This window comes from Flavobacterium sp. J372, from assembly GCF_024699965.1.
Classification (GTDB): Bacteria; Bacteroidota; Bacteroidia; order Flavobacteriales; family Flavobacteriaceae; genus Flavobacterium.
Map to the genome: position 1 here is coordinate 2705001 of NZ_JAJOMZ010000004.1, position 50000 is coordinate 2755000.

Annotated in this window: 50 protein-coding genes, 2 tRNA genes and 1 rRNA gene (1 of these 53 only partly in view); 31 read left to right on the plus strand and 22 right to left on the minus strand. The window is 42.6% G+C overall.

Annotation, left to right across the window (positions count from 1 at the left end; all coding sequences use genetic code 11):
• Positions 1-21: 21 nt before the first annotated feature.
• The 5 genes from LRS05_RS13445 to LRS05_RS13465 all read right to left on the minus strand — a co-directional run bounded on the left by LRS05_RS13445 (position 22) and on the right by LRS05_RS13465 (position 3822).
• A tRNA-Ala gene (locus LRS05_RS13445) sits at positions 22-95 on the minus strand.
• A 202-nt stretch (positions 96-297) separates the two neighbouring features.
• Positions 298-371: transfer RNA gene (locus LRS05_RS13450), tRNA-Ile, on the minus strand.
• A gap of 183 nt (positions 372-554) precedes the next feature.
• Positions 555-2070: ribosomal RNA gene (locus LRS05_RS13455) — 16S ribosomal RNA — on the minus strand.
• A 611-nt stretch (positions 2071-2681) separates the two neighbouring features.
• A complete protein-coding gene (locus tag LRS05_RS13460; RefSeq protein WP_257868788.1) occupies positions 2682-2981 on the minus strand; it encodes a hypothetical protein in 300 nt (99 codons plus the stop codon).
• Between the two features lie 106 nt (positions 2982-3087).
• Positions 3088-3822, minus strand: a complete 735-nt coding sequence (locus LRS05_RS13465) for a helix-turn-helix transcriptional regulator (RefSeq protein WP_257868789.1) — start codon at positions 3820-3822, stop codon at positions 3088-3090.
• Positions 3823-3946: 124 nt separating this feature from the next.
• Here LRS05_RS13465 and LRS05_RS13470 point away from each other — a divergent pair, with 124 nt between their 5' ends.
• The 15 genes from LRS05_RS13470 (at position 3947) to LRS05_RS13540 (ending at position 16265) form a co-directional block, all read left to right on the plus strand.
• The gene (locus LRS05_RS13470) at positions 3947-4228 is read left to right on the plus strand and encodes a hypothetical protein (protein WP_257868790.1); all 282 of its coding nucleotides are present in this window, start codon (positions 3947-3949) and stop codon (positions 4226-4228) included.
• Positions 4229-4230: 2 nt separating this feature from the next.
• The gene (locus tag LRS05_RS13475; RefSeq protein ID WP_257868791.1) at positions 4231-4449 is read left to right on the plus strand and encodes a hypothetical protein; all 219 of its coding nucleotides are present in this window, start codon (positions 4231-4233) and stop codon (positions 4447-4449) included.
• Between the two features lie 41 nt (positions 4450-4490).
• Positions 4491-4754, plus strand: a complete 264-nt coding sequence (locus LRS05_RS13480) for a hypothetical protein (RefSeq protein WP_257868792.1) — start codon at positions 4491-4493, stop codon at positions 4752-4754.
• 399 nt (positions 4755-5153) lie between these two features.
• Positions 5154-5405, plus strand: a complete 252-nt coding sequence (locus LRS05_RS13485; protein WP_257868793.1) for a hypothetical protein — start codon at positions 5154-5156, stop codon at positions 5403-5405.
• A 504-nt stretch (positions 5406-5909) separates the two neighbouring features.
• On the plus strand, positions 5910-6464 hold the full coding sequence (locus LRS05_RS13490) for a hypothetical protein (protein ID WP_257868794.1): 555 nt from the start codon (positions 5910-5912) through the stop codon (positions 6462-6464).
• Entirely contained in the window at positions 6448-7779 is a 1332-nt protein-coding gene (locus LRS05_RS13495) for a phage terminase large subunit (protein ID WP_257868795.1), read from the plus strand. The genes LRS05_RS13490 and LRS05_RS13495 overlap by 17 nt, the downstream gene beginning before the upstream one ends.
• A 79-nt stretch (positions 7780-7858) precedes the next feature.
• A complete protein-coding gene (locus LRS05_RS13500) occupies positions 7859-8395 on the plus strand; it encodes a hypothetical protein (protein WP_257868796.1) in 537 nt (178 codons plus the stop codon).
• Positions 8396-8496: 101 nt separating this feature from the next.
• Positions 8497-8937: a hypothetical protein gene (locus tag LRS05_RS13505; RefSeq protein WP_257868797.1), complete on the plus strand. Its 441-nt coding sequence runs from the start codon at positions 8497-8499 to the stop codon at positions 8935-8937.
• Positions 8930-9130, plus strand: coding sequence for a hypothetical protein (locus LRS05_RS13510; protein WP_257868798.1), 201 nt, complete (start codon positions 8930-8932; stop codon positions 9128-9130). The genes LRS05_RS13505 and LRS05_RS13510 overlap by 8 nt, the downstream gene beginning before the upstream one ends.
• A 43-nt stretch (positions 9131-9173) precedes the next feature.
• Positions 9174-9386 (plus strand): hypothetical protein, encoded by a 213-nt coding sequence (locus LRS05_RS13515; RefSeq protein ID WP_257868799.1) that lies wholly within the window; start codon positions 9174-9176, stop codon positions 9384-9386.
• Positions 9383-10870 carry a hypothetical protein gene (locus LRS05_RS13520; protein ID WP_257868800.1) on the plus strand — a complete coding sequence of 496 codons (1488 nt, stop codon included), beginning with the start codon at positions 9383-9385 and terminating at the stop codon, positions 10868-10870. The genes LRS05_RS13515 and LRS05_RS13520 overlap by 4 nt, the downstream gene beginning before the upstream one ends.
• A 24-nt stretch (positions 10871-10894) precedes the next feature.
• Positions 10895-13093: a hypothetical protein gene (locus LRS05_RS13525; protein WP_257868801.1), complete on the plus strand. Its 2199-nt coding sequence runs from the start codon at positions 10895-10897 to the stop codon at positions 13091-13093.
• A 1-nt stretch (position 13094) separates the two neighbouring features.
• Positions 13095-13385: a hypothetical protein gene (locus LRS05_RS13530; RefSeq protein ID WP_257868802.1), complete on the plus strand. Its 291-nt coding sequence runs from the start codon at positions 13095-13097 to the stop codon at positions 13383-13385.
• A gap of 1 nt (position 13386) precedes the next feature.
• Complete coding sequence (locus LRS05_RS13535; RefSeq protein WP_257868803.1) at positions 13387-14496, plus strand: hypothetical protein; 1110 nt, start codon at positions 13387-13389, stop codon at positions 14494-14496.
• 83 nt (positions 14497-14579) lie between these two features.
• On the plus strand, positions 14580-16265 hold the full coding sequence (locus LRS05_RS13540; protein WP_257868804.1) for a hypothetical protein: 1686 nt from the start codon (positions 14580-14582) through the stop codon (positions 16263-16265).
• 36 nt (positions 16266-16301) lie between these two features.
• On the opposite strand, the gene LRS05_RS13545 is transcribed toward LRS05_RS13540, so the two are convergent.
• On the minus strand, positions 16302-17108 hold the full coding sequence (locus LRS05_RS13545) for a hypothetical protein (RefSeq protein ID WP_257868805.1): 807 nt from the start codon (positions 17106-17108) through the stop codon (positions 16302-16304).
• Between the two features lie 81 nt (positions 17109-17189).
• On the opposite strand from LRS05_RS13545, the gene LRS05_RS13550 reads away from it, so the two are divergent.
• Together LRS05_RS13550 and LRS05_RS13555 are read left to right on the plus strand one after the other, a co-directional pair.
• Positions 17190-17429, plus strand: a complete 240-nt coding sequence (locus tag LRS05_RS13550) for a hypothetical protein (RefSeq protein WP_257868806.1) — start codon at positions 17190-17192, stop codon at positions 17427-17429.
• Positions 17423-17656, plus strand: a complete 234-nt coding sequence (locus LRS05_RS13555; RefSeq protein ID WP_257868807.1) for a hypothetical protein — start codon at positions 17423-17425, stop codon at positions 17654-17656. The genes LRS05_RS13550 and LRS05_RS13555 overlap by 7 nt, the downstream gene beginning before the upstream one ends.
• Here the strand turns inward: LRS05_RS13555 and LRS05_RS13560 are convergent, their stop codons facing one another.
• Positions 17657-18226, minus strand: coding sequence for a hypothetical protein (locus tag LRS05_RS13560; protein ID WP_257868808.1), 570 nt, complete (start codon positions 18224-18226; stop codon positions 17657-17659). It abuts the gene before it with no gap.
• Positions 18220-18468 carry a hypothetical protein gene (locus tag LRS05_RS13565; protein ID WP_257868809.1) on the minus strand — a complete coding sequence of 83 codons (249 nt, stop codon included), beginning with the start codon at positions 18466-18468 and terminating at the stop codon, positions 18220-18222. The genes LRS05_RS13560 and LRS05_RS13565 overlap by 7 nt, the downstream gene beginning before the upstream one ends.
• A gap of 361 nt (positions 18469-18829) precedes the next feature.
• Here LRS05_RS13565 and LRS05_RS13570 point away from each other — a divergent pair, with 361 nt between their 5' ends.
• The 10 genes from LRS05_RS13570 (at position 18830) to LRS05_RS17695 (ending at position 25894) form a co-directional block, all read left to right on the plus strand.
• Positions 18830-19852, plus strand: a complete 1023-nt coding sequence (locus LRS05_RS13570) for a head maturation protease, ClpP-related (RefSeq protein WP_257868810.1) — start codon at positions 18830-18832, stop codon at positions 19850-19852.
• Entirely contained in the window at positions 19853-20938 is a 1086-nt protein-coding gene (locus tag LRS05_RS13575) for a hypothetical protein (RefSeq protein WP_257868811.1), read from the plus strand.
• 114 nt (positions 20939-21052) lie between these two features.
• The gene (locus LRS05_RS13580) at positions 21053-21334 is read left to right on the plus strand and encodes a hypothetical protein (protein WP_257868812.1); all 282 of its coding nucleotides are present in this window, start codon (positions 21053-21055) and stop codon (positions 21332-21334) included.
• Entirely contained in the window at positions 21331-21642 is a 312-nt protein-coding gene (locus tag LRS05_RS13585) for a hypothetical protein (protein ID WP_257868813.1), read from the plus strand. Before LRS05_RS13580 ends, LRS05_RS13585 begins: the two co-directional genes overlap by 4 nt.
• A gap of 3 nt (positions 21643-21645) precedes the next feature.
• Positions 21646-22092 carry a hypothetical protein gene (locus tag LRS05_RS13590; protein ID WP_257868814.1) on the plus strand — a complete coding sequence of 149 codons (447 nt, stop codon included), beginning with the start codon at positions 21646-21648 and terminating at the stop codon, positions 22090-22092.
• Positions 22092-23210, plus strand: a complete 1119-nt coding sequence (locus LRS05_RS13595) for a hypothetical protein (protein WP_257868815.1) — start codon at positions 22092-22094, stop codon at positions 23208-23210. Before LRS05_RS13590 ends, LRS05_RS13595 begins: the two co-directional genes overlap by 1 nt.
• Positions 23188-23679, plus strand: a complete 492-nt coding sequence (locus LRS05_RS13600; protein WP_257868816.1) for a hypothetical protein — start codon at positions 23188-23190, stop codon at positions 23677-23679. The genes LRS05_RS13595 and LRS05_RS13600 overlap by 23 nt, the downstream gene beginning before the upstream one ends.
• A 1-nt stretch (position 23680) precedes the next feature.
• On the plus strand, positions 23681-24274 hold the full coding sequence (locus tag LRS05_RS13605; RefSeq protein ID WP_257868817.1) for a hypothetical protein: 594 nt from the start codon (positions 23681-23683) through the stop codon (positions 24272-24274).
• Positions 24274-25389: a hypothetical protein gene (locus LRS05_RS13610; RefSeq protein ID WP_257868818.1), complete on the plus strand. Its 1116-nt coding sequence runs from the start codon at positions 24274-24276 to the stop codon at positions 25387-25389. Before LRS05_RS13605 ends, LRS05_RS13610 begins: the two co-directional genes overlap by 1 nt.
• A 22-nt stretch (positions 25390-25411) precedes the next feature.
• Complete coding sequence (locus LRS05_RS17695; protein ID WP_374707776.1) at positions 25412-25894, plus strand: phage holin family protein; 483 nt, start codon at positions 25412-25414, stop codon at positions 25892-25894.
• Positions 25895-26171: 277 nt separating this feature from the next.
• Here the strand turns inward: LRS05_RS17695 and LRS05_RS13615 are convergent, their stop codons facing one another.
• Both LRS05_RS13615 and LRS05_RS13620 read right to left on the minus strand, forming a co-directional pair.
• The gene (locus tag LRS05_RS13615) at positions 26172-26804 is read right to left on the minus strand and encodes a hypothetical protein (protein WP_257868819.1); all 633 of its coding nucleotides are present in this window, start codon (positions 26802-26804) and stop codon (positions 26172-26174) included.
• Positions 26805-28247 carry an MBOAT family protein gene (locus LRS05_RS13620; RefSeq protein ID WP_257868820.1) on the minus strand — a complete coding sequence of 481 codons (1443 nt, stop codon included), beginning with the start codon at positions 28245-28247 and terminating at the stop codon, positions 26805-26807.
• A 111-nt stretch (positions 28248-28358) separates the two neighbouring features.
• Here LRS05_RS13620 and LRS05_RS13625 point away from each other — a divergent pair, with 111 nt between their 5' ends.
• Entirely contained in the window at positions 28359-28733 is a 375-nt protein-coding gene (locus LRS05_RS13625; protein WP_257868821.1) for a D-Ala-D-Ala carboxypeptidase family metallohydrolase, read from the plus strand.
• Positions 28734-28777: 44 nt separating this feature from the next.
• Positions 28778-29368 (plus strand): DUF6549 family protein, encoded by a 591-nt coding sequence (locus LRS05_RS13630; RefSeq protein WP_257868822.1) that lies wholly within the window; start codon positions 28778-28780, stop codon positions 29366-29368.
• Between the two features lie 52 nt (positions 29369-29420).
• On the opposite strand, the gene rpsA is transcribed toward LRS05_RS13630, so the two are convergent.
• The 4 genes from rpsA to porQ all read right to left on the minus strand — a co-directional run bounded on the left by rpsA (position 29421) and on the right by porQ (position 34615).
• Complete coding sequence (gene rpsA, locus LRS05_RS13635; RefSeq protein ID WP_257868823.1) at positions 29421-31196, minus strand: 30S ribosomal protein S1; 1776 nt, start codon at positions 31194-31196, stop codon at positions 29421-29423.
• A 245-nt stretch (positions 31197-31441) separates the two neighbouring features.
• Entirely contained in the window at positions 31442-32818 is a 1377-nt protein-coding gene (locus LRS05_RS13640) for a nucleoside permease (RefSeq protein WP_257868824.1), read from the minus strand.
• Positions 32819-32901: 83 nt separating this feature from the next.
• On the minus strand, positions 32902-33594 hold the full coding sequence (gene cmk / locus LRS05_RS13645) for a (d)CMP kinase (RefSeq protein ID WP_257868825.1): 693 nt from the start codon (positions 33592-33594) through the stop codon (positions 32902-32904).
• A 1-nt stretch (position 33595) separates the two neighbouring features.
• Positions 33596-34615: a type IX secretion system protein PorQ gene (porQ, locus tag LRS05_RS13650; protein ID WP_257868826.1), complete on the minus strand. Its 1020-nt coding sequence runs from the start codon at positions 34613-34615 to the stop codon at positions 33596-33598.
• 275 nt (positions 34616-34890) lie between these two features.
• Here porQ and LRS05_RS13655 point away from each other — a divergent pair, with 275 nt between their 5' ends.
• Positions 34891-35328 (plus strand): response regulator, encoded by a 438-nt coding sequence (locus LRS05_RS13655; RefSeq protein ID WP_257868827.1) that lies wholly within the window; start codon positions 34891-34893, stop codon positions 35326-35328.
• 33 nt (positions 35329-35361) lie between these two features.
• Here LRS05_RS13655 and lon read toward each other — a convergent pair whose 3' ends face one another.
• The 8 genes from lon to LRS05_RS13695 all read right to left on the minus strand — a co-directional run bounded on the left by lon (position 35362) and on the right by LRS05_RS13695 (position 49327).
• Positions 35362-37812, minus strand: a complete 2451-nt coding sequence (gene lon, locus LRS05_RS13660; protein ID WP_257868828.1) for an endopeptidase La — start codon at positions 37810-37812, stop codon at positions 35362-35364.
• 190 nt (positions 37813-38002) lie between these two features.
• Positions 38003-38920 (minus strand): DUF6252 family protein, encoded by a 918-nt coding sequence (locus tag LRS05_RS13665; RefSeq protein ID WP_257868829.1) that lies wholly within the window; start codon positions 38918-38920, stop codon positions 38003-38005.
• A gap of 52 nt (positions 38921-38972) precedes the next feature.
• Positions 38973-40286, minus strand: coding sequence for an MFS transporter (locus LRS05_RS13670; protein WP_257868830.1), 1314 nt, complete (start codon positions 40284-40286; stop codon positions 38973-38975).
• Positions 40287-40395: 109 nt separating this feature from the next.
• Positions 40396-41211 carry a M48 family metallopeptidase gene (locus LRS05_RS13675; protein WP_257868831.1) on the minus strand — a complete coding sequence of 272 codons (816 nt, stop codon included), beginning with the start codon at positions 41209-41211 and terminating at the stop codon, positions 40396-40398.
• 34 nt (positions 41212-41245) lie between these two features.
• Positions 41246-43645: a glycoside hydrolase family 31 protein gene (locus tag LRS05_RS13680; RefSeq protein WP_257868832.1), complete on the minus strand. Its 2400-nt coding sequence runs from the start codon at positions 43643-43645 to the stop codon at positions 41246-41248.
• A 165-nt stretch (positions 43646-43810) separates the two neighbouring features.
• Positions 43811-45709, minus strand: a complete 1899-nt coding sequence (glgB, locus tag LRS05_RS13685; RefSeq protein ID WP_257868833.1) for a 1,4-alpha-glucan branching protein GlgB — start codon at positions 45707-45709, stop codon at positions 43811-43813.
• Between the two features lie 52 nt (positions 45710-45761).
• Positions 45762-47384 carry a trehalose synthase gene (locus LRS05_RS13690; RefSeq protein ID WP_257868834.1) on the minus strand — a complete coding sequence of 541 codons (1623 nt, stop codon included), beginning with the start codon at positions 47382-47384 and terminating at the stop codon, positions 45762-45764.
• 2 nt (positions 47385-47386) lie between these two features.
• Positions 47387-49327: an alpha-1,4-glucan--maltose-1-phosphate maltosyltransferase gene (locus LRS05_RS13695; RefSeq protein WP_257868835.1), complete on the minus strand. Its 1941-nt coding sequence runs from the start codon at positions 49325-49327 to the stop codon at positions 47387-47389.
• Positions 49328-49434: 107 nt separating this feature from the next.
• Between LRS05_RS13695 and LRS05_RS13700 the strand changes: the two genes are divergently transcribed.
• On the plus strand, positions 49435-50000 hold the 5' portion of the coding sequence (locus tag LRS05_RS13700) for an alpha/beta hydrolase (protein ID WP_308224935.1). The gene runs 265 nt beyond the window's last position; only the first 566 of its 831 coding nucleotides appear in the window; it begins with the start codon at positions 49435-49437; the stop codon falls past the right edge of the window.

The window sequence follows — 50000 nt, forward strand, 5'->3', positions numbered from 1 at the left end:
TAAACGAATCAACCAGATTCGTGGAGAATATCGGAGTCGAACCGATGACCTCCTGCGTGCAAGGCAGGCGCTCTAGCCAGCTGAGCTAATCCCCCGTTTTTATAAGTCGCAGCTACCAGTCCCAGTTTGCAGTACGGTAACGTGCTCACTTTAACGTGTAATCACTCAACTTCTAAAATTTCCTTTAAGAATCAGAAAAACTTTTATTTTGTTATAATGTTGAATGTTGTAATGTTTGAATGTTCCGCTCGGAAACTTTAAAACTTTCTAACTTTCAACTTTCTAACTCAAAAGTTGTAGTCCCGGGCAGACTCGAACTGCCGACCCCTACATTATCAGTGTAGTACTCTAACCAGCTGAGCTACGAGACTATTTTTATTCTATTTTGAATTTTAAATTATGAATGTTGAATGTCGGTTGCCCTTCATTTAAAATTCATAATTCAAAATTTAAAATAATTCCTGCTCTCTTTTTCTTTAATATTTTTGAACTAACAGCGAGAGTAAACCCATCTTTCAATCTGAAGAACCTATATAAGGGCGTCATTTCTCTAGAAAGGAGGTGTTCCAGCCGCACCTTCCGGTACGGCTACCTTGTTACGACTTAGCCCCAGTTACCAGTTTTACCCTAGGCAGCTCCTTGCGGTCACCGACTTCAGGTACCCCCAGCTTCCATGGCTTGACGGGCGGTGTGTACAAGGCCCGGGAACGTATTCACCGGATCATGGCTGATATCCGATTACTAGCGATTCCAGCTTCACGGAGTCGAGTTGCAGACTCCGATCCGAACTGTGACCGGCTTTATAGATTCGCTCCTGCTCGCGCAGTGGCTGCTCTCTGTACCGGCCATTGTAGCACGTGTGTAGCCCAGGACGTAAGGGCCGTGATGATTTGACGTCATCCCCACCTTCCTCACGGTTTGCACCGGCAGTCTTGTTAGAGTTCCCGACTTGACTCGCTGGCAACTAACAACAGGGGTTGCGCTCGTTATAGGACTTAACCTGACACCTCACGGCACGAGCTGACGACAACCATGCAGCACCTTGTAAAGTGTCCGAAGAAAAAACTGTTTCCAGTCCTGTCACTCTACATTTAAGCCCTGGTAAGGTTCCTCGCGTATCATCGAATTAAACCACATGCTCCACCGCTTGTGCGGGCCCCCGTCAATTCCTTTGAGTTTCAAACTTGCGTTCGTACTCCCCAGGTGGGATACTTATCACTTTCGCTTAGCCACTCAGTCTTACGACCAAACAGCTAGTATCCATCGTTTACGGCGTGGACTACCAGGGTATCTAATCCTGTTCGCTCCCCACGCTTTCGTCCATCAGCGTCAATCAATTGTTAGTAACCTGCCTTCGCAATTGGTATTCCATGTAATATCTAAGCATTTCACCGCTACACTACATATTCTAGTTACTTCACAATAATTCAAGCCCTACAGTATCAATGGCAGTTCGACAGTTGAGCTGCCGGATTTCACCACTGACTTATAAAGCCGCCTACGGACCCTTTAAACCCAATGATTCCGGATAACGCTTGGATCCTCCGTATTACCGCGGCTGCTGGCACGGAGTTAGCCGATCCTTATTCTTACGGTACCGTCAAGCCTCTTCACGAAGAGGTGTTTCTTCCCGTACAAAAGCAGTTTACACACCATAGATGCTTCATCCTGCACGCGGCATGGCTGGATCAGGCTTGCGCCCATTGTCCAATATTCCTCACTGCTGCCTCCCGTAGGAGTCTGGTCCGTGTCTCAGTACCAGTGTGGGGGATCTCCCTCTCAGGACCCCTACCCATCATTGCCTTGGTATGCCGTTACCATACCAACTAGCTAATGGGACGCATGCTCATCTTACACCGATAAATCTTTAATAATCTTGTGATGCCACAAAAATATACTATAAGGTATTAATCCAAATTTCTCTGGGCTATCCCTTAGTGTAAGGCAGATTGCATACGCGTTACGCACCCGTGCGCCGGTCTCAAAGCCCGAAAGCTTCTACCCCTCGACTTGCATGTGTTAGGCCTGCCGCTAGCGTTCATCCTGAGCCAGGATCAAACTCTTCATCGTATATTTTAAATATTTTACGACGCTTGTCCTTCTACAGGTTGTTTAATTTCTTCAAACCTACCCGATTTGCTTACTCTCTCTTTAATGCTGTCAATCCAATATGTCTATGAACGTGTCTTTCTTTTTTTTTTCGCCTCAACGTTGCCGTTGTAAGCGGGTGCAAAAGTACAACTTATTTTTTACCAGGCAAGAATTTTGAAAACTTTTTTTGATTTATTTTCTCATTCCTAATTTCTCAGTAAATAGCTTTGATTTTGCGCTGGCTTCTTTCGAAACCGGACGGCAAAGATAATATCTCTTTCCCTTTCAATCCAAATCTTTTTCTTAAAAATTTTAAGGTTTTTCCTCTCGCTTGTGGCTCGTGGCTTTTACCTTAATCCTGTCTTTTCAATGAGCGCTGCACTTGTTCAATGCGGGTGCAAAAGTACACCTCTTTCTCAGTTTTCCAAACTTTGGAACGCCTTTTTTAGAGGTTTTTTAACGCTAATTTGTAACTGGTTGAATATCGGTAATTTGCAAGGGAAACTTTTTATAGATTTTTGCACACGTAAAATTGCCGCAATAAAAAACCCGCTCAAAATAGCGGGTCTTTATTACTTTTCAGTTAAGTATTACTTTGTATCAAGTTTATGGTCAATCCGACTAAAATCTTCTATACATTTTTTTGCGTAGAGTTTTGTGATTGAAAGCGCACGCTTTTTTGCATGGCTGTCATTTTCATGACCTGATTTCTTCAAAAAATCAATTGCAATTTCTTCAAACTCTTTTTTTAGCTCATTCATGAATGCTTCAAGTTTGGAACCTCCCGCAGAAATATAAACCGAATCTTTAAACTTCAATAAAAAATCTTTATGAACCGCATCACATGCAATCGCTAAATCCTTTTCAAGTTGTTCATAATTAAATGTCATCTAACCTTATATTTTAGTTTTAAAATAATGTCGGCAAATAAACAAAAACTACATACATGTATTCTTACAAAATTAAACTTAAAAATAATAAAATTTGTCATTAAAATTAATAAATCATCTTTCGGCTCACAGTCTTGCTCACATCAATAACGTAAAAAAGTGCCTGTATATCATTCATGTGAAGCCTGAAGTCTGAAAACTCGGGGCTGTCATTCAACGAATGGCAAACTATATAACCTTCCTCAACATTGTGTTCAGTAATTTCTTTCAAAAGCGGCATTTTTGACTGTGTGGTGTAAATAACCCAATACGGAAAATCTTTAAAACGAAGTTTACCCTCCCATAAATGCCGTTGCAACTCACGCGTTGAAACAATACTGTTGCGCGTGATGGCATTACTGCTGCCGTCATCCATGCTGTCACCGTTTACCCGGAAGGCCACATACCTGCCCTGCACCGGTTTATCCACTAAAATGCCATGCTGACTCAGGTCCATCAAAAAGTCAACGTCTTGATAATTTGACAGGAAACCTGCCTGTATCTTGAATTCTGCCAACGGCATGAGCATGTAAAACTGTCCATTCGGCAATTCAATGAACTGGTTGCCGTTCTTGTTCTCAAAGTTATCACCAATCTTTACAACCTCCTGGCCTTTAATAGGTTTCGCATACTCGCTGTCCTCGGCAAGTACCCTTTTGAGTATATCCAGTTTCGATTTTGGTATCGGCCGGCCCTTTTCGTAATTAATAACTGTCTCCCGGCTTGACCCAATCATATCAGCCAGTTCTTTCTGCGTAAGCCCTAGCTTTTCGCGCCTTTCCCGTATTTCTGTCCCCTCCATAACAAACCTTTTAAAAGTTAAAATTACAGAAAAGTGAAATTTTACACTTCAAATATTTGTTGATGTGAAATATTACACTTAACTTTGCAAAAGAATTACACAAAGATAGAAATTATACGGAACTATGCAAGCAATATTACACAATATTAAACATTTAAGTGAAATACGGTCGGCATATCTCCACTACCTGGCGTCATACCATGCCCAATGTAATGTTGAAAATGCCAACTATATAAAGTGTAACCTCAAAATCATTAGTGAGTCCATCTCGCAATTAAAACAGCTGCTGCCCTCACCTATATATAAGGTATCAATTGCAGCAACACATATATATAAGTATTCGGCGCTTGAGGAACAGGCCATCGTGAGCTTTAATACCGACAAACGTTTCACCATAACCGAGTAGCCATGCTTAAACAGATTGACGACATACGCAAATTACAGAAGGAAATAAAATCCTGCCGGGCCGAGATTACAACCGCCCTCACCCTGCCCTACTACACTGTATTCAATAAGAAGACTGAGCAGGAAGCCGACCTTGAGGTTCTCCGAACGCGTTTAGGAATGCTCCTGCAAACCGAAAAACAACTGCTGCAGACCCTGTGGCCGGCACATACCATACAATAGCGCTATAAGTTTTGACATATAAATCTTAAAAATTTTTTACCATGATGACAATCAAAGGAACAATCGAAAGCATTGAGTACCGCAACACAGCCGGACACGAGAAAAAAGTAGTAACCCTGGTGCCCGACCACAGGCAGCGCGCCTTTGTGGAATTCCGCGGACGAAAGATGGACGACCTTACCTATTTTAAAGAGAACGACGAAATAGCTGTGGAAGTAACCCTTGAAGGAAAGATCTCAAAGAACAGCGGCATACAGTACAACAACCTGGTAGCACAGTCGGTTGAGATGGTTAGCTACAATTAGAATTTTAGAATTTTCGATTATTAGAATTTTCGACTGTAGAACGAAAAGGACACAGATTTAAGAGGATTTAGCAGATAACAGCAGATTTTTTCAAGTCTGCATGACATAAAAAGAGTGAAGCTGTCGCCATATCTATTTTTCACGTGGAAATCAAGGAAAGGCTTCAGCATCGGCAGAAGGAAAGCGATCCGCGAGAGAGCGGCGAAAGCAAGCGAACGGCTCGGGTCGCGTCGGCCGAAGCCTGACGTAGATTTCAAGTGAAAGATAGTACAGGCTTGAATTTTTGCTTCTTTTGTTTCAAGACAAAAGAAGAATCACGCCATCCCCGCCCATACCATTCGGGCAGGCGCGTTCCAAAATCAAATCAACGAATTAACAAATCCACAAATAAACAATAACATGAATTACAAAATAAAAGGCATAATCACTGCCATAGGCGAAATAAAAACAACAAAGCTCGGCACCGCCGTACAACAACTCCACTTTGAACAGGAAGGCAGCGGCCGCATCTTCTACCCCTCAGCGCTCGGCACCAAGATAGAACTGCTGCAGGACATACTGCCCGGCGATGTAGCCGAACTTGGATTCCACATCTCCGGCTCAAAAGGCACATATAATAATGTGATTATTGATGAGCTAGTGAGGTGTTGATGGACGTTTGTGAGTTACGAGTTGCGGGTTCCGAATGAAGCAATCACGTTGTCCCGATACCTATCGGGAGTCGAAGCTCCGACACGAGTGAAGCTCCTGCCGCCCTACAGGGTTTCGCGTAGAAATCAAGGAGTGGCTTCAGCACGGGGAGAAGGAAAGCGACCCTGAAGTGAGCGGCGAAGCAAGCGAACGGCTTGGGTCGCGTCGGCCGGAAGCCTGACGTAGATTTCAAGTGGAACCCTGTCAGGCTTGAATTTTTGTTTCTTTTGTTTCAAGACAAAAGAAAATGAAGACAAAGATTTGCTTAGAGTTTTCTGGAAGACACACCCCTGCCCATCTCAAGAGGGGAACAGCTTCACTCAAGCGTAAAACTCTGTGGTTATCTGGTAATTGCACTTCGACAAGCTCAGTGTGACAGCTTCACTCATAAACAGAAAAAATCTGTGATCATCTGCTAAATCCTGTTCAATCCGCGTTCCATAATATTTCTCACAACCAAAAAAAATGAAAAGCGCAACAACCAAAAGCGCTGCCCTGCAAACCTTTCAGCAAACCGTAAACCTCACCTCAGCCTACGGCAAAAGCCTTTATAATGATGATTATCCTGTGCAGGCCTATAAGCTATGCCTGCTGGGTGCAACCAATGCCGAGCTGGCGGGTTTCTTCAATGTCACAAAAAGAACGATAACCACCTGGAAGAAATTCCACTCTGCGTTTAATGATGCCATCACGCGCGGCAAAAAGGTGGCCGACATGGAGGTGGCGCATTCGCTGTACCAGGCTACAATTGACCGTATCATCACCACACGCCAAGCCATAAAGTGCAAGGAAATCTATTATGATGAAAACGGAAAGCGCGTTGAAAAAGAGCGCATTGAGATCATCAATGTAGAGAAGCACGTGCCGGCGTGTTTTCGCAGCCAGCAGTTCTGGCTCCGCAACCGTAACCCTAAACTGTGGGGTGGCAAGTTTGATGATGGTGACGATGTGGCGCCGGAAAGCGTACAGCTGAATTTGGGCTCAGGCCACAATCCGCTGAGCGATGAAGTTACTGAATAAGCAGGAACATGCCATCTGGTTTTTAAAAGACAATGTAACGGAAGAAGTACTGTATGGAGGGGCGGCAGGTGGCGGAAAGACAGCCCTGGGTTGCCTCTGGCTTATGGAAATGTGCCAGAAACACCCCGGAACGCGCTGGCTTATGGGCCGCAGTAAGCTGAAGAACCTGAAGGAAACCACGCTCAACACCTTTTTTGAGCTGGCGGCAACGCTGAACCTCGGCAGGCAGTTTACCTATCGTGCGGCCGACAACCTCATTGTGTGGAAGAACGGCAGCGAGATACTGCTGAAAGACCTGTTCCATTATCCTAGTGACCCGAATTTCGACAGCCTTGGCTCGCTGGAAATTACCGGTGCGTTTATAGATGAGTGTACCCAGGTGGCCTACCATGCGTGGCAAATTGTGAAGAGCCGTATTCGCTATAAGTTAACTGAGAACAAGCTTATCCCGAAGATGCTGGGCAGCTGCAACCCCGCCAAAAACTGGGCGTATAAAGAATTCTACAAGCCATCACGGGAGGGTTCGCTGCCCAAATGGAGACAGTTTGTACAGAGCCTGCCGACCGACAATCCGCACCTGCATCCGGGCTATTTGCAATCGTTGCTGCGCCTTGATAAAAACAGCCGTGAGCGTTTGTATTACGGAAATTGGGAGTATGATGATGACCCGGCAACACTGATAAGCCATGACGCGATTATGGACTACTTCAACGCTGTTCACCTGCAGCCGGAGGGCCAAAAGTACCTGACGATTGACGTGGCGCGCAAGGGAAAGGACAAAACGGTATTCCGCGTGTGGCATGGCTGGCTGTGCATAAAGCGTGAGAGCATTGCCAAAAGCGGGATTGACACGGTTGTAGCGCAGGCGAAAGCTTTGCAAAAGAAGTACGGCATCTCCCCTGCTAACACTATCGCCGATGAAGACGGTGTGGGCGGCGGCGTGGTTGACTTCCTGAAGTGTAAGGGGTTTGTGAACAACTCCAGTCCGCTGGAAATGAAACAGGGCAACGCCTACATAAAGCCAAACTTCGAGAACCTGAAAAGCCAGTGCTCGATAAAGATGGCTGAGATGATAGAGATGCGTAAGGCCGGAGAACAATGTGACGACGACATAGTGATGCAGACAACCATTGAAGAAATGGAACAGGTAAAGCTGCGCGACATAGACAAAGACGGCAAGCAGGGCATTATCGCCAAAGACCGGATAAAAGAACACCTGGGCCGCAGCCCCGACGAGTGGGACAGCATCATGATGCGCTATTGGTTTGCCCTAAAGAAAGATTACTTGATAAGGGTAAAGTATTGGCAGCTCTAGGTTAATTTGTGGATGCGTTAATTCGTTTATTCGAAGCTCCACAAATCAACAAATTAACAAATAACGAATTAACAACTCAATGAAGAACATCACACTCAAACAATACGCCGCCCTTACCGACACATCACAATATGATGCCGTCCTCCCCTACCTCAACCCCAGGAACAATTTCGCAGGAAAAAGCATTAACCTGAACACAATGCCATACGCGAATGTAAAATACTGCATCCGCCTTCTACAGAAAATAAACAGCTGGAAAGGCGTGGCAGAACTCTTTGCCATTTGCTTTGAAGTAGATGAACCTTCCTTTTGGGATGCATCAGTAACAGAGTATTTCGCGGCACGTAACTATGTAGTCTCAGCTTTTGAAAAGCTGATAGCGAATGAAAATAAACTGCTTTCAGGCATCAGCACCAACAGCCACTTATGGGAAATGGCCGGCGCCGATAAACTGAAAGCTTACAGCGATACACTCCCCCTGCTGCAGCTTGGTAAACTCCTGGGGCAGTATCCTTATGATCTAGGCAGGAAACCGTATGGAGAGATCTTCAGCCTGCTGGCCCAGACCAAAGCACAGAATGAGGTGGAGCAGGAATACCGGAAGTTAGCCCCCTAGCCCCCCAAGGGGAACTCCACTCAAACCTAATTAAGATAGTATTTCCAGCCTGCTTAGCAATTCCCCCTTCGGGGCTTAGGGGGCTGATTAACCCAAATAAAATGAAAGACATCGTACGAATACTGCAACAAATAGCCGAAGATAAAAACCTTAGCTACCACTACGGCAAAAAAGCTGCCCTCAACCTGCTGGAAGGTTCGCTTGAGGCAGATACCACCTACCTGCTGCACGAATTCACTAACCGCAAAAGCGAGTATAACCGCAGCGGCACAAAAATAATCGGTGCAAATTACGAGGGGAAGTTCTTCCTGGTGAAGCAAAGTGACCTTACGCAAGGCTACTTTGACCCGGCTGAAGATTCTGCATCAAAATACTCCGATAACATTGAACCGCTGCTGTCTATTTTCAACAGCATAGGCAATGCCTTATCCTGCCTAGACTTCACAGTTGAACAGTGGGACAATATAGATATTACCGATGCCCTTGATGCCAATATGGACGGACTGTTGTGCTCCTATAAAATACGTGTGCCGAATGAGTAATATTACAATCATCCTCAAACAGGAATTTGAAGCTCTTAAAACCGATATTATAGCACTCTATGACGCTTCCGGAATGAAGGCATCAGGCAGTTGGGCGGCAACAGTGGCTGTCGAAACATCCGGTTTGAGCGCCTCAATAACTGCGGCAGAATATATACAAGGCCGCCCGCCCGGCAAGCAGCCCCCCAAGTGAAGCCATACTAAAATGGCTTGAAGAGAAAGGCCTTGCCTCAAAAGTGCAGAAAGACACCAGCCTTAGCAGCCTGGCCTATCTTATCGCACGCAAAATTGCCCGAAAAGGATGGAAGCCAAAAGCCGGCTATGAAGACGTTATAAATGCTGTTGCAACGCCTGAGAGGATACAATCCATCATAGATAAAGTTGGCGATAACGAATTGGCGGGATTTACACAAAACCTGTTAGAATATTTGAAAAATGCCACTGCATGACCCGCACAATCGAAATAAAATTCCTGGCACAGCCACAGCTCAATGATACATTCAGCTACAAATTATCGCTTAATGGTGCTCCGTTTACTTATGTTACAACACCGTTTGTAAATAAACAGTATCTTACTGTAAATTCGGCGCCATCAGGCATAAAGCTCGGTGCAGACCTTACCCAAACTATATCAAACACATTTAATGATCTTAATGATCACAACTACCACCCTGCAGTTAGTTATTCGCTGTCAGGAAATTCAATACTTGCCACCATAACATACACAGGTACGCTTACCCTTTATGATGTTGTAGTACCTTCAGGAATCATGGCTATTGGCGATCTGAACAGCGACATCTTTTTTGATGGTGGCATCAATACGCAAACTTTGCGCAAAGCCTATAATAATGATATAATAGTTTTTGGCGCAGGGCCGGGAACAGAGCCGCTTCACGCCACGGTTGAAGCTGCCGGTATGAACATACGCCTTTTCCCTGACCCGGCAGAAAAATTTACCATCAACATGAAGCCTTATATTTCGACGCTTATAAACACACGATATTTTGAAGACCGCCTGCTGCCATGGCTTGATGCTGTAAGCCCATCAACGTATGTTTACCGCAGCAACAATGGCTGTTACCTAGAACTCGAAGTTAAGTTTACCATAGCGCTGCCCAATAACCAGTTGGCACAGGCCATACATAACCTCGCCTGGTTTGCCGGTGTAGAGCAGCCCGGTTACAGTAACAGCTTCAGCCGGAATGAACTTTACGTATTAACACCGTTCTCCGCTGAAACAGCTAACAGGTATTACATAAAGTACTGGCAGGGTTACCCGTTTGATTTTACGCTTTATAGCACTTCATTATCTGTAATGTTTAAAAACACCGCTAACCTGCTTTCGCAGAGCTTTGATACTGAAGAACAAGTCAGCCGCATCGTACTAAGTGACGGCCGTACCGATGAAACCATAGAAAACCTGCTGCCGCTCGCTACAGGCTACAACATAATACGCCTTATGCGGAGTTCCGCAGAAACTGAAGCAGACAAATTTCTGGTGCTTGACAAAGTGCCCTTCAATAAAGGCGTTTACCTTAAATGGCTTAACAAATACGGCGGCTACAGCTACTGGCTGTTTGAAAACACCTATACAATAGACCGCAGCACAAAACAGTTGGGCGAACTTGACCGCGACAATGCAAATGTAGAAACCATGAAGACACGTACAATCGGCATGGGGAAAACATCGCAGGACAGTATAAAAATTATAACCGAACTACTTGAGCCACACGAGCGGGATATTGTAGAAGGCCTGCTTGACAGCCCTAAAATATATCTTTTTGCCGGCAAGCCATTTTCACGCGTTGAAGCAGCCAGCTGGATTGAAGTCTCGCTCAAAACTACAAGCGCAAGGCTTAAAAATGCACGCCAGCCACTTACATCGTTTTCATTTGATATAGAGCTGCCGGAGCGCTACACCCAAACCCTGTAATATTTGCTTTAAACAAAAAGCCAATTGCCGCTATTATTATACATAAACGGAAAGCAGGCCGACCTTGAACCGTCTCAGGTTATTGCCCAGACCAAACAGGTAAACGACCTCAACAGCATACAAGACCGCCAGGCAAATTTTACCAACAAGTTTAAGCTGCCAAAAACAGCAAATAATCTTCGCATTATGAATTTCCTTACAGCTAAGGGGAATACATCTGCTGTGCCGTATACTAAGAATGAATGCAGCCTGTATAGTGATAACGGGCAGTGTTTTATATATAAAGGACGTGCAGTTATAACAGATGGCGGAGATTATTTTGATGTTGTGGTGTATGACGGTATTATAGACCTGTATAAAGCCATAGAAAATAAAAACCTTTCACAACTTTCGCTTACAGGGCTTAACCATACCAAAAGTGTTGCAGCGGTTATAAGCAGCTGGCAGCCCACCTCACCATACCGTTACATACTGGCAGATTATAACAGTAATATAGGTAATCTTGAAACTAAAGAAGTAAATGTAGACTATCTGATACCTTCGGCCAATGTAAAATATATCTGGGACAAAATCTTCAGTGAGCATAATTGTACCTATTCCGGCGCTGTATTCAACACACAGGAGTTTAAGAACCTGTGGATGACCTACCCTAAAGGCGTATCTAATGAGCAAACTGATGAACTGGTTTTTGAAAGCAGTAATTTCAGCTTTCCGCAATATCAGTCTCACCAGAGTGCATATGCCCGATTTAATGATGCTGACACCAACCTTTTGGCCAGTCATTTTGAAAACGCACATTTTAAAGTTGCTCAGGCAGGCACTTATAAGCTATCTTTTTACGGCGGGTTTAATGTATTAACTCCCTTCAACCAGGGCCCCTTTCGTATAATCATAGCAAAAAATTCTGAAAGTATAGCTGCCATGCATGCTGCACCACAATGGTATGTAACAGATGTACTAAACGGAGGATCTGTTTTTGAAAGAGAACTGGTAGTTGATTTACAGCCCAACCAAAGCATAAGCATAGTAGTACAAAAACCTTCGAACCATAATTATTGGTGGATTAGCGGCGGCCTCAGATTCAAAATAATTAAGCTTAACCAGGCGGTTGATTTTAAAACAGCCCTTGAAGATTTCTCTGTTCGCGAATTTCTAACAGAGGTTGTACACCGCTTTGGGCTTACCATGTACAAAGAAAAACATGACAGGCTTGACCCGGCTACCGGTACCTATAAGCCTCATTATAACTTTCTTACCCTACAGGAGCAGCTGCAGTCTTCCGAAATTGTTGACTGGAGCGATAAATTCGGTAAAAAGATAAAGGAAGAATACATTCACGGCAGCTATGCGCAGAAAAACTTTATGCGCTACAACTATAATGATAAGGAAGGAAGCTATAATGACGGTGCCCTTGAAGTACAGAATAAAAACCTGCAGGACAGCCGCGATATTATAAAATCTAAGATTTATAGCCCCGAGCGTAAAAAGAGCCAGTATTTCACAAGGCAATCTAATGTATACAAGCTTTGGGACAAAGAAGTATCTGAAGAGGAAAATGAACCGGTGAAATACAAACCGCTTGATAAAAGATACTACTTCCTTAGGTCAGAACAGGTTTTTGTACCCGGTGGGCTAACATTAAAGTCTTCTGCTACAAACCAGTCGCAACTGGTTACAACCTGCCAGTTTGAGTCTTTCTATAAAATGACTTTCAGCAATGTGGCGTTTGACTACTACCTGCCGCTTGAACGCATACTGAACCGATCGTTAATGGTATCAGCTGAGTTATATCTTACAGATGCCGACATCTGTAATTTTGATTTCAGAAAGCTTTATTACATAGCAGCGCTGGGAGATTACTTCATGGTAAACAAGATTAACAACTATATCCCCGGAAAGCCTGTAAAATGTGATTTGGTGAGGGTGCTTTATACAGATGAGATGCCGGAAAGAAAGGTACTGCATATCAATAAAACCATAACATCTGTTGCAGGTGTTGCAGTGTTTTATGAAAATAATACGGGTACCGATACTGCTACACTTCATATTCAACATGCTGTGAACGGGCAGCACTACACCACATATCTGTCAACAAATAACCCAACGTGGTCATCACTTACTCCCGGATATTTCAAGGTTTACCTCACTGCGGGCGGCTATACATCAAATGTGGTGTATGTAAACCATAGCTACTCTATGCAACAGGTAACACAATATTACTAGTATGATACATGAATTAAGAAACACCCCGCCATTTATAGATTTTGGCTTTGGCATCACACAACATACAGTAGGTGTTGGTCAAATAGCTACTGTGTGGCTGTCAACACTATACAACCAGGATGTTTATAACACAGGCCTTAATGCAAATGGGGCCGTTATCACAAGAGTATCTTCTTTTGAATATGAAGTAACATACAGCACACCCGGAACTTATGAAATAAGCCTTAATGTAGGGAGCAATACCCGCAAGATTTCGCTGCAAAGCAATACCATAACCCTAACAGTGATATAATATGGCAAAAGATAAAATTGTACTGGCTGAGCTTGATGTAGATACCCGCAAGCTGGTAAAAAGTATGCAGGACACAGCCGAAGAAATAGAAAAACTCACCGAAAGGCAGGAAAAGCTGAAGAACAAAGGCAAAGAGACTTCGGCTGAATTCCTGCTGAATGAGAACACGCTGAAGCGGCTGAATGAAACCTACAAGACGCAAACCGCCGCTATACAGGCACAGACAGATGCAGAAGGAAAGCTGCTTTCGCAGAAGAAGGCTGTTAAAGATGCCGTGCAGGAAGTAAACAAATCAGAAAACGAATACCTGCAGAGCAACGAGCGCCTGCTCGCGCTGAAGAAAAACCTTGATAGCACCGACAAAGATTATGAAAAGAACCTGGCACGCATAAACGGCAAACTGCAGGAAAACAACAATTGGCTTAAAGAGAATGGTAGTGCCTTTACCAAAGTGATCACTACCATGAATGACTACAAGCAGCAGGCCATAGACAGCTTTAACAGCATCAATGTACTGAATGGCGGTTTTAGCGGGCTGGTGTCGCGCGCGAAGGAAGCGGGCGGGGTTGGCCCGCTGGTAAAGGGCGCATTTGAAGGTATGAGCGCCGGCATTGGTGGTATGACAAAGAGCGCCCTTACTTTTATAGCAACACCCTTCGGTATGGTACTGGCTGCCATTGCGGCTGTAATAGCGCTGGTACAAAACAGCATGGACAGGGGTACACAGTCATCGGAAAAACTTACAAAGGTGTTTACAACTTTTTCGCTTATAACCGACAGGCTCATGGGTTTGCTCGAGCCATTGGGAGATATATTAATTGACGGGATAGCCGCCGGTTTTGACCTTGCCGGAAAAGCAGCAGAAGCTGCTATGGGCTGGATAGCTGACGGGCTGGAACTTCTTGGTTTTGAAGAAAGCGCTGAAGGTGTACGAAATTTTACCGAAGAAATAAAAACTACCGCTGCCGAAACACATAACCTGAAAGTAGCCCAGGAAAAGCTTGCAACTCAAATGGCCATACAGGAAGTAAATAATGAAAAGGCCAAACAGCAGATTGATGACCTGAAAAAAAATATGAAGACCAGACCGCAACCGAGCAGGAAAGGATAGAGGCCCTGAAGAAAGCTGCGGTCATAGAGAAAGAAAATCTTGAACAACGCAAAGCCCAGACTGATGAAGCCTATAACATAGCAGTGCGGAATGCAGCCTTGAATAAAGGCCTTTCTGCAGAAGAGAGGCAGAATCTTCAAAAACAGGGCGCAGCATATGCTGAAAAAATGATGAAAGTGAAAGGATTTTCTCAGGAAGAAATTGACGCCCTTAAAAAAGCGCAGGTAGAGAAAATGCGTATTGGCGGAGAAGAAACAAAGATGCTGCAAAGACAGGCAGATGCAGAAGACAGGATACACGCCGATGCTGAAGCAAAACGCAAAGCACGTGAAGATGCAAGGCGCCAAAAAGCTAAAGAAAAGGCAAATGAACTGCTTGAGCAAATGAACCTTGAACTTCAAAAGTTTATACAGGCAGAAGGCGGAAAAGCAAAGACACTCGAGCAGTCACTTAAATATGCAGAGGATATACAAAGGCAAAAGCTGGCCGTGGCTGAGCAGGAGTTCAAAGCATCTGAAAAGACAGCTAACGACCTGCTTAAGCTTGAAATAGCAAAAAAGCAGGTACATATAGATTATGCAAAAGATGTTGCTGACACCACCGCTGAATTTGCCCAGGCGGAAATTGAGTTATGGAAACAGAAGAACCAATCTTTAATAAAAGATAGTGCTAAACTTACAAAGGAGATTATAGATGCTGAGGCTGAGCGCATTAATATGATTAAAAAAATGCAGATTGACAGCCTGGCTCAGGAAAATGATATAAATCAAAAAGAACTTGATGATAAGATAGCAAAGAATGAAGCACTGACGGCAGAAGAAATTTCGTTCCATGCGAAACGGATGGCTATTGCACAGCAATATGACGAGCAAATCAAAAACAATAATGAAAAACTCGAGGCACAGACTAAGGCGGAAAAAACGGCGCAACTGGAAATAGACAAAGAAACCAGGCTGATGACGGCTCAAACAGAGTATGATGCACAGCTGATTGAAGAGCAGGCAAAGCGTGATGAAGATATTGCACGTTACCAGGAACAGCTTGACAAAAAACTAATTACTGAAGACCAGTTCATAGCAGCGAAGAATGCAAGAATGCAGCAGTCGGCTGATGAAGAGAAGAGGATAAACAACGCCAAAGAATTAGCTGTACGCGAGCAGTATGCTAATACTTTCGGACAGGTAAGCCAGCTGCTGGGCAAAAAGACTGTAGCAGGTAAAGCCGCCGCTATTGCCGAGGCAACTATTAATACCTATAACGGTATTACGCAGGTTTGGGCATCAGACAGCATTTTACCTGAGCCGATAGCAACAATTGCGAAAGGTGTAAGTACTGCAGCTGTAGTAGCATCAGGCCTTGCTGCGGTAAGCAAAATTAAGGGTACTAATACCCCAAAAGCTGAGAAAGGCGCACTTTTCAGTATTGGCGGAAGGCGGCACAGCGAGGGCGGCACCCTCTTTACCGGCGCTGACGGTACACAGTTTGAAGCTGAGCAGGGCGAACTTATTGGCGTTATGAACCGCAATGCGGCCAGGCATTTTATGGCATTCAACAATGCGTTCCCTGCGGGGGGAAGTTCTGCGCCAAATTATTTTGCCGGCGGTGGTATAGTATCAAGAGAAATGGCAACGCCGTCTATAAACGCCGATGAACTCGCGATAAAAATTGCCGAAGCCAACCGCTCCCTCCCCGCTCCTGTTGTAGCAGTACAGGATATTGTTATAGAAGGCAACAGTTATGTACAGGTGCGTGATATGGCCAACTTTTAAATAAAAAGCCCACCATGTGGCGGGCCTTATATCTTATTATTTCATTGTCAGCATACATTTAAGCATTTCCTGGATAAGAAAAAATCCTTTATCATACTTATACATCTTTACCCCGCCAATTTCAATTTTTGATATAGTTTGCGTTGTAAGCAACTGCAGGTGTGCAGGAGTCAATTCAAGAGGTAAAGTGTATTTCTGCCTTTCATAAGTAAACATTTCACGTGGCAGATCTATTTTATTACCATTATCAAAGGTGATTACCAGACCCTGCTTTTTCACAGGTTCTTTCACTTCTTTAAATGAGAGGAAGAGTGTATATGCCTCTTTATTGGTTTTTGTATCAATTGTCTTTTCAAGGAAAGTACCAACATAATCTTTGGTGGTTGTATAAGTTTTTGAGAGGGTACTTTCACGTTTTATAACCTGGTCACAGAAAAAGCCTGAAGGATAAATAAGGCCGCCTACAACCTCAAAATAATATTCTCCATGTTTTTCCATAGCCGTATTATATTTAAAATACACTAGCTCTTTAGTTGCAACATCTTCCAGTTTAATACGATAATAAATTTCATCATAAACAGGTTTAGGAAGTTTATAAACTTCAGTCACTTTAAAAACCCTGTTTTCAAGATGTTCTTTATTAATAACGTGCTTGCCTTTGTAATTATCATACATCTTTTCATCATGATAAAAGTGCCTGTATTTTTGGTCAAAATGATTTTGCGGCCTCGGTATGATCTTCACCTCTTTATCCAGCAAAATTTCTGGCTTGCCGTAAACCTCATCCTGAGCGTAGGCAATTATTGAAAAAAATGATACAATAAAAAATAGTGTGTTCTTCATAATTAGTATTTGATTATTGTACGGCAAATATATACGAAAATATTCTACTTAAATATTTCCTGAAGCTATTTTTAAACTTCAATGATAAATCAAATCCTAAACGGCTGGAAAAACTTTCTTGACAAAAGCGAGGTGGTAGAAGAAGTTGCAAAATCCCGCGCAAAGATATGTGCCGCTTGCGCCAGTGCAAAACAAGGCAGGCTGCTCGCTTTTATTAAAGATTCACTTAAGGAAATTGAAGGCGCATACTGCAGCATTTGCTCCTGTCCGCTTTCGGCCAAAATTCGCTCTAATGATATTTGCCCTGACAACAAATGGTAGTAAACAGGTACGAAATTATAAAGGCTCTGGGTGATGACTTTGAAGATTTAGTCATTCTTGACATTATTCCTGCTAAAATGCTGAAATGGCTTGAGTGCTATGAAGCTTATATAGGGCAAATGAAAACCTGTCGGAGTAAGCCTGAAGGCATACGGTCAGCAGCAGAGGAGTTCGGCATTACCCAGCGCACATTTTACAATATCATTACTTTTATGGAAACAGGATAGCTACCTGCTGCGCTGGCATTGCACCATGCCCTGCAGCTTTTTACCCTCAATAAACTTGCGCTCAAAACCTGATATTTTCCAGTCTTTTACCGGACTGGCGGCCAGCTGTGAAACCTCTGCGGGAGTAAGCTCAAATGATGCTTTATAGGTAACATGGTCATTTTTGGTGCCTAGCGTTATTTCCTGCTCGGGGCGTTCAATTTTGTGGCCGCTTTCTAACATAAGGCTAATGCCGCGCTTCATGCTTACAGTTGTCTCCATTATATTTGCCTCAAGATGGTAAGCTACAGTTTTACCTTTCTTTACTTTCACCACACTTACGCCCTCATCAAGAATAGCCAACACTTTTTGCTCTCCATCTTGTGACGCCGGAATCTTAAGATAATCACAGAAGAAGTCATCAGGATATGTAAGTCCGCCTAATACTTCAAAATAATACTTACCTAATTTTTCCGAATTCTTGTTGAACTTATAATATATAGTCTCGTTCTTTATTGTATCGGCAAGTTTTACCCTGTAGCTCTTCTCATTCTGGAAGATATAAGGCTCTACAGCCACAACCTTCAGCACACGGTTTTCGAGCGCATCGGCTTTTGTGCCCTGGTTTTTGTCCTGTGCATAGCGCTGGTGCAGGGCGGCATCAGTATAAAAGTCATGATAGCCTTTTTAGTAATTATTGCAGCATCAGGCAAAGGCTTTATTTTTACATTTTTGGCGATAAGCAGCTCGGGCCTCAGTCCCGGTGAGTCTTGTGCCGAAACACCTGAAATCATTAATAAAAAAGCAAATAGCAGAGTAGTTTTCAATGACATAAATGCAAATTTTGGGTCAAATATAAATAATGCCCTTAATGATTTTAAAACATTAACTTCCATACCGACATGAGCATAAAAAAATCGATGAACTGCACGTTTTTGAAAGAGTTTTGTAACTATGATCCCGAAATGTCGCCGTACCTTTGTAGAGAATTTCAGAGCGGTTTATTTCAAGTTTAAAGTTTCAGGTTTTTAAAAGTTTGTTTCAATAATTCCTGAGCCGTAAGACTTCTCCCCGATTACCAATCTTCCAGATTAGCGCATCCACAAATAGACGAATTAACCAATCTTTCAATTCTTCAATTTTTCAGCTTAGGAGCTCAGAAGCTTTCTCAAAAGATTTCCCTAAACGCTTCATTTGACAGGGAACATTTACATCTCCGGCCAGATAGGCACGTTTGACGGAGCCACCGGCGTAACGCTGGCTGATGTTATTGCCCAGGTGAAAAAGCAGCCCAAAGCCACAGCCTTTAATGTACACATCAACAGCGAGGGCGGCCTTGTAGATGTCGGGTTCGACATTTATAATTACCTTAAGTCTGTCGGCAAACCGCTCACCACCATAGGCAGCGGCATTGTGGCCAGTATTGCCACTGTTATCTTCATGGCGGGCAGCAAGCGGCAGCTGCGCGAGAACACATCCTTTATGGTGCATTTGCCCTGGGGCAGCTCTATGGGTACGGCTGATGAGCTGGAACAATATGCCGACCAGCTGCGTGCCGTTGAAAAGAAACTTATTGCATTCTACAAAAAATCTTTGAACCTCAATGAGCAGGCGCTGATTCCGCTACTGCGCAACGAGACCTGGCTTACGCCAAACCAGCTTACTGCGCTGGGCTTTACTACTTCGCGGCTTATACCTGCCGCACCCAAGGCTTATTTAAAACCAAAATTTAACATGAAAGGAAACTTTAGCGAGCGCGACAGGCACTGGATGGAAAGCCTGTTTACCAAAGTGCTGGGCAAATTCGGCCACGGCAGCATCATGAATAAAGTGGTGCAGGATGCCACCGGTATTGAGATTGATTTTACAGATTTGCCCGATGATGCCGTACCTGAAATTGGCGCCGAAGCCACCATTGACGGCGAACCGGCACAAGGCGAATATGTAATGCCCGAAGGGCAGACTTATGTATTTGAAGCCGGGGTGCTTACCGAAATTATTGAAGAAGATGCCGCTGAAGAAGTAGCCATGCTGCGCAGCGAAAACAAAACGCTGAAACGCCAGCTGAACAGCATTAAAGGTGAAGTGCTTGCCCTGAAAAGGCAGGTTGGCTCTAAATACAGCTTTGATGCCAAAAAAGCATCGAACCGCAGGCCGGCTGAAAATGACCGCACGGCAGGATTAAGGGAATATTTGCGTTCTAAAAAAGGAAAATAGATGCCAACAACCAAAAAATTAGTACAGGCGCACGACCTTACATTTGGCCCGCGGGAAATTGAAACTGTAAGCCAGGTAATTTTTGACCGTGTGTACAATGAAAGCGACCTTACCGACTATCATGACATTGAAACAGGGGTTGATACCGATACGCAGATTGTTTTTGCAAAGCGCATGGCGTTGTTGGGTAAAGAGGCAGGTATAAACTGCGAGCCAAGTGAAGCCGAAGGATTTACCTTCACGCAAAAAATGTGGACACCGGTAACGGAAGATTTCCGCCTGAAGCACTGCCAGGCCGATATGCCTGCATTGGCAAGGGTTTTCAGGAAAGCACAGCGTATGAACCCGGATTTTTATGATGCAGTAGGCAGCAAAGAATTCGGGATTGTTATTGCAGGCGTTGAAGCATCGCTGGTTGAAAACATTCACAGAAAGGTTTGGTTTAATGATAAAGACGCAGATTATACCGCTGAGGGTGGCGTGTTTAAAGCCAATACAGACCTTGATTATTTTAACTCGTTTGACGGCCTTTTCAAGCAGATAATGACAAGCACCAGCTCTCAGGACGATGATAAGGTAACGCTGGTTCCTATAGATAAAAACGGTGCGGCAAGTTATACTGCACAGGCCAATCTCGGCGCTGATTATGCTATTGACATTTTTGAAAAAATGCTGCTTGCAGCTGATGAAAGGCTTCTTGCGGCAGATGATGCTTTTATACTGGCCACAAGATCGCTGGCTGAAAACTACCGTGCAACCCTGCGCAACAAAAACTTGGGCGCGGGCTTCCTTGAGGTAGTGGAAGAAGGCAGGCCGAAGCTGTATTTTGACGGTATTGAAATAAAAGTGCGCTATGACTGGGACAGGTATATAAAAACTTACCAGGACAGCGGCACAAAATGGAACCTTCCGCATCGTGCCGTTTTCACTACTAAGTCGAACATTCCTGTTGGTACGCTCAACGAGCAGGACCTTGCCAAACTTGATGTGTTCTATGACAGGACAGCTAAAATGAACATCATTGATGCTGCCTACACACTTGATGCCAAGCTGTTGGAGAACTACATGATGGTAGCGGCTTATTAGAATTTTAGATTATTGGTATTTTAGAATTTTCGACAGCTCGATTGTTCGACGTTCGACTTGGGACTTTGCTACTTTAAGATTTATTCAATTTTTCAATAAAAAAGAAAAACACGTATGGATTGTACAGGAAATTTAACTGCCAATATTGTTTTTGACTGCCTTAACGCCCCTGTTGCCGGTATTGAGCAGAACATTGTACTTATCAATAAAGAAGATATTGATATTTCTACTACTACACTTGACCCAACCAACCGCTTGCTGGTAACATCGCTATCACTAAAGGCAGGAAAGAAAGGTTATAAGCTTACAGGCGTAAAACAGGCCAACAGTAAAGCATGGGAACTTGTGAAAAAGAAAATGCGCCTGACAAGTTTAAGCATACATTTTCCGGAGTGATCTTCAGCCCCAGCCTGGCTAATAAAACACAGGCCGATAACCTGAGTAAAGGCGCTAAGTATGTTGTAGTGGTTGAGCAAACCTGGAAAGGTGCTGACAATGAAGATGCTTTTGAAATTCTCGGCTATAACTCAGGCCTTGAGCTTGTAACGATGACCAACAGCAGCAAAGAGAATGACAACATGATTATGTTTGAATTGGCATCTGCCGACGGTTTTGAAGAAAGCACCATGCCAAAAACACTGCTTGATGAAGATTATGTAACCACCAAAACAGTCTTCAACAACTTTACCACGGTAACGCCATAAGCAATGGATTTCACAATAATGGATTTAAACACTGTCGGCCACGGTAAAACGGGCGGCAGTGTCCGTTACCTTGAGCTTTTCCTAAAAGAGTATACAGCCATATTCAAGGAAAAAGTAAACCCGGGCTGTAACCGATGTTTGGATACGTACCTTACAAAGTACAAAAACCACATAAAGCAAATGGCAAACAAATGCAAATACAGGCTGCATGCCAAATATGAGAACATCCCGCTGGAGTTCGGGTCGCCCATATTGGTTAACAATAGCAACATTACTGACGAATATGCACAGATATTATTGCAGAAGCCAAACGGGAGAAGGTATTTTGACATGATACCAGAACCTAAAACAGTTGTTACCGCAGGAGCAATCAAAAAAATGAAGAAAGTGCGGATACGCACGAAGAGAAGCACCGGAAGCGATACGATTTCTGATGATGCTACAACATAATGCGCACGCTCTTTATTGAATTCTGGAAACGGCTTACACCCTGGAATAAGTTTGCCGAGGTGTATGCAAATGATACCGACAATGCTTACCCTGAAAGGATGGACAGGCTGATAAACAATAGCGTTACGGCCAAAAGTGCGGCGGCCATTATGGCGCAGTATCTTTTAGGCAGAGGTTTTGGTGCAGATAATGACAGCATTGTTATCAATAAAAGCAAAAACCTTAAGCTGGCAGATTTTGCTGCTGAAGTAGCCGATGACCTTGTGAAGCAGCGTGGTGTGTTCATTCACGTAAATTGGAATGCACTGTACCAGATTACCGACCTTAGCGTGGTTCCGTTTGAATGGTGCCGTGTAGGTAAAACCGACAGTGAAGATTATGCGGGCAAAATTGCGGTATGTAAAGAATGGCAGCAGGCCAAGAAAGCTGAAATTGAACTGATAGATGTGTACAATCCGCGCAAAAAAGTAATTGATGCGCAGGTAGAAAAAGCCGGCGGGTGGGAAAGCTACAAAGGCCAGGTATTGTTCATAAACATGGACCCAAAACTCATCTACCCCTTATCGCGCATTGACAGCATTGCCAATGATTGTGACAGCGAGGCGCAGGCATCGGTATACAAAAACAGGCTGCTGCGTAAAGGGTTCTTCGGCAACACACTGGTTGTTACCAGGCCAATGGGCGAAGAATCGGGCGAGCAGAACAGCTTTCAGGATGTTATCCGCGAAAGCCTTGGCGCCGAAAACAACGGCGGTGTGCTGTGCCTCGAGATGGATTTTGCCGGTGAAAAGCTGGAAGATGCCATCCTGATCAAGCAGATAGAAAGCAAAATTGATGACGAGCTTTTCAACTATACTGAAACCAGCGTACGTGAAAATATACTTGTAGCCTTCAACAACCTGCCGTCAGGATTGGTGAAAACGAATGATACCTCGATGTTCGGCAACAGTGGTGAGGCGATAAAAGAGATGAAACGCATGTACTGGGAAAATACCTCGGCCGAACGTGGAAAACTAGTGAATCTTCTCCAAAACCTCATGAACAGAACTGCAGATTACAGCAACCTGAAACTTGAACCTATAAAACTGATTGAAGATGCAGCCCCTGATAACCCGTGATGATATAGTAAAATATCGACAAATAGCAAAAAGCCTGAACAATGACAAGCTGAACGAAAGTATACTTGAAGCTCAACTATTGGACCTGAAGCCGCTGCTTGGGGAAAGGCTGTTTGATAATATCATAGCCCTCCCGGAAGATTATACCGAACTCTTAGATGGCGGAGTTTATACCCATGATGGCATTGAGTACAGCAACTATGGCCTTAAGATGGCCCTCGCCTATTTTGCTTATGCACGTTACGTGATGTTCTCACACGCTACTGATACACCATATGCCTTCGTAGAAAAACGCAATACTGATAGCCAGCCGGTAACATCCGAAACTAAAAAATCATTATTTACCACTAACAGGGAAATAGCCGGAAAAGTATGGAATAATGTAAGGATGTATCTGCAGCGTACCAATTATGCTGATTATACAACATGTGCAGTAAGGCCTGCTATAAGATTTACCAAAATACAATAGCGTGAATGTTATCACATCAGTAAGCGATAGATATTTTTTACTCAACGGGGTTAGATATGTGCGTAACTACTTATCTAAACCATATGGGCAAACCCTTGAAATTTATAATTGTTATGACCGTAAAGACATTTTACTAAGTAGGACTCATTATGGCAATTTCTCGGTAAACGGAGTAACATATACATCTGCATCAGCATTGCAGGCAGCACTGCTTGATGTTATCTACAACCGTAATTTCAGTGCAGCAGGCAGCAGTACACCAGCCGTAAAACCCGTTAAGACTATTACCTCCGCAACTACAGGCTTCAGCGGGAATACATATACGTTACAGCCTGACGACGATAAAAAATGGCTTATGTTTAATGTTGATAATGCCTTTACTATTTACATTCCTACAGGAGTTTTTACTGCAGGGGCAGAATTTGAAGGGCATATAGAAGGAACCGGCCAGGCTATATTTACTGCAGCTGAAGGGATTACCCAGCACTATAGTGGGGGCTATATTAATAAATCATACGGAAGGTATAGTGTGTTCGGAATAAAATTCAGGACTGCTGCCCGTGTATTACTATTTGGTGAATTAGCTTTATCATAATGAATGCAGGAACTTTTATAAGAAACAGGCGGATAAGCCCTTCAGTTGCTATAGCAAACGAATTCAAGACACGCGTACTTGGAGATAACGGAATTTATGAAGGTGGTGAGCATCTTGTCTCACTTATCAGGATGATGCGCCACAAAGATATATATGACCGGGCATCGCTAATACTTACACCCAACGGATATAAATCCGGTAAACTCTACGCATTAAAGCCCGATAACGGCTCTGGTGATTTTACCTCCAGCGGCGGAGGCGGATCACGTGTGAACACAAATGGCAGTATGGCTTCATTACCTCAAAATATGCCAAAAATTGATTACACAAATGGTTATCCCGAAATATTGCTTGAAAGGGCAAGTTCAAATGTATTACTGCATTCGCAAGTGCTTTCATCACAAACAATAAACATAAATTCCGGCTTATACGTTTTATCTTTTTACGGCACAGGGTCGGTCACCGTAAATGAAAGTACGCCTGTTACATTAGTCGGAAATGCAGATGGCAGCCGTAAACATATTATGTTCCAGTCATCAGGCGGTTCCAAAAACATTACTGTAACAGGTGAAGTTAAAAACGCACAACTTGAACCTATAAATAATCAGGATTATTATAATTTCCCAACCTCCTGGATACCAACTACTGGCACGTCGGCTTCCAGAAGTATCGCATCATTATTAAAAACCGGAATATCACATTTGATAAATCAAGATGAGGGGACGGTTTATTTTGAAGTTAAACGACAAGGAAGAGGTATTTTACTTCGAATTGATGATAATACGAATATTAATTCGCTAAGGTTTTTTAACACTGGTCTACCAGGAAATACAATTGAAACAAGATATACGAAAAGTGGACAAGAGTCTTTAAATAGTACCACTACAATAACTTTATCCGCAAATAACGTATTTACTTTAACATATAACTCTCAAAAATGCGATATTTATGTAAATGGCCAAAGTTTCGCATCCTTAAATAACATAGGTACATTTTCAAATATTCTAAATCGTATATCTTTTTTAGGTACAGAAAGTACTTTAAATCGTATAAAGTACTTCTCTTATATACCCACTTTTTTAAATCCTAATCAGCTAATAAGATTATCTGAATAAAATATTTGACTTAGCATAACGTATGCTTAACTCTATTATTACATATATATCTGCATTCTTAATAAGATATTCTTTTATCATAAAGCTAAATTTTCTATTATCAATACCTGGATGGTGTATTTCTAAGTTTACCGAATGGACAATTTCAAATCAAGACTTTATAGGTGGTGTTTTGTTATGCATAGCGATAGATCATATTGTCGGAACTTTATGTCATGCGCTGAAATTACGAGACTTCACATTTAAAAAAAACACCTATGGACTGTTAAAAAAAATAACAATGTGTGTATTGAGTCTTATATTATTTGAAGTTATGAATTTAATAATTAAAGATTTAACATCAATATTTGAATACTTAAAAGTGATAACTCGGCTAACTGTAATTTCTTATCCTGTTAGTAGTGCATTTATAAATATGGCAATTTTAACTAATGGGAAATTTCCCCCAAAAGGCTGGTTAGAAAAGTTAAAATATTTTAATGAAAAATTAAACCTAAAAAACTAATTTTTTTGCAACCGTAAAAACTTTGTTATTTGTAACGATGCTTCCCTATGTCCTTCGCAAGACCAATGTGAACTATCTAATTTACTATGATTCCACGAGTTACTTTCTGAAAAAATATAATATTTAATAGAGTTCTGTTTGAACAATTTTTGTATTTCAGCACTTGTATTTGGATGAAGAGCAAATGTAACATTACTTAAATCATAGTTTTTATTAATCAATTTTAATAAATAACTATAACTTTCAAGATTCTTATTATTAGGTTCACTAATAGACTTTACTTTTTTACTATCTTTTTTAAAGTCTTAAATTTTACCTTGTCCTTAAAATAGTAAATAGTTTTTACATTATAAATTATCTTCTTTAGACGTGGGGAACGCATTTTACCTTTAAAAATTTTTCCTGTTTTGATATCAATTTGAGTTACATCATCTTTTACGCTTACATTTCTAATACTTTCAGGAAAATCATTTTCTTTGACAAAAATTATTTGTTGTATAGGACTATATTCTTTTTGGGCATATTTGGAAAATTCTAAATATTCTATCAGGCTCGCCCCTGATCTTCCCATCTGGAGAAAGTTATATGTAGGATTCATTTCTTTCAAAAAATATGATGGCTGACAGTTTGAAGAATTCATAAAATTTTCGATATGTGAATCTCCTATAAGAGTTATCAAATTTTTCATGCTGTCTGGAGCTTCTACAGGCCATCCATATTTATTGATAATCCACTTATGACTTGCATTACTCCAATAACCTGATTGATTTGGAATATATTTTTGAATTCCCTCTACAGTTATCTCACGCTGTGGTACATCAATTGTCAAATGCGAAAATCGAATGAACAATTCGACTACTGCAAATACTAATACTGAGAATAATAAAACTTTCTTTAAAAAATCTTTCATTTAAAACTGGAAGTAAATAAATTCTTGTTGCTCACCCGAAAAGAAAAACACAAATAATAATATAACTATATAGAAACTCCACCGAATGATTTGATGAGACCTTGAAAATACTAATTGCAATCCATAATTACCTCTTCTACCAGCCCACTCTATGATAATGAATGCAATAACAAGTAATATTATGTATTTCGACTCTCCTATAATCACCGGATATGTAAATAAGCTATTTGAGAATATCATACTTATATACCCAATAGCATCTTGTACACTTTCAGCTCTGAAGAAAATCCAGGCAAAAACTGTCAACATAAACGTTATCAAAATTCCTGTAAAATCTCTAAACGTAGGAAGATTTCTATCAATAGCTACAATTTCTAAATTATTTCGATTATTATTAGTTAGTAACAATGGTAAAAAGTAGACTGCATTAAGAGTTCCCCATGCTATGAATGTCCAGTTAGATCCATGCCAAAAACCACTAACTATGAATATTATAAAAGTATTTCGAATTTTCATCCATAACCCACCACGACTACCGCCCAAGGGTATATATAAATAATCTTTAAACCATGTCGAAAGAGAGATATGCCACCTCCTCCAAAATTCCGCAATATCTCTAGAAAAATATGGATAGTTAAAGTTTTTAAGTAATTCAAATCCCATTAACCTCGCAGTTCCTAATGCTATATCAGTATAACCAGAAAAATCTCCGTAAATCTGAAATGTAAAAAATAAAGCTCCTAAAAATAATGTACTTCCTGATTGACTTTCGTAATTATCGAAAATGAGATTTGCAAACTGTGCACAATTGTCCGCAATGACAACTTTCTTAAAAAACCCCCATAAAATTTGTTTAAGGCCATCTATAGCTTTTGAATAATCAAACTGGCGAGGCCTTTCAATTTGAGGTAGCAAATGGGTAGCTCTTTCGATAGGTCCGGCTACCAGTAGTGGAAAAAAACTTACAAATAATGTATAATTGATAATATTAGTAGTAGGGGTAATTTTATCATTGTATATATCAAAAACATATGACAACCCATGAAAAGTATAAAATGATATGCCTACAGGCAAAATAATACTTAGTGTACTATAGTTTGCTTGAACGCCAAAATTTGATAAAAGCTCCCCGAATGATTCTATAAAGAAATTATAGTATTTAAAGAAACATAGAAAACCAAGATTAATTCCCACGCTTATAATAAGCCAAATTTTTTTCATCTTCTTAGTTGTGCTCCTAAAAATTGCAAGTCCAGAATAAAAATCAAGCAAAGTTGAAAATGCAAGTAAAAATCCAAATCTCCAATCCCAGCAGCAATAAAAAAAATAGCTGGCTATTACTAACATGAAATTTTGGAATTTCATCTTTCTATTCAATACAAACCAATATAGAGAAAACACTATTAAAAAGAATACTACGAAATCTATAGAATTAAAAAGCATTGCAAGTTTGATTAATTATTGCTTCCTGTGCCAGTAATAAATATTGGCCGAAAGTACAATAAAAAACTTAATTAAAATCTTTAATCAAAGTTTAAAATAACATCCACCCCTATGAATCTCACCCCTAACTTCACCCTCAAAGAATTCGCGTGTAAAGATGGCACGCCTGTACCACATGAATATTTACCTAATGTTACTGAACTCGCTAAAAATCTACAAGTGCTAAGAGATACTCTTGGTGTACCGGTAATAATAACCGGAAGCGGCTACCGAACATCGGCTCACAACAGAAAAGTGAAAGGCGCTACAAACAGCCAGCATCTTTATGCCAAAGCAGCTGATATTAATGCTATAGGATATACGCCTGCTCAGCTTGCTGCTGTAATTGAAAAACTTATTACTGCCGGAAAAATGAAGCAGGGCGGCATAGGTATATACAGGAATTTTGTACACTATGATATTCGCGGAACGAAAGCCAGATGGTAAATTATAAATCTAAAATTGCACCTGCACTTTGTGTAATATTACTGATGCTTTTTTTACTTTCAGAATGTAAACGCAGGGCTGAGAAAGTAAAATCTGAGACAAATCTTACTGCTGTTTTTGACACTGTAAAACATTACAAAAACAAAATAGGTACTCAGTCGGCAACAATAACTACACTACAGCTTGATAAAAGATTATTCCAAAACTTAGTACTTAAAAAAGATATTGAGCTTAAGCAGCTTACAAAAGAATTCTCAACCGTTAAAAGTATAGTCAAAATTAAGACCATCACGCGCCTTGATACAATTTATGTACCTTTTAAGGAAGAAATTGAATGTGCTTTCAAAGTTGAAGACACAGTTAATACAAAACATTACAGTTTTAATTATGAAGTTAAATCTTCCGGTTTAAGGCTATCTCATTTTGAAATACCTAACCAAACAACTGTGGTTACCGGTTATAAACGCAAATGGTTTTTGGGCGAGCAAACACTTACCACAGATATTACGAATTCAAATCCGTATATAAAGACAGAAAATATAATGTCGGCTGAGATTGTTATCCCTGAACCCTGGTACAAAAAATGGTATGTGTGGCTGGCAGCCGGACTAATATCCGGAGCGATGGTAAAATAAACAAAAAGCCCTTCCGTTTCCGGAAGGGCTTTATATCTAAAGAGAAAATTAATTACTTGTTTTCTCCTTTTTCCATTCTTTCTTTCAATTGAGAAAGTGCGTCAATGTCACCAAGTGTGCTTCTTTCAGCGTTGTTTGAAGATGACATATTGCCAGACTCCTGTTGTTGCCTTACATTTTTCTCTTCTTCATCACGGAAAGTAGCTGTGTGAGATGCTACAACACGCTTGAATTCTTTGTTGAACTCAATCACTTTAAAGTCAGCAACATCACCTTTCTTAAGTTTCTTGCCGTCTTCTTTCTCAAGGTGGCGTGTAGGGATGAAAGCAACAATATCGTCGCCAAACTCTACAGTAGCACCTTTGTCAACAATCTCAGCGATAGTACCGTTGTGTACAGAACCTACACCGAAAGAGTCTTCATACTTATCCCAAGGGTTTGCCTGAGTTTGTTTGTGGCCAAGAGAAAGTTTGCGTCCGTCAACATCAAGCTCAAGAACTACAACCTCAAGTTTGTCACCAACGTTTACAAATTCAGATGGGTGCTTGATTTTCTTAGTCCAAGAAAGGTCTGAGATATAGATAAGCCCGTCGATACCTTCTTCAAGCTCAACAAATACACCGAAGTTTGTGAAGTTACGCACAATACCTGTGTGGCGAGAGCCTACAGGGTATTTAGCAGTAATGTCAGTCCAAGGGTCTTGTGTAAGCTGCTTGATGCCAAGAGACATTTTACGATCTTCACGGTCAAGCGTAAGGATTACAGCTTCAACCTCATCACCTACTTTCACGAAGTCCTGTGCAGAACGAAGGTGAGTAGACCAAGACATTTCACTTACGTGGATAAGGCCTTCAACGCCTTCAGCCACTTCGATAAATGCACCGTAGTCAGCAATAACCACTACTTTACCTTTTACTTTGTCACCAACTTTCAGGTCAGCGCTAAGAGCGTCCCACGGGTGCGGGTGAAGCTGCTTAAGGCCAAGTTGTATACGTGTTTTCTCATCATCAAAGTCAAGAATAACAACGTTAAGTTTCTGGTCAAGCTCAAGAACTTCACTTGGGTGGTTGATACGGCTCCAAGAAAGGTCTGTAATGTGGATAAGTCCGTCAACACCGCCAAGGTCAATAAACACACCGTAAGAAGTGATGTTTTTAACAACACCTTCAAGCACCTGGCCTTTTTCAAGCTGCCCAATGATCTCTTTCTTCTGTACTTCGATGTCTGCCTCGATAAGCGCTTTGTGAGAAACCACAACGTTTTTGAATTCGTGGTTGATTTTCACAACTTTGAATTCCATAGTTTTATTTACATACTGATCGTAGTCGCGGATTGGCTTAACGTCAATTTGTGAACCCGGAAGGAAAGCTTCAATACCGAAAACGTCAACGATCATACCGCCTTTAGTCCTGCACTTAACAAAACCATTAACGATTTCGCCTGTTTCGTTAGCATTGATAACCCTGTCCCAAGCTTTGATAGTACGTGCTTTTTTGTGAGAAAGTACAAGCTGGCCTGATTTGTCTTCACGAGAGTCAATAAGAACTTCTACTTTGTCCCCAACCTTAAGGCCCGGGTTGTAACGGAATTCGTTAAGAGAGATAACACCTTCCGATTTTGCATTGATGTCAACAATTGCGTCACGGTCAGTGATACGTACTACAGTACCTTCAACAACCTCATCGCTGTCAGTTGACACGAAAGTTTTAGAAACAAGGTCTTCAAATTCCCTAAGGTTTTTCTCATCTACCGGATCAATACCTTCTTCAAAGTTGTGCCAGTTAAATTCGTTAAGGAATTCTTCCTTTGTTTTAGTTTGTTCAGACATGCTGATAAAATAATTTGTATTCTGTGTATTTACCTGGTTTCGTGAGCAGAGGCAAAACAACAGAAGCGTTTTACATATAAAAGTTTAAACCTTAAGGAAACCAAGACTGCCAAAAGGTGCGCAAAGGTACAACTATTTTTTTGATTACCAAATATTTGCAAAGAGACCGACTGACATTATCTGCATAAAGAAAAAGCTCCACAATCGTGAAGCTCTATTTATAATTCAAAATTTAAAATTAATAATTAATGAGCTATGTTCGCCACCTCTTTGGGGTCGTGCTTGTGTTTAAACATCACGGCAAAAGCAATTGCTATAACAAGAGCATATGCAGCAAACGCCAGCCATATTGAAGGCCAGTCGCGTAGCATAATTGCATTATTGAAAGAACCGTCGGCTGCCACCTGAACGCCTTGGCCGGTTACAAAACTTTCCATAGATTGATTTGCAGGCTCTGTTTCAAGAAATGTGGCGAGTTCCCCTGAGTTGTTAAATGACCGGGTAAAATATTTCTCTATCATCCAACCTGATACAACGCTGCCAAAAACAGCACCGAAACCATTAGTCATCATCATGAAAAGACCTTGCGCCGATGAGCGTATTTTGTTACTGGTGTTCGTCTCAACAAATAGGGATCCGGATATATTGAAAAAGTCAAAAGCCATTCCATAAACAATACAAGAAAGGATGATCATCCACAGGCCGGTTGTAGGATCACCATAAGCGAATAACCCGAAACGCAGCACCCAGGCAAACATACTGATGAGCATTACCTGCTTGATACCGAAACGCCTCAGGAAGAAAGGTATAGCAAGAATAAAAAGCGTCTCGGAAATTTGTGAAATAGACATGATTATTGTAGAATACTCAACAACAAAAGAATTTTCATATTTCGGGAAATGCTTGAATTCGTCAAGGAAAACATCACCATAGGCATTAGTAAGCTGCAATGCTCCTCCTAAAAACATTGAAAACACAAAGAACAGCGCCATTTTATAATTGGCAAACAGTTTGAATGCGCCAAGCCCCAATGTTTCTGACAATGATGAGTTTTCTTTCGTGAGATTCTGCGGAGGGCATTTTGGCAATGTAAATGCGTACAGACCAAGCAATACAGCTGCAATACCGGCAATATAAAACTGGTATTCAGAGGCTTTACTGCCTGTAAGATTGGTAATCCACATGGCAGCGATAAACCCTATAGTACCCCAAACCCTGATGGGCGGAAAGTCTTTAATTACATCATATCCGTTAGACTTTAAAGCAGCGTAAGACACTGAATTACTTAGTGATATTGTTGGCATATAGAAACACATTGCGGCAAACATTACATAAATAAATGTTGCCGGGTCGCCAACCTGCGGAAGATAAAACAGCACAGCTGCATAAAGTATGTGCATGATACCGTACAGTTTTTCAGCATTAATCCATCTGTCGGCAATGATTCCTGTAAGTGTAGGCATAAAAATTGAGGCAAAACCCATTGTTGCGAAAACAAGTCCAAATTGAGTTCCATCCCACTGCCTGGTGCCAAACCAGTAATTAGCTATAGTGATAAGCCACGCTCCCCAAACAAAAAACTGGAGGAAGCTCATGCCCACCAGCCGATTCTTTATTCCCATATATATTGATGTATTGGAATTAACATTTTATTAACGGTCGTAAAACTATTAATAAAATTGAGATTTGCAAGCGCGCGAAAACGTTAAAGTTGAATAGTGTGCTTTGCGAGTGAAACAACTTTCTCAAATTGCTCCTCGCGAGACAGATTTGAGTTATCTATTTCAATTGCGTCACTGGCTTTCAATAATGGAGAATCTGTACGATGACTGTCAATATAATCGCGCTCAGTAACATTTGCCAAAACTTCATCATAACTTACCTCCTGCCCTTTTGCCGTAAGTTCGTCATAACGGCGATGTGCACGTACTTCAGCGCTGGCAGTCATAAATATCTTAAGTTCGGCTTTCGGAAATACAACTGTTCCAATATCACGCCCATCCATCACAATACCTTTATTCTCGCCCATGTGCTGTTGTTGTTCCACCAGTTTGGCACGAACCTCACTTACCTCGGCAACTTTGCTAACAAAACCCGAAACTTCCATTGAGCGTATTTCAGTTTCAACGTTTACTTCGTTCAGGTACATTTCCGCAAAGCCTAGTTCAGGATTAAAAAGAAATTGAAGGCTAACCGTCGGTAAAAGTTTGATGAGCCCTTCCTTGTCAAAACCATCTTTATCTATAAGGCCATGCTGCATGGCAAAATAGGTTACGGCACGGTACATGGCCCCTGTATCAACATACACATAACCCAGTTCACGTGCAAGCTGCTTTGCAAGAGTACTTTTTCCTGTTGAAGAATGGCCGTCTATGGCAATGGTAATTTTCTTATCCAAACTATTGAAGATTAATCATTAAACCAAATAAACTGGTATTGCCTGCCAAAGTATAACGTGAATAGCTGTAATCAAACCTCAGCGAATTGAACCTAAGGCTCAATCCGGCTGATATACCCGAAAAACTCCGCTGGTCCATTATTTTAAGTTCCTGCCCGCGCCTGAAATTGTAACCAACCCGCAGGTTAAAGCTCTTACCCGGAAACAACTCTGCTCCTACAATGACGTGGCGCAATGCATTATTAAAGAACGAAACCTTCTCTTCTGTAGAGCCGCCATCAATGCTTTGTTCCGCACGATTAGGGTTACTGAAGGCAATCTTCCATTGCTGCAGGTTTTCCAGAGTTAAATGCCAGCGTATCGGCACATTCTCTACCTCCTGGCTTATCCCGGCAATAACTTCTATAGGCAAAGGCTCATAATTGCCTGCATAGGTTGTAAACTGCGAACCAATGTTTCTGATGGCAAGGCCTATATTAATGTCATTCACATCATCAATATATATTGCTCCCAAATCAAGCGCCCCGCCGAACGAGTTGTAGCTCTCCAGTGTTGATGATATCAGTTTTGCATTGGCTCCAACATAAATATCGGTGTACGGGATGTTCATTGCATACCCAAATGATACCGCTATTTCGCTGCCGGTAAAGTCGCCCGTAAGCTCACCCATTTCATTACGCCCTTCAAAAGTACCATAATTTACGTAATTCACACCCATATGCAGCGTTTGTACATGCCTGTCATAGGTGTAAGCATATGCTGCTGTACCATAGGTTACCTCACCGTAATAATTCCCATAGTTTACAGAAAGATGGTTATCCATTTCAGGATTTATGGTCGCAGGGTTGAAGATAGCCTGGTTCACGTCATAATCATACAACGTAACAAGCTTACCGCCAAGCGCCGCCTGACGCGGAGAAGTAACGAGGTTTAAAAACTGGTAGGTATACCGCCCGCCTATCTGGCTGTAAGACAAAGCAGTAGTAAAAAGAAATAATAATAGTAACCGGTTTTTAGACATTGAAATATGTGTAGCGCTGCATCTATAACGCAGGTGCGAAGATATTATTTTTAAAATAAATACCGATGAATGCAATACTCAAGAATATGACTGACATTCCAATAAAAATATATTGCAGAGAATACCAAACAAATTGTTAAAGGAAAATTTTACCTTTCTGTTTATAGGTATCTTTATAAATCAAATGGATTTTCACAAGCTAACTTTTTCAAATTTCAATTTCAGATAAAGCGTTATTTTAAAATTTAACTTTTGTAATCATATATAGAGTTGTTATGAATGCAAAAAAAATATATCTCGCGGATGACGATAGTGATGATATTATGATATTTACAATCGTTTTAAAGGAAATTTGTCCACAATGCACGGTAATATCTTTTAATAACGGACTTGAACTTATGGAGGGATTAAAAGATTCAACTGAAAAGCCTGACCTCATTTTTCTTGACATCAACATGCCTGTGGTGTGCGGACTTAATGCATTGGAAAGTATCAGGAAAAATTATCCTGAAGATCGGATACCGGTGATGATGTATTCCACATCAGCAAATGATGATTACATACTTAAGGCTCATAACCTTGGCGCTGATTTTTATTGTATAAAGCCATTTGACCTTGAAAAAATAAAAATTTGTATCTCGCATTTTATAAATATGGAGTTTACGCCCGAAAGGCCCCAAACCAAATTATCAGAATTTCTCCTGAAATGGTAAATAAAAATCCCGCTATACAGCGGGATTCTCTCTTTACAATGTTTTGGCATTCTTTACTTTCTGGTCTGTGATGGCATGCTGTATCACTTCTTTCATTTCTCTTACATAGTGGAAGGTTAGTCCCTCAAGATAATCCTGCTTGATTTCTTCAATGTCACGCCTGTTCTCTTCGCAGAGAATGATTTCTTTAATGTTGGCGCGTTTGGCAGCCAGTATTTTTTCTTTGATTCCGCCCACCGGAAGCACACGCCCTCGCAGTGTGATTTCGCCTGTCATGGCCAAATTTTTCTTCACGCGCTTCTGGGTGAATGATGACACCAGTGAAGTTAGCATGGCTATACCGGCACTCGGCCCGTCTTTAGGCGTGGCGCCTTCCGGCACGTGTATGTGTACGTTATAATTATTCACCACATCCGGACTTATGCCAAACTGCTCTCCGTTGGCTTTGATGTATTCCAGCGCAATAGTAGCCGACTCTTTCATTACCGTACCGAGGTTCCCTGTCATGGTCATATGCCCCTTACCTTTGCTTAGCAGCGATTCTATAAAGAGAATATCACCGCCCACACTTGTCCATGCAAGGCCTGTTACCACACCGGCAACCTCATTGCTCTCATATTTGTCACGCTCCATTTTCGGGGCGCCAAGTATGGTAATGATGTCTTCATCGGTAACCTTACTGTTGTATTCTTCCTCCATAGCAACAGACTTTGCAATGTGGCGTACAACCCTCGCAATCTGCTTTTCAAGCCCGCGCACACCCGATTCACGAGTGTAGCCGCTGATTATCTTTTCAAGCTGTTTACGACCAATGCTCACATCTTTCGGGTTTAGGCCGTGCTCTTTTATCTGCTTTGGCAGCAGGTGGCGTTTGGCTATCTCAACTTTTTCTTCAATGGTGTAGCCTGTCATATTAATAATCTCCATCCTGTCACGCAGGGCCGGCTGCACTGTGCTCATATTGTTTGAAGTAGCTATGAACATCACCTTGCTGAGGTCAAATCCAAGCTCAAGGAAGTTGTCATAGAACTCTTTATTCTGCTCCGGATCAAGAACCTCAAGTAATGCAGATGAAGGGTCACCCTGGTTGCTGTTGCTCAGCTTATCAATCTCGTCAAGCACAAAAACAGGATTGCTGGTACCGGCCTTACGAAGGCTTTGAATAATACGGCCCGGCATAGCCCCTATATATGTTTTCCTGTGCCCGCGTATTTCAGCCTCATCACGAAGGCCGCCCAACGAAATGCGGATATATTCACGGCCCAATGCTTCGGCAACAGATTTACCTATACTTGTTTTACCAACGCCCGGAGGACCGTACAGGCATAGTATAGGCGATTTCATGTCGTTTCTCAGCTTTAGTACCGCCAGGTATTCTATGATGCGCTTCTTCACGTCATCAAGCCCGAAATGGTCTCTGTGAAGCACCTTATCTGCCCGCTTAAGGTCAAAGTTATCTTTGCTGTATTCGCCCCATGGCAAGTCAAGCAGCAGCTCAAGATAATTGCGCTGCGTGCCGTATTCTGCTGCCTGCGGGTTCATGCGCTGCAGCTTGGCAACTTCCTTATCAAACTGAATTTTTGTCTTTTCGTTCCATTTCTTGGCTTTTGCCTTTTGGCGCATATCTTCCACCTCCTGGTCATGGCTTACGCCACCCAGCTCTTCCTGTATGGTCTTCATCTGTTGGTGCAGGAAGTATTCGCGCTGCTGCTGGTCAAGGTCAAAACGTACCTTGCTTTGTATATCATTCTTCAGCTCAAGCTTCTGCAGCTCTACATTCATGTGGCGAAGCGTGGCAAGGGCGCGGTCTTTCAGGTCGTGTATGGCAAGCAGTTCCTGTTTTTCCTTTACAGAAAGGTTCATATTGCTCGACACAAAATTGACAAGAAAAGAGTTGCTTTCTATGTTTTTTATGGCAAAGGTAGCCTCGGTAGGAATGTTAGGGCTTTCTTTTATAATCTGGATGGCAAGGTCTTTAATCGATTCAATAATAGCACGGAATTCGGCATCATCCTGCTCAGGCTTTACCTCGCTTACCTCTTTTGTGGTGGCGCGAAGGTAAGGCTGTTCAGCGGTAACAGTGTCTATTTCAAATCGCTTTTTGCCCTGCAATATCACAGTAGTGTTACCGTCAGGCATTTTCAGCACGCGGAGTATGCGGGCAACGGTACCTACCGGGTGAATATCGTTTTGCCCGGGCTCTTCAACACTTTCATCCTTTTGTGCAACTACGCCAATAATCTTACTGTCGGCATTAGCATCATTAATAAGGCGGATAGACTTATCGCGGCCTGCAGTAATTGGTATCACCACTCCCGGGAATAGCACCATATTGCGCAATGGCAGTATAGGCAATTCGGCGGGTAATTCTTCATTGTTCATCTCTTCCTCATCCTCGGGTGTCATGAGCGGGATAAGCTCTGCATCTGTATCAAGTTCCTGGAATGACAAACTGTCAATATTTAAAATTTTTTGATTAGCCATTTGTATTATAACGTCATTATGTCATTTAACTTTCGCAGCCCATCCTTCTGACGATAAAGGAATATTGCGGTATAAGCTGTAAATCAGCATTAGAAAAGCCTTTGCAAATTTACGGCACAATATATAAACCAAGCATTGTGCCATAAAAAAATCCGCCACGGCGGGCGGATTTAAATATTTTGAAACTATTTTAATATTCAAGATTGAAACTTCCTGCAGTAACATTGATTGGAGTTCCTGTAGGATTGGTAGGGTTTGCAGCCTGGAATTCAAACGTTCCTTTAATCCATCCGCCGGTATTGCTTTGGATAACGATTGACCCTGAAGTAGCCATATACATATCAGTACCTATAGTAACCATAGCTGATGGTATGCCGGCACCAAGGCTGTAAGTACCCGGTGTTATGTTTGAATTTACAACAAGCTGTACGGTACGGCTACCTTCAGTACCCATCAACTGGAGCATACCCATACTGTCATTAGTCAAAGTGGTGCCAAAATCTACAGCTTCTCCTCCTATAGTGGCTTTATATGATTCAACCTGCGGACCTGGGTCTGTTCCGGGGCCGCCACCACCGGGAATTGTTCCTGTATAAGGTACATTGGTAAAGCTGCCGTTTGTGAAAGCTACCGTTGGTAAATTTTCGGTAGGGTTTGAATAATGCCCTGTAAAACTAAATGTACCGGATACTGTTTTAGCGGTAGTATTGATGCTTGTGATAGTTACAGACCCGTTTGAAACACCTGTCTGTACATTAGTATTAGAATAAAAAGCTGTTGCAGTTGCGCTTGGCACATACATCATAGTTGCAGCATTATAAGTACCCGCTGCAATACCTCCCGGTATTGTAAGGGCTACCGATTCGCCCGATGTCCCTCTTAGACCTATTATTGCCATTGTTGTACCCTGCACTTGTGCCTGGGCAGTAGAAGCTACATATGTCTGGTTGCTGAAATCAACCCTGAAAGATGCCGGGCCATTATTATTATTGCCTCCGTTTGGCTGACCGGTAAGAAGGTCGTTATCAAGTTGCTCTGTCTCACATGAAATGAGGCCTGCAGCAGCAAACAAAACCATTATAACTGATAGTAACTTAATCTTTTTCATAATTTTAGTAATCAGGTTTAAAGGCATCAAATATAAGAGTTAAAATTCAAAATCATAAAGTTTTTTTCGGCACCCTTGTTAAAAGAAATATGCCAACAATAAAAAACAGAGTCAGGAAGATTATAGAGTAGCGCATACTGCCAAACATCTGGTCTATAGCTCCATATAAAAGCATACCTATAACAATCCCGATTTTCTCTGTGACGTCATAAAAACTGAAGAATGAAGCCGTATCTGTTGTCTCGGGTAAAAATTTAGAATAGGTGCTTCGTGAAAGCGATTGTATGCCGCCCATTACCAAACCTACAAAGGCAGCCGTTATATAAAAATGTACTGGTAGCGATATAAAAAAAGCACTTACACATATAACAGCCCAGATGATGTTGATGATGATAAGCGCTTTAATATTACCAACCTTTGCCGATAATCTCGACGTAAGCAGCGCACCTGCCACCGCAATAAGCTGTATCAGCAATATACTGATGATGAGGCCCATGCTTTTAGCATCTTCATCCGGCCATGCAATTTCTTCGGCGCCAAAATAAGTTGCTGCCAGCATAACCGTCTGTACCGCCATACTGTAAACAAAGAATGCACCCAGATATCTTTTCAATATTGTGTTTTCCTTCAGTCTTAACCAAACTTTGCGCAGCTCCCGGAAACCGTTCAGCATTACATCACGTGTTACCTTATTCCGAACAGCGCCCTCCGGAAGATAGTAATATGTGTATTGGCTGAAGAGTATCCACCAGATACCTACAGATATAAACGAATAGCGCATGGCCAGGATGGCGGCAGGTTCTTCAGGAGTGCCTTTAATGCCGAAAAGCTCCGGTTTCATTACCATCACCAAATTTAAAATCAGCAATATTACACTACCTATATAACCCATAGAATAGCCTTTAGCGCTTACGGCATCCTGCTGTTCCGGGAAAGCTACATCAGGAAGATATGAGTTATAAAACACAAGGCTGCCCCAAAAGCCTACAAGACCAAACAGGTAGCAAACCAGGCTGAGGTACAAGTTATCTATGCTGAACCAGTACAGGCCAATACACGATATTGCGCCTATGTAACAGAAGAGTTTTAGGAATGACTTTTTGTTACCGGCATAATCCGCTATACCTGATAGCAATGGCGATATGAACGATACGATGAGGAAGGCAAATGCCGTAACAAAACTGATGAGTGCTGTGCCCTTCACTTCATTGCCAAAGAATGACAAGGTACCGCTGTCAGGAATTATGTGGCTGTAAAAAATGGGGAATACCGCCGAAGCGATTACAAGGCTGTATACAGAGTTGGCCCAGTCATAGAAAGCCCAGGCGTTCAGCAGTTTTTTGCTGCCTTTTTGCAGTTGTGCCATAAGTATAGTGATTGGTGAACCAAAGCTAAACTATTTTTCGGAATGATAATCAACAAAAAAAGCCATCCGTTGCCGGACAGCTTTTCCAAACCATTAAATTTATATCAAATTAAAACTTAACGCCAAACTTGGCTGCCTGTGCCTTGGCGTTGGGTATATTTTTCTGTATGTTGGCAACACGTGTAGCGCCAGATGGGTGCGTGCTCAAAAACTCAGGTGGTGCACCCCCTCCTGAATTGGCTTCCATCCGTTTCCAGAAATCAACTGCCCTGTCAGGGTTATAGCCGGCAATAGCCATAAGGGTAAGCCCTATTTCATCGGCTTCATTTTCATGTTTCCTGCTGAAAGGCAGCGTACCGCCAATTTCACTGGCTACGCCATATGCCTGCATCCATAATTGCTGAGCCTGTGTACTCTGTCCTGATGTAGCCACTCCTACTCCTACCGCACCAAGCTGCTGCAGCTGCCCGGCGCTCATACGCTGCGCCCCATGGTTTACCAGTGCGTGTGCCACCTCATGGCCCATAACGGTTGCAAGCCCGGCCTCATCTTTTGTTATAGGGAGTATGCCTGTGTATACTACAATCTTACCGCCGGGCATACACCATGCGTTCACCGCAGGATCCTGCACCAGGTTATACTCCCATTGGTAGCCCTCCAGATATCCCTGATAACCATTGGCATTGAGGTATTTTTCAGCGGCAGCCCTTATCTTTTGCCCCACCGTAACTACACGCTGTGCATCTGGGGTGCCTTTTATTACTTTATTCTCTTTCAGAAATTGGTCATATTGCGCAAACGCCGTAGGAAATATCTGGTCGTTCGACACAAAATTCAGGTCTTTATTACCTGTGAACGGGTTGGTTGAACAGGCCAGTATAAGCCCTGCCAAACCTGCAGAAAGTAAGAATACGCTCTTTCTCATACGAAGGATAATTATTAAATTATACTCAAATTTACTAATTTCCTTTTATATGTAATTCCGAAAAATCCTTGCTTATAGTTAAAGTATTGTGAATATTTAATTTCAGTTCTTCCAGCGACACTTCTTCATTATCTATTTGTACCGAAGCCACTGTAAATGGCAGGCCTATCAGGTTTATGGTGAAGAAATTATATGGTGTTGTAAACTTACCTTCTTTATGCTGCGTTATTACAAGCTCTTTCTCTTTGCCTGTCATTTTAAATGTGCGCAGGCTGTAACGGCCTTTGGTATAATCATAGCCATCCTGTGCATCTTCAAACACAGTTGAGGTTTCTTTGCCATCCTTATAATATACATCAAGAGTCAGTTCATCAAACTCAAGTTCACCTACGTATTGCTGAACCGGGTATTTCGGGATGATGGCGCCTGCCTTAACAAAAACCGGAATCTGGTCAAACGCCGCGTCTACCCAAACTTCTTTACCACCTGTCACATTCTCATTATTCCAGTAGTTATACCATGTACCGCGCGGAATGTACATCCTGCGGCCCAGCGTATTGGGTTCAAGGATTGGGCATACCAATATCTGGTTACCGAAGATGAACTCATCGGTACGGTAATGTGTCTGCGTGTCTTCCTGGTCAAAATATACCAACGGCTTCAGCATAGGTATGTTCTCATTAATGTACTCCCAAAACATTGTATACAGGTACGGCAGCAATTGGTAGCGCAGTTCTATGAACTTTCGCGTAACGTTTATCACCTCCTCATCAAAAGCCCATGGCTCCTGCTCGCCGTGATGGCCGGAGGAGTGTGTACGGCAGAAGGGGTGGAAAACGCCAAGCTGAATCCATCGCGTGTAAAGCTCACCTGTTGGCTGCTCTGCAAAACCGCCTATATCACTGCCGGTAAAGCCCATACCACTCAGGCTCATGCGCTGAACCTGCACGTTGGCAATCCATAGATGTTCCCAGGTTGCCACGTTATCGCCCGTCCATGAAGAGGTGTAACGCTGCGCGCCGGAGTATGCCGAACGCGTAATTATAAATGGCCTCTTGGGGTAAGAGAAGCGTTTTACGCCCTCATACGTAGCCCTTGCCATTTGTGTACCATATATATTATGTGCCTTTCGGTGGCTGCACGGGTGGCCGTCATAATCGTGCCTTACATCAAGCGGGAAGGTTTTTGTAGGCACTTCCATCACGGCAGGCTCGTTCATGTCATTCCACACACCTTTCACGCCAATTTCGCCAACTAGTTCTTTAAACAAACCGGCCCACCATTCGCGTACTTCAGGATTGGTATAATCAGGGAAATTGCATTCGCCAGGCCATACCTTGCCTTTCATATAAGGACCGTCTGCCCGTTTGCAGAAATAATCTTTTTCAATCCCTTCCTTGTACACCCAGTAGTCTTTGTCTATCTTAATGCCCGGATCAATAATCACAATGGTTTTAAAGCCATCTTCCGCAAGCTCATCAACCATGCGTTTCGGGTCAGGGAAGTATTCTTTATTCCAGGTAAAGCAGCGGAAACCTTCCATATAGTCAATATCCAAATAAATTGCATCACAAGGTATTCGCAGCTCGCGGAATTTTGCAGTAATCTCTTTTACTTTACTTTCAGGGTAATAGCTCCATTTGCACTGGTGGTAGCCCAGCGCCCAAAGCGGCGGCAGTTCGGGCTTACCCGTAAGGTCGGTATAGGCTGTTACCACATCGCTCATTTGGGGGCCGTAGAAGAAGTAATAGTTCATCTCGCCCCCTTCGGCCCAAAAGCTGGCAACATTACGGCGCTCGTGGCAGAAATCAAAAAAACTGCGGAACGTATTGTCAAAGAATACGCCGTAAGCCTCTTTTCCATTCAGGCCTATATAGAACGGAACGGCCTTGTACAGCGGCTCCTGGTCTTTACCGAAAGCATACTGGTCGGTTGCCCAATTCTCGAGCCGTTTGCCCTTCAGGTTCAGGTGTGTGGCTTTATCGCCCAATCCATAGAAATTTTCTCCGTCACGCGACACTTTACTCATCTTCACCACATTGCCGCCGTATTCATATATTTCCTCCCAGTGAAAGCCCTGCTCATCTTCAAGGAGTACATTTCCTTCAAGGTCATATATTCCGGCCCTAAGATCGGCTTTATGTATGTGGCACTCTATTTTACTGGTGACAAGCTTATAATATTCCGCTTCTTCCGAAACAGAAAAGTGGTTATAGCCTCGGGAATGGTTTTCGTCAATAGCGTAGGAAAAGTCAGGGCTAAAATACCCTTTTGTGGTAAACCGGAATCGCAGCAAGCTGTCACGCAGCACGGTTATCCTGAGGATGACATTATTTTCGGTGTAAAAATAAGCGCTGTCTGATTCTTTCCTGAACTCTGTTATGTGTGATGGGTAGAGATTACCCTTAACTTCTAATTCGGTATTGGTGATCATAGTATAAAAGCAAAAGTCTCAAAGTTATAAAGTTGAGGTAATTACAGGTGATTTATTTTTTACGCAAACGTTGACGTGTTGATAAGTAGTGAGTGGTTTTCCACTGCGCTCGGACTGACAATAAACAATAGGTTGTCACATCGAGCGCAGTCGAGATGTTGTTATTTAATCGAAAATACAATCACCCCCCAACGGCGGCAATGTCATCGCTGCGGAAAATGGCCTGCCATTCCAGGGAATCATATCGGTTTTTAGTTTTTTGTTCTTTACCCCGCTTCCGCCGAAATCCTCATCGTCACTGTTGAAAATTTCTTTGAGTTTACCTTCAGCAGGTATACCGATACGGTAATTTTCACGGATAACAGGTGTCATGTTGCAGACAATAATGAGATTCTCTTCGGGATTATTTCCTTTGCGGATGTATGAAAGCACAGAATTCTCATTGTCGGTGTAGTTTATCCATTCAAAGCCATCAGCTGTAAATTGCTTCTCAAAGAGTGCAGGCTGTTTTTTGTAAAGTTTGTTCAGCGCACGTACCAGGTTTTTGATGCCCCGATGATAATGATAATCAAGCTGGTGCCAGTCAAGGCTTTGCTCAAAGTTCCATTCAGCGCCCTGCCCGAATTCGCCACCCATAAACAGAAGCTTTGCGCCCGGATGAGTAAACATAAAACTATAGAGCAAACGCAGGTTCGCAAATTGCTGCCATTCATCGCCCGGCATACGGCCCAATATTGAGTGCTTGCCATAAACCACCTCGTCATGGCTCAGCGGCAGCATGAAGTTTTCAGTAAATGCGTATGTCATACTGAAAGTAAGATCATTCTGGTGGTGCTTCCTGTAAATAGCTTCCTTCTTGAAGTACTCCAGCGTATCGTGCATCCAGCCCATCATCCATTTCATCCCGAAGCCAAGCCCCCCGATATAGGTAGGCCTTGACACCATGGGGAATGATGTGCTTTCTTCAGCAATTGTTTGTACGCCTTCAAAGCTTCTGTAGACTTCTTCATTCAGTTCTTTAAGGAAGCTGATGGTCTCCAGATTCTCGCGCCCGCCATAAATATTCGGCTCCCATTCGCCATCATTACGCGAATAATCAAGATACAGCATTGAGGCCACAGCATCAACACGAAGCCCGTCAATATGATATTTATCAAGCCAGAAAACGGCATTGCTTATAAGGAACGAGCGCACCTCGTTTCGACCGTAATTGAAGATAAGGCTCTTCCAGTCGGGGTGATAGCCCTTGCGTCTGTCGGGGTGTTCGTAAAGATGTGTGCCGTCAAAGAAGCCAAGGCCATGCGCATCTTCCGGGAAATGTGATGGCACCCAATCCAATATCACACCAATACCCGCCTGATGCAGCTTATCCACTAGTACCATAAAATCATCCGGTTTACCGAAACGCGCTGTCGGGGCGAAATATCCCACCAGCTGGTAACCCCATGACGGGTCATACGGATACTCCATTACCGGCATAAACTCTACATGGGTGAAGTTCATATCTTTTACATACGCCACAAGCTCGTCAGCAAGCTCTATGTAACTAAGAAAGCGGTTACCGTCTCCCCTGCGCCACGAACCCAGATGCACCTCGTAGACTGAATAAGGTTTATCCAAACCGTTCTTATCACGGCGGTTGGCCATCCATTTGGTATCTTTCCATTTGTGATGCGTATCCCAGACTATAGAGGCTGTTTGCGGCGGCTTTTCGCAATAGAACGCGAACGGGTCGGCTTTCTCAGTCTTAATGTCGTTGTGATGCGAGTGTATTTTGTACTTGTATTTTGAGCCTTTATCAACCTCTGGAATAAACCCTTCCCATATGCCTGAGCCATCCCAACGGACGTTGAGCGGATGCTCGCCCTCCAGCCAATAATTAAAATCACCTACCACGCTCACTGCCTTAGCCGACGGCGCCCATACGGCAAAGTACACGCCTTTCTGGCGGTCAACTTCGGTAAGATGCGCCCCGAGCTTTTCGTAAAGCCTATAGTGTTTCCCTGCCTTAAAAAGGTCTATGTCAAAATCTGTAAAAAGGGAATGCGGAATTGTTTTGTTCATTTTTATTATTTTTTCGCACTGGATGGCAACCTTAAACTTTAAACGGCGCAGCCTAATACCCCATTATACTCGCTATCCCTCTCAGCGGAATCACCGCCCAACGTGGACGTGAGTTCAGCTCGTAGCCCAGCTCGTACACCGCTTTTTCAAGGATACAGTACTTTAGCAGGAAAGCAATTTCTTTGTTGTAGCCAATATTGAGGTTACCTTCCTGGGCTTTTTCAATATAGGTGTCGAGGTATACGCCTACCATGTAATTAAACAGCAATTCGCCGGCCTTGAACAGCTCTTCCTGCGAGAATGGGTATTTGTCTTTGTTGTTGAAGATCGTAGCGTAAATCGCGTAATGGAACGACCTGAACAGTCCTGCCACATCCTTAAGCGGCGGCTGCTTTACCTTCCTGTCGCGTATGGTGCTTTCCGGCTCACCCTCAAAGTCCAGGATGTAGAAATCATCGCCGTCAACCAGCACCTGCCCCAAATGATAATCGCCATGTATACGTATGCGCTCGCTCTTCAGCTTTGTCCAGTCAAAATCAAGGAAATGGCTGCGTATGGCCTTTTTCTTGTCGAGGAACTGGTGTGCCAGCTCCAATGCAAGCCCGTCGAGTTTGTGCAGGTTGTTCTCAATTGTGTTCAAACGGTTCTGGAACTGGTATATCAGCCTGTTCTTCAACCAAACCGTATAATCACCGTTATACGTTGTGGGTGTGAAAGAAGTGTCCGTAGTATCGCCACCCAATGCTATGTGCATCTCTGCCGTGCGCTGTGCCAGCGTTCGTACGCGAAGAAACAGCGTAAGCCCTGCCCAGTCAATTATTTCCGGGGGTATGTTATTTATCTTTATCGTCCTGAACAGCTCAAAATCAGGAAGCTTGTCAATCTTTATCTTCTTAGCCTGCAGGTTGTCAAACACCCCGTCAATCACCTCCAGCATATACTTCCAGGCATCGCCCTGGTTGTCTACCAGTTCCTGCATGAGAGCTAGTGTAATGTTATCGCCAGCCATTTCAACATTAATGCTGCCTTTATACGCGGGTGTGTGCCTGTAATGCATTTTCTCGGTAAGGAAACGGCTTATTTCATAGTCGGGGTTGGTGCTCACATATATCCTGCGGAAGAATTTAAGCACAAGGTTATCGTTATAGATAATGGATGTGTTGCTTTGCTCCATCCCCATAAACCGTGACGACTCGTACTTCACATCTTTCATACCCTTACCCCGGTGATATTTTACGTGTGGCGTATTTTTGCCGCCGCCGCTCACAATGTTTTCAAACACCATACGGCGGAAATCTTCCTGATGCAGCGCATCTACAAGGTAGCCTTCTACGCCATTAAGAGTAACCGGCGCGATGAGTGTTTTGGTATCCAGCTCATCTTCAGCCATAAAGGCCACAGGCATAAAGTAATGCTGCAGGAATGCCTCTTTGTAATTTACTTCTATAAGTACGCCGTAATACGTGTTCTTTTCTGATGCCACCTTAAAATGGTCAACAATCTCAATATACTTCAGCGTACTGGCTTTGCCTCCATACCATCGTTTCTTGAGGATATAATTTTCAAGGATATCTGATGCGAAAACCTTGATAAACTCTTCATCTTCAAAAGCATGCTTCCAGTCGGCCTTAAACACGAATGGCGCATTAAACGTATCTTGTATGGAAGTTGGCATAATTATTTCTCGATTTTAAATAAATGGAAAGGCAGCGCGGGGTGCAGCTCGATGAAGTTCCACTCTTTGTCCCAGTGGTAGCTGTTGCCCGTGATGAGGTCACGTACCACAATATTTTGTCCGGACTGAATGCCAAGCGACTCGAGAGGCAGCTTTAGCCAGCCCTGTTTTGAATAGTATGCGTCAAGGCTCACCACCATAAGGGTTTCATTTTGGCGGCTGTCATCATATTTATAGTATGCAATAAGTTGGTCATTATCAGTATCGCAGAAATCAATATTGTTAGTCTGCTGCAGCGAAGCATTCTCACGGCGCACCTGGTTTATCTTGCCGATAAGCGTGGTGATCTTGTTCTTTTTCTCCCAATCCCAGTGGCGCACCTCATACTTTTCAGAATCCATATACTCCTCCCTTCCCGGGATGGCATCGGTAACCATATGTTCGAAAACAGGGCCATATATACCAACGCTTGAGCTTAGTGTCGCTGCCAGGAAATACTTCTGTAAATGTGTTGCCTCATTTGCTCCCTGTAACGGAAACGGGTTAATATCCGGCGTATTCGGCCAAAAGTTGGAACGGAAAAACTCTTTCTGTTCGCTTTGTGTAAGCTGTGTTACATATTCAATAAGTTCAGCTTTAGTGTTGCGCCATGTATAATACGTGTAAGATTGCGTAAAGCCCACCTTAGCCAGGGCATCCATGATTTTAGGACGCGTAAAAGCTTCCGCCAGGAACAAAACATCAGGGTATTTCTTCTTCACTTCAGCAATGAGCCATTCCCAGAAATAAAACGGCTTGGTGTGCGGATTATCAACCCTGAAAACGCGAATACCACACTCCTCCACCCAAAACAGGGCTGCGCTAAGCAACTCTGCCCACAGGTTCTTCCAGTCGGCACTTTCAAAATAAATCGGCAGTATATCCTGGTATTTCTTAGGCGGGTTCTCGGCATACTGCACCGTGCCGTCCGGCCTCCACTTAAACCATTGCGGGAATTCTTTTACATACGGATGGTCAGGTGCGGCCTGCAGTGCAAAGTCCATCGCTATCTCAATACCGAGTCCTTTTGCTGTATTTACAAGCTTTTTAAAATCCTCAAGCGTACCCAGTTCAGGGTGAATGCTTTTGTGCCCGCCGTATTGCGAGCCTATGCCCCAGGGCGAGCCAACATCTCCCGGCTGTGCGGTAGTGGCGTTATTCTTCCCCTTTCGGTTTACTTCACCAATAGGGTGTACGGGCGGAAAATACAGCGTATCAAAACCCATTTCTGTCACGCGCGGCAACAGTTTCTCGCAGTCCGCAAAGGTGCCGTGCTTGCCTTTTTCTGAAGATGCACTACGCGGGAAAAACTCATACCAAGTACTGAACAATGCTTTCTGCCTGTCAACATACACTTTAAACTCCTTCGTTTGATGTGAAAGGAATCTTGAAGGATACCTGGTAAAAACATCTTTAAGTTTACCCGACTGCGCTTCAGCCGCAGCTGCATCATAAGCTGAATCATCTGCAAACATTGTTACAAGTTTTTGCAAATATTCCTTTTCAGGCTTTGTAACCTTATCAAGTAAAGCTTTAATGTATTCAGCTCCCTCACTAAGTTCAGACGTTATACGCTGGTTGTCTTTAATCTTGCGGCCAGTGCCGTATTGCCAGTTCAGGGCATAGTCAATCCAGCCTTCTACACAATAGCTGTAAAAGCCCTGCTTTTCAACTGTAAAAGTCGCCTCCCAACTGTCGTTGCCAGTTTCGTGCATACGCACTTCCTGCCATTTTTTATCTTTCTCATGGCGGTACTTCACTACAGCGGCCATAACATCATGACCGTCTGAAAGTATATCGGCTGTCACTGTCACTCTCTGGCCAACAACCCTCTTTATAAAATATTGTCCGTTATTTATCTGCGGCTTTACATTCTCTATGTGTACACGTCGCTGGTCCTGCATTTTAAAGTATATTTATGCTTTTAAAAATAGTTAAAAAAGCATTCATTTAACAGTTCACAATAAGTTTTAGCAATATGTCAGGAAACGATAAAAATCACCGCCAATCTTTGAAAATTCCGAAACCGATAAAGGTAACTGCTAAAATTTTGGAAGTAACTTCCCGCAAAATGGCGGCTAAGTTTGCCATGAAGATTTTCACCACGCCCATGAAATTTAAATTGCCTGCACGTGAGGAAGAAATGGACTTAAAGAGCCGGCAGGAGATTGTGAAGATTCCTGCAATCAATAAAGGAGTCAATGTATATCATTATGGTGAAAGTGATAAAAAGATATTATTGGTGCACGGCTGGAGCGGTCGGGGTACACAACTTCACAGTATTGCAAATAAGCTATTAAAATGTGGCTACAGCACAGTAAGTTTTGATGCGCCTGCACACGGTAAAGCGCCCGGAAAGACCAGCGACATGACCGAATTCATTGCTGCAATCCTTGAACTTGACAAGCAATACGGCCCGTTTGAATTTGCCATTGGGCATTCGCTTGGTGCGATGGCTGTTCTCAATTCCATAAAGCGGGGGCTGAAAGTAAAGAAGGCAGTGACTATTGGGGCAGGTGATATAATTGAAGACATCATGAACAGCTTTACGAAAAGTTTAGGCATGGAAGTTGCAAC

What these genes read in the sequence shown, in the direction of transcription:
- LRS05_RS13460 (WP_257868788.1), bottom strand. Translation starts at nt 2,981, where the DNA reads ATGACATTTAATTATGAACAACTTGAAAAGGATTTAGCGATTGCATGT.
- LRS05_RS13465 (WP_257868789.1), bottom strand. Translation starts at nt 3,822, where the DNA reads ATGGAGGGGACAGAAATACGGGAAAGGCGCGAAAAGCTAGGGCTTACG.
- LRS05_RS13470 (WP_257868790.1), top strand. Translation starts at nt 3,947, where the DNA reads ATGCAAGCAATATTACACAATATTAAACATTTAAGTGAAATACGGTCG.
- LRS05_RS13475 (WP_257868791.1), top strand. Translation starts at nt 4,231, where the DNA reads ATGCTTAAACAGATTGACGACATACGCAAATTACAGAAGGAAATAAAA.
- LRS05_RS13480 (WP_257868792.1), top strand. Translation starts at nt 4,491, where the DNA reads ATGATGACAATCAAAGGAACAATCGAAAGCATTGAGTACCGCAACACA.
- LRS05_RS13485 (WP_257868793.1), top strand. Translation starts at nt 5,154, where the DNA reads ATGAATTACAAAATAAAAGGCATAATCACTGCCATAGGCGAAATAAAA.
- LRS05_RS13490 (WP_257868794.1), top strand. Translation starts at nt 5,910, where the DNA reads ATGAAAAGCGCAACAACCAAAAGCGCTGCCCTGCAAACCTTTCAGCAA.
- LRS05_RS13495 (WP_257868795.1), top strand. Translation starts at nt 6,448, where the DNA reads ATGAAGTTACTGAATAAGCAGGAACATGCCATCTGGTTTTTAAAAGAC.
- LRS05_RS13500 (WP_257868796.1), top strand. Translation starts at nt 7,859, where the DNA reads ATGAAGAACATCACACTCAAACAATACGCCGCCCTTACCGACACATCA.
- LRS05_RS13505 (WP_257868797.1), top strand. Translation starts at nt 8,497, where the DNA reads ATGAAAGACATCGTACGAATACTGCAACAAATAGCCGAAGATAAAAAC.
- LRS05_RS13510 (WP_257868798.1), top strand. Translation starts at nt 8,930, where the DNA reads ATGAGTAATATTACAATCATCCTCAAACAGGAATTTGAAGCTCTTAAA.
- LRS05_RS13520 (WP_257868800.1), top strand. Translation starts at nt 9,383, where the DNA reads ATGACCCGCACAATCGAAATAAAATTCCTGGCACAGCCACAGCTCAAT.
- LRS05_RS13530 (WP_257868802.1), top strand. Translation starts at nt 13,095, where the DNA reads ATGATACATGAATTAAGAAACACCCCGCCATTTATAGATTTTGGCTTT.
- LRS05_RS13535 (WP_257868803.1), top strand. Translation starts at nt 13,387, where the DNA reads ATGGCAAAAGATAAAATTGTACTGGCTGAGCTTGATGTAGATACCCGC.
- LRS05_RS13545 (WP_257868805.1), bottom strand. Translation starts at nt 17,108, where the DNA reads ATGAAGAACACACTATTTTTTATTGTATCATTTTTTTCAATAATTGCC.
- LRS05_RS13550 (WP_257868806.1), top strand. Translation starts at nt 17,190, where the DNA reads ATGATAAATCAAATCCTAAACGGCTGGAAAAACTTTCTTGACAAAAGC.
- LRS05_RS13555 (WP_257868807.1), top strand. Translation starts at nt 17,423, where the DNA reads ATGGTAGTAAACAGGTACGAAATTATAAAGGCTCTGGGTGATGACTTT.
- LRS05_RS13565 (WP_257868809.1), bottom strand. Translation starts at nt 18,468, where the DNA reads ATGTCATTGAAAACTACTCTGCTATTTGCTTTTTTATTAATGATTTCA.
- LRS05_RS13575 (WP_257868811.1), top strand. Translation starts at nt 19,853, where the DNA reads ATGCCAACAACCAAAAAATTAGTACAGGCGCACGACCTTACATTTGGC.
- LRS05_RS13580 (WP_257868812.1), top strand. Translation starts at nt 21,053, where the DNA reads ATGGATTGTACAGGAAATTTAACTGCCAATATTGTTTTTGACTGCCTT.
- LRS05_RS13590 (WP_257868814.1), top strand. Translation starts at nt 21,646, where the DNA reads ATGGATTTCACAATAATGGATTTAAACACTGTCGGCCACGGTAAAACG.
- LRS05_RS13595 (WP_257868815.1), top strand. Translation starts at nt 22,092, where the DNA reads ATGCGCACGCTCTTTATTGAATTCTGGAAACGGCTTACACCCTGGAAT.
- LRS05_RS13600 (WP_257868816.1), top strand. Translation starts at nt 23,188, where the DNA reads ATGCAGCCCCTGATAACCCGTGATGATATAGTAAAATATCGACAAATA.
- LRS05_RS13610 (WP_257868818.1), top strand. Translation starts at nt 24,274, where the DNA reads ATGAATGCAGGAACTTTTATAAGAAACAGGCGGATAAGCCCTTCAGTT.
- LRS05_RS17695 (WP_374707776.1), top strand. Translation starts at nt 25,412, where the DNA reads ATGCTTAACTCTATTATTACATATATATCTGCATTCTTAATAAGATAT.
- LRS05_RS13615 (WP_257868819.1), bottom strand. Translation starts at nt 26,804, where the DNA reads ATGAAAGATTTTTTAAAGAAAGTTTTATTATTCTCAGTATTAGTATTT.
- LRS05_RS13620 (WP_257868820.1), bottom strand. Translation starts at nt 28,247, where the DNA reads ATGCTTTTTAATTCTATAGATTTCGTAGTATTCTTTTTAATAGTGTTT.
- LRS05_RS13625 (WP_257868821.1), top strand. Translation starts at nt 28,359, where the DNA reads ATGAATCTCACCCCTAACTTCACCCTCAAAGAATTCGCGTGTAAAGAT.
- LRS05_RS13630 (WP_257868822.1), top strand. Translation starts at nt 28,778, where the DNA reads ATGCTTTTTTTACTTTCAGAATGTAAACGCAGGGCTGAGAAAGTAAAA.
- rpsA (WP_257868823.1), bottom strand. Translation starts at nt 31,196, where the DNA reads ATGTCTGAACAAACTAAAACAAAGGAAGAATTCCTTAACGAATTTAAC.
- LRS05_RS13640 (WP_257868824.1), bottom strand. Translation starts at nt 32,818, where the DNA reads ATGGGAATAAAGAATCGGCTGGTGGGCATGAGCTTCCTCCAGTTTTTT.
- porQ (WP_257868826.1), bottom strand. Translation starts at nt 34,615, where the DNA reads ATGTCTAAAAACCGGTTACTATTATTATTTCTTTTTACTACTGCTTTG.
- LRS05_RS13655 (WP_257868827.1), top strand. Translation starts at nt 34,891, where the DNA reads ATGAATGCAAAAAAAATATATCTCGCGGATGACGATAGTGATGATATT.
- lon (WP_257868828.1), bottom strand. Translation starts at nt 37,812, where the DNA reads ATGGCTAATCAAAAAATTTTAAATATTGACAGTTTGTCATTCCAGGAA.
- LRS05_RS13665 (WP_257868829.1), bottom strand. Translation starts at nt 38,920, where the DNA reads ATGAAAAAGATTAAGTTACTATCAGTTATAATGGTTTTGTTTGCTGCT.
- LRS05_RS13670 (WP_257868830.1), bottom strand. Translation starts at nt 40,286, where the DNA reads ATGGCACAACTGCAAAAAGGCAGCAAAAAACTGCTGAACGCCTGGGCT.
- LRS05_RS13675 (WP_257868831.1), bottom strand. Translation starts at nt 41,211, where the DNA reads ATGAGAAAGAGCGTATTCTTACTTTCTGCAGGTTTGGCAGGGCTTATA.
- LRS05_RS13680 (WP_257868832.1), bottom strand. Translation starts at nt 43,645, where the DNA reads ATGATCACCAATACCGAATTAGAAGTTAAGGGTAATCTCTACCCATCA.
- glgB (WP_257868833.1), bottom strand. Translation starts at nt 45,709, where the DNA reads ATGAACAAAACAATTCCGCATTCCCTTTTTACAGATTTTGACATAGAC.
- LRS05_RS13690 (WP_257868834.1), bottom strand. Translation starts at nt 47,384, where the DNA reads ATGCCAACTTCCATACAAGATACGTTTAATGCGCCATTCGTGTTTAAG.
- LRS05_RS13695 (WP_257868835.1), bottom strand. Translation starts at nt 49,327, where the DNA reads ATGCAGGACCAGCGACGTGTACACATAGAGAATGTAAAGCCGCAGATA.